The sequence below is a fragment of the Xanthomonas sp. WHRI 7945 genome, from assembly GCF_035026585.1.
Genome location: NZ_JAYIQP010000004.1, coordinates 57,055 through 112,712, shown reverse-complemented (window position 1 = coordinate 112,712; position 55,658 = coordinate 57,055). Strand labels below are relative to the sequence as shown.

The following is a 55,658-nucleotide window of genomic DNA, read 5'->3' as shown; positions in this document are numbered from 1 at the left end:
TTTCTACGGCATCGGCATGACCACCGGCGTGCCCGGCTATTTCCTGTCGCAGGCGATCCGCGACGAGGCCGGGCGCACCCTCGGCGTGATCGTGATCAAGATCGAGCTGGCCGCGCTGGAGCGCGAGTGGCTGCGCGTGCCCGACGTGGTGCTGGTCAGCGACCGCCACGGCGTGGTGTTCCTGTCCAGCCGCGACGCCTGGCGCTACCGCCAGCTGCAGCCGCTGAGCGCGCGCGAACGCGAGGAACTGCTGGCCACCCGCCAGTACGCCCGGCAGGCGCTGCTGCCGGCGCAGCGTCGCAGCCTGGACACGCTGGACGACGGCGGTCAGGTGATGCGCGTCGATGCGCCCGCGCAACGCGCGCCGCTGCTGTGGCAGAGCATGGCGCTGCCGGAGAGCGGCTGGCGCCTGCACCTGCTGCACGACATCGGCGGCAGCCGCGCCGCCGGCCGCGCCGCCGCGCTGGCCGCGGCCGGCATCTGGCTGGCGCTGGTGTTCCTGGGCTTGCTGTTCCAGCAGCGCCAGCGCCTGGCGCGGTTGCGCCAGCGCAGCCGGCGCGAACTGGAATCGCTGCTGCAACAGCACGCGCAGGAGCTGCGCACCGCGCAGGACGGCATCGTGCAGGCCGCGCAGCAGGCCGACACCGGCCTCAGCCGCAGCCTGGAGCACCTGCCGCAGGGCGTGGTGATCATCGATGCGCAGCTGTGCCTGGTGGCGTGGAATTCGCGCTACCTGGAGATCTTCCGCTTCCCGCCGGAGCTGATCCGCATCGGCCGCCCGATCGAGGACGTGTTCCGCTACAACGCGCGCCGCGGCCTGCTCGGTCCCGGCCCGGTGGAGGCGGCGATCCAGCGTCGCCTCGATCACCTGCGCAGCGGCCGCCCGCACATGCGCGAGAGCGAGAAGGACGACGGCACCGTGCTGGAGATCCGCGGCAACCCGCTGCCCGACGGCGGCTTCGTCACCAGCTATGCCGACATCACCAGCTACAAGAACGCCGCGCGTGAACTGCGCTCGTTGGCCGATGCGCTCGAACACCGCGTCGCCGAACGCACCCGCGACCTGGCCGACGCCAAGCGCGAGGCCGAGAATGCCAACCGCTACAAGACCCGCTTCGTCGCCTCGGCGGTGCACGATCTGCTGCAACCGCTCAACGCCGCGCGCATGTTCGTCTCGGCGCTGCGCGGCAAGCTGCACGACGACGACGCGCGGCAGATCGCCGACCATGTCGACAACGCGCTGGTCGCGCAGGACGCGATCCTCAACAGTCTGCTGGACATCTCGCGGCTGGAAGCGGGCACGCTGAAGACGCAGGTGCGCGATTTCGCGCTGGGGCCGCTGCTGCAGGCCCTGGCGCACGAGTTCGGCATCGTCGCGCAGGACCGCGGCCTGCGCCTGGACTACGTGCCGACCCGCGCCACGGTGCGCAGCGACGAGACCCTGCTGCGGCGCATCCTGCAGAACTTCCTGTCCAACGCCATCCGCTACACCCCGCGCGGACGCGTGCTGCTGGGCTGCCGCCGCGACGGCGCACGCCTGCGCATCGAAGTCCACGACCAGGGCCCGGGCATCCCCGAAGCGCTGCAGCAGGAGATCTTCGAAGAGTTCCGCCGCCTCGGCGACGGCGTCGCCCATGACCGCGGCGCCGGCCTCGGCCTGGCGATCGTGGAGCGCATTGGCCGCCTGCTCGGCCACCGCATCGGCCTGCGTTCGCAGCTCGGCCGCGGCAGCGTGTTCGCGGTCACCGTGGCGCTGGGCGACGCCACCGCCGCGGCGCAGGCGCAGCCGCCGACCGCGGTGGCCAGCGACAACGGCGACGACCCGATCCTGCACGGCTGCCGGGTGTGGTGCATCGACGACGAGCCGCGCGTGTGCGAGGCCAGCCGCATGCTGCTGGAACGCTGGGCGTGCCGGGTGGAACTGGCCGCCGGCCCGGAGGAGGCGCTGGCCGCGGCGCAACCGGCACAGGCGCCGGAGCTGGTGCTGCTGGACGTGCGCATGGGCGCGCGCGACGGCCCGGCCCTGTTCGCGCAACTGTGCGAGCGCTGGAACGCCGAGCCGCGGGTGATCCTGGTCACCGCCGAAGCCGATCCGGCGCTGCGCGCGCTGGCCCAGGAACGCGGCTGGGGCTTCCTGGCCAAGCCGGTGCGCGCGCCGGCGCTACGCGCACTGATGACGCAGATGCTGCTGCGCCGCGGTTGAGCGCTCTATCACCGGAGCAATAGCCCCTCTCCCCCCGGGAGAGAGGTTGGGGTGAGGGTCCGGCGCGAAGCGACTCGCGGAGTTGGGTGCACGAGGCTGCGCCCGTACCCTCATCCGCCCCTGCGGGGCACCTTCCCCCAAAAAGGGGGCCATGGTCCCGAGGGGAGAAGGAAACAGCCGCGGTGCGCCTTAGCCCCTCTCCCACCGGGAGAGGGGTTGGGGTGAGGGTCCGGCGCGAAGCGACTCGCGGAGTTGGGGCACGCGAGGCTGCGCCCGTACCCTCATCCGCCCCTGCGGGGCACCTTCTCCCGGTGGGAGAAGGAAACAGCCGCGGTGCGCCTAGCCCCTCTCCCCCCGGGAGAGGGGTTGGGGTGAGGGTCCGGCGCGAAGCGGCTCGCTGAGTTGGGTACGCGAGGCTGCGCCCGCACCCTCATCCGCCCCTTCGGGGCACCTTCCCCCGAAAAGGGGGCCATGGTCCCGAGGGGAGAAGGAACAGCCTTAGCCCCTCTCCCACCGGGAGAGGGGTTGGGGTGAGGGTCCGGCGCGCAGCGACTCGTGGAGTTGGGTACGCGAGGCTTCGCCCGTACCCTCATCCGCCCCTGCGGGGCACCTTCTCCCGGTGGGAGAAGGGAAAGGGAACAGCCGCGCGTGCTTAGTCCCACCGATGCCCGGCCCCTTTCACCACTCGCGCGGTGCGATCAGTTCCTCGGCGTCGGCGTCATCGAAGCCGTAGGTCTTGGCGATGTACAGGAAATCCACGCCGATGTTGTCGCGCGCGGCGGTCTCGATTTCGCTGTCGTGCGCCTCGAATTCCAGCGCCAGCGCGTTGAATTCCTCGGTGGCGGCGTGGGTGAGCCGGTACAGCGCGGGCAGATCCTTCGGCGCCTGCGCCTCGATCGCCTCGCACAGCCGCAGCAGGATCTTCTGGCCCTTGCCGACCAGGAAGGAGGGGAAGTAGTCGTCGTCCAGCATTTCCTGCAGGAACGGGTAGTACGTGATCTGCTCGTTGCTAAGGGGCATGGTCGGGGGATCCTTTCCGCCCGCAGGAAGCGCGGGCGCCAGTGCATAGCATCGCGTATCCGGGCGCGGCGGAAAATGCTCCCGGCACAGCCGGCGGCTGGCGGGCCGCGCCGGCGGTCAGGCCTCGCCTTCCGGCTCCAGCGCCTTGACCAGCACCGCGGCCTGGGTCCGGCTGTGGCATTCGAGCTTTTTCAGGATCGCCGTCACATGCACCTTCACCGTGTTCTCGGCCAGGCCCAGCTCGTACGCGATCTGCTTGTTGAGCAGGCCGTCGGCCAGGCACAGCAGCACGCGGAACTGCTGCGGGGTCAGCTGCGCCAGGCGCGCGGCCAGTTGCGCGTCGGCCTCCGAGCGCGCCGCGGTCAGCGGCGGGAACCAGGTGCCGCCGTCGAGGACCGCCGCCACCGCGATGCCGATGGTCTCGGCCGGCGAGGACTTGGGGATGAAGCCGGCCGCGCCGAACTGCTGGGCGCGGCGGATCACCCGCGGGTGGTCGTTGGAGGAGATCACCACCACCGGCACCTCCGGGTGCTCGCCACGCACGTGCAGCAGCGCCGAAAAGCCGCGCGCCCCGGGCATCGCCAGATCCAGCAGGACCAGGTCGGCATCGGGCAGCGCGGCCAGCGCGGCATCCAGCGTGGCGGCGCTGGCCGCCTCGGTCACCAATGCGCGCGGCAAGGCCTGGCGCAGCGCGTGCAGCACCGCGGCGCGGAACAGGGGATGGTCGTCGGCGACCAGGATCTTCGGCGTGTCCATGGCGACAGTCTGGCACGCGCGGCGGCGGCGTATCGCCACGCCGGGGACGCCGCCGTCGGCGCAATGTCCGTGGCCGGGCCGGCAGACCAGTCGAGTCGTGCGGCGCCGGCTGGCATCCCGCCGCCCCAATTTCCCTCCTGCGCGACTGCCCAGGGAAAACGGACGCCGCCGTCCAGCGTGCCACGGGTGTGGCAGGATGCGCGCGAACACCGAGCACCGGCGCCATTCAAGTGCCACCGCCCTCGGCCGATAGCGTGGCGTGATCCGACCTTTTTCGACCTTCCTGCGAAGCGCGCGCGCGGCCATGCGCCGCTGCGCGTTGCTGGCGGCGTTGTCGATGCCGGGACTGGCCGTGGCCGCGACGGCGGCCAGCGACAGCGATGATCCCGAGCTGCCGAGCAGCCTGGAGCATTTCGGCCTGGACGAGGGCCTGTCGCAACTCTCGATCAACGCGCTGCAGAGCGACGACCAGGGATTCCTGTGGATCGCCACGCAGGAGGGCCTCAACCGCTTCGACGGCCATCTGTTCCGCACCTACCGGCACGAACTCGGCCCCAGCGAACGGCAGAGCCTGCTCAGCAGCAGCATCGACAGCCTCGCCTTCGAAGCCCGCGGCACCCGATTGTGGCTGGGCACCAACGACGCCGGCCTGGAAGTGATCGAGCTGGCCAGCTGGCGGCGGCATCGGTTGAGCACCGCCGAAGGCCTGTCGCACAACCGGGTCACGAACATCCTGATCGATCCGCAGGGCGGCGCCTGGCTGGGGACCGAGCAAGGCATCGACCGCGTCGATGCGGCGGTGCGGCGGGTGTCGCCACTGGGCGGCGATGCGCCGGTGGTGGGCCTGACCTGGATGCCCGACGGCAAGCGCGCCGTGGCGCTGGACCGGCACTGCCGGCTGTGGCTGCTCAGCGCGAGCGCGCGCCAGGCGCTGCCGGCGCCGCCGGGCATCGACGAATGCGTGGCGCTGCAGTCCGGGCCCGACGGCCTGTGGCTGGCCTCGGCCAGCGCCGGGCTGTTCAAGCTCGACGCGCAGGGCGGCGTGCTCGCGCACTGGAGCACCGAGCAGCTGCTGACCGACCACGGCGATCTCAGCGCACTGATCCGCCTGGCCGACGGGCGGGTGCTGGTCGGCTCCAGCAACGCCACGGTGACCCAGCTGGACACCGACGCGACGCCGCGGCGACTGCACTTCGACGCGCCGCCGCGCAGCGCCATCAACGGCTTCTACCAGGACGGCAACGGCACCTGGTGGATCGGCACCTACACCGCCGGGCTGTACCGGGTGCGGCCGTTGTCGGCGGTGATCCGCAACGACGAGGAAGGCCTCAGCGACGTCCATGCCTGGCCCAGCTCCAGCGTGCGCAGCCTCTGGCGCGACGGCACGCGCATGCTGATCGGCACCGACCAGGGGCTGATGCTGCGCGACCGCGACCGTGCGCCGTGGCGAGTCCCGGCGCCGCTGGCCGCGCGCGCGGTACGCGCCATCGAGCGCGATACCCACGGCTGGTGGCTGGGAACCCGCCACGGGCTCTGGCGGCTGAGCGACAGCGGTACGCTCACGCGCGTGAACGGGCTGGCCGATGCGCACGTGAACGACCTGCTGCGCGAAGGCGACACGCTGTGGGTCGCCACCCGCCGTGGACTGACCCGGGTGGTCGACGGCCGCGTGCAGGACGATCCGCGCTGGGCGCCGCTGGCCGGGCGCACACTGGCCCGGCTGTACCGCGACGCCCAGGGCACGCTGTGGATCGGCGGCAACGATTGCGGCCTGTGGCGCATGCGCGGCGATCGCGCGGCCGAGCCCTACCGGCCCGGCGGCGCCGGCCTGTACCCGTCGGTGTGGTCGCTGTACGAAAAGGACGGCGTCCTGTGGGTGGGCACCTTCACCGGCGGGCTGTACCGGGTCGACCTGAAGCACGACGTCGCGGTGCGCTACACCGACCGCGAAGGCCTCAGCAGCAACGTGATCTACACCATCCTGCCCGATCCGCAGGGACGGCTCTGGCTGAGCACCAACAACGGCCTGAGCGTGCTCGATCCGGCGACCCGCATCGTGCAGAGCCTGGGCCGCCGCGACGGCCTGCAGAACCAGGAATACAACAGCGGCCGCGGCTATCGCGACAGCCGCGGCCTGCTGTATTTCGGCGGCACGCAAGGCGTGGACGTGGTCGATCCGCGACGGCTGCCGCTGCGCAGTCCGCCGGCGCGCGCGGTGCTGACCGACCTGCACGTGCTCGACGCCGGCGAAGCTCGCCACGGCGGCACGCGGCAGACCGAGACCGACGTGGTGTATGCGCGCGACATCACGCTGGACCATCGCGACAACGTGTTCACCGTGGGCATGACCGCGATCGACTTCACCGCGCCGGGCACCGCGCGCCTGCGCTACCGGGTGGACGGCCTGCACAAGGGCTGGGTCTATCCGCAGACCGCGCACAGCGAGTTCTCGGTCAGCCATCTGCCGCCGGACCGCTACGTCCTGCAGGTGCAGGCGGCCGGGCGCGACGGCCAGTTCGGCCCCTCGCGCACGCTGCAGATCGAAGTGCGGCCGCCGCCGTGGCGGCATCCGCTGGCCTATGCCGGCTACGCGCTGCTGGGCCTGCTGCTGCTCGGCCTGACCGCGCAACGCGTGCGCCGCACGGTCAACCGCGAGCGCGACATGGTCGAGCTGCTGAACCTCACCGTCGCCGAGCGCACGCGCCAGCTCGAGCGCGCCAACCAGAAGCTGTCGCAGAGCAATACGCAGCTGGAAGCGGCCACCCGCCTGGATCCGCTGACCCAGGTCTCCAACCGCCGCGAACTGCAGGATTGGCTGGCGCGCGAGTGTCCGGCGCTGCGCGCCGAGCTGGACGCGGGCAGCAGTACCGACGCGCTGTATTTCTTCATGATCGACGTCGACAACTTCAAGCGCATCAACGACGACTATGGCCACCAGGCCGGCGATACCGCGCTGGTGCAGTGCGCCGACAGCCTGCGCGCCCTGTGCAGAATCCGCGACCTGCTGGTGCGCTGGGGCGGCGAGGAATTCCTGCTGGTCACCCGGCTGCCGCGCGATGCCGCCGCCGAGGCGCTCGCCGAACGCCTGCGCGCGGCGGTGGCCGCGCAGCATTTCGTGCTGGAGCAGCGCGACCTGGCACTGACCTGCTCGATCGGCTTCGCGCCATGGCCGTTGGTGGCGGCGTGGCCGGCGCTGGGCGATTGGGAACAGAGCGTGGGCCTGGCCGACCGCTGCCTGTATGCGGCCAAGGGCGCCGGCAAGAACGCCTGGGTCGGGGTGGTCGCCGGCGCGGCGCCGGACCGGCCGCGGGTGCAGGCCTTGCTGGCCGGCGGCCCTCCCGAGCAGCTCGGCGACAGCGTGCGCATCCTGCACTCCACCGCGCAGCCGCCACGCTTCGCGCGTTGAGCGGCGGCCGCCGACGCCTCAGCGCGCAGGCGGCTTGCGGCGCATGCTGCTGCGCCAGGCATCCAGGAACTGGCGGCGCTTGAGCGCGTCCAGGTACACCAGCAAGCCCGGCCCCAACGCGATCGGGCGGAACGCCGGTGTGGCGGCCGGCAGCGCGGCGCGCGGGGCGCCGGGCACCGCCAGGATCGGCTTGAGCCGCGCCTCGCGCGACAGCACCTGCTGGCCGCGCGGCGACAGCAGGTAGTCGAGGAACCGGCGCGCCTCGGCCGCGTGCGGCGTATCGCGCGGGATGACCGCAGTGCGCAGCGCGACCAGGGTGTAGTCCTCCGGCTGCACGATCGCCAGCGGCGCGCCGGCGTCGATCCGCGCCTGCGCATAGGAACCGAGCACGTTGTAGGCCAACAGCAGTTCGCCGCGGCTGACCCGGTCCAGCAGCACGCCGGTGCGCTCTTCCAGCACCACCTGGTTGTCGCCCAGCGCCGCCAGCAAGGCGCCGGCCATGCTGCCGATCTGCCCGTCCTGGGTCGCGAACAGATAGCCCACGCCGCTGCGCTCCACGTCGTAGGTGCCGATCCTGCCGCGCAGCGGCATGCCCGGCGCGCGCAGCAGCTCCAGCAGCTGGCGGCGCGTACGCGGCACCTGCGCCGCCGGCAGTCGCGCCTTGTTGTAGACGATCGCCACCGGCTCGTAGCTGATCCCGAACGCCTCGTGCCGCCATTGCGCCCACGCCGGCAGCGCCTCGGTCTGCGGCGAGCGGTGCGCGAGCGCATGGCCGTCGTTCACCAGCTTGGTCTGCAGGTCCATGCTGGCGCTGATCAGCAGGTCGGCGCAGCGTGCGCCGGGCCGCGGGTGCAGGTAGCGCTGGTACATGTCCCAGGCGATCACGTCCTGGTACACGACTTCGCTGCGCGGATGCAGCCGCTGGTAGTCGCCGATCACCGCGGCGAACACCTCGATGTCGGTGGAGCCCTGGATGCACAGTTGCGCCTCGGGCGCGCCCTGCGCCGGGAAGCGACGCACGTCGCCGGGCGCGGCGACAGCGGCATGGGCCAGCACGCAGCCCAGCAGCAGCGCAGCGGTGCGCAACGCGCGGAGCACGGTCATGGATGCAACCTCGGCAGGCGCAGGCTGGCGATCAGGCCGCCGCCGACACGGTTGGACAGATCGATGCGTCCGCCGTGACTGTCGACCACGCGCTTGACGATCGCCAGGCCGAGCCCGGCGCCGCCGGCGGCCGCGCCTTCGCCGCGCGCGAAGCGCTCGAACACGCGCTCGGCATCGGCGGCGGCGATGCCCGGGCCGTGGTCGGCCACGGTCACCACGCAATCGCGCGCCTCGCAGGTCAGCGCCACCTGCAATGCGCCGTCGCCGCCGTACTTGCAGGCGTTGTCGATCAGGTTCTTGATCGCCTCGCGCAGCAGCAGCGCATCGCCGCGCACCAGCGCCGCCTCGCTGGCGACGGCCAGTTGCACGCGCGGACGCGGCTGCGACTGCGGCAGCGCCTCGTGCAGGGCCTGGTGCACCACTTCGGCCAGGTCGACGCTGGCGTAGCGCTGCAGGTTGGAGCGATGGATCACGCTGGCGTCGCTGAGCAACTGGTTGAGCAGCCGGCTCATGTGCGTGGCGTTGCGCTCGATCGCCTCCAGGCTGCGACGCATGTCGCGCGGATCCTCCTCGTCCAGCGCCAGCTGCGCCTGCGCGCGCAGCGCCGCCAGCGGCGTGCGCATCTGGTGCGCGGCCTCGGCCATGAACGCGCGCAGGGTCTCGTTGCTGCTGGACAGGCGCGCCATGAAGCGGTTCAAGGCCGCCACCATCTGGTGCATTTCCTGCGGCGCGGCCACCGCCAGCGGCTTGAGTTCGGACGGCTCGCGCCGCGACAGGTCGCGCTCGATCCGCTGCAGCGGGCGCAATGCGCGATACACGCCCAGCCACACCAGCGCCAGCGACAGCAGCGACAGCAGCGCGATCGCGACCAGTGCGCGCAGCACCACATCCTGCGCCAGCGCCTCGCGCGCGCGACGGGTCTGCCCGACCTGCACCCACACCTCGTCCTGCGCGGCGGCCGACGAGACCCGCCGCGCCACCACCGCGAAGCGCACCCGTTCGCCGCTGTAGAACGCGTCGAACAATCGCGGCGCGGCACTGGCGCGCGGCAGCGACGGCGCCTTCGGCAGATCGCCGTAGCCGGTGATGGTGCGTCCGCGCGCATCGAACACGCGGTAGAACACCCGGTCCTCCGGCGCCATCGCCAGCAGGTCCAGCGCCGCGTACGGCAGGTCCACCTGCCACTGCCCGTCCGCCAGCGCCACCGAATCGACGATCGACAGCGCCGAGGACACCAGCAGATGGTCGTAGGAGCGGTTGGCCGCGCGCTGGCCGTAGTCGCGCGCGAAGAAGAACAGCGCCACCGCGCCGAGCAGCGACAGCGCTCCCAGGTACAGCAGCAGCGTGCGCCGGATCGACGGCGCCGGCAGCGCGGCTTCAGCCATCGCCAGGCGCATCCTGCGATGGCGCCGACGGCGTTTCCGCATCCGCTGCTTCCAGCTTGTAGCCGACCCCGCGCACGGTGACGATGCGCAGCGGCGCGCTGGCCAGCTTCTTGCGCAGGCGCCCGACGTACAGCTCGATCGCGTTCGGCCCGGCCTCGTCGTCGAAGCCGAACAGGCCGTTGCCGATCTCATCCTTGCCGACCACCTGGCCGAGCCGTCCGATCAGGATCTCCAGCAGGCGGTATTCGCGATTGGGCAGTTCGATCGGCGCACCGTCCAGGCTGACGCTGTGCGCGGCGTTGTCGAAGGCGAAACCGCCCAGCTGCACCACCTCGCTGGCGTTGCCGCGGTTGCGCCGCAGCAGCACCCGGCAGCGCGCCTCGAACTCGCGGAAATCGAACGGCTTGCCGAGGTAATCGTCGGCACCCACGTCCAGCGCCTGCACCCGATCCTCGATGCCGTCGCGCGCGGTCAGCATCAGCACCGGCGTGGTGTCGCCGCGCTCGCGCAACCCGGCCAGCACGCGCAACCCGTCCAGCCCCGGCAGACCGATGTCCAGCACCACCAGATCGAAACGCTGGTAGCGCAGCACGCTGGCCGCCCCCAACCCGTCGCTCTGCCAATCCACCGCATGCCCGCTGCGGCGCATGCGCCGCACGATCGCATCGGCCAGATCGGCGTTGTCCTCGACCAGTAAAAGGCGCATTGGGATTCGAGATTGGGGATTGGGGATTCGCAAACGCGATTCGGCCGGCGGATGCTAACCCGCCAACGGCAAAGGCGACAGCGACGCAACGCGCTTTTGCGAATCCCCAATCCCCAATCCCGGCCCCACTGACAGGTCGATGACAGCTACGCCGCACTAGGCTGCAGCCACGCTGGCCCGCGGCCTTCCGCTGCAGGCTACCGACTCATCGACGCGCTGCGCGCACCTGGGAGGGTACGTGGACCTGAAGAAACTGAGCCTGTGCGGCGCTTGCGCCTGCGCCCTGCTGTCCCTGCCCGCATTGGCGCGGGCCGCCGATGGCGACGACGACGGCCCGGTCACCGCCGAACTCGGCGGCCGCCTGCACTGGGACTTCGCCCAGTTCGACAACGACGGCCGCGGCACGCCCAATCCCGACGACACCGAGATCCGCCGCCTGTGGCTCGACGTCTCCGGCAAGTTCTTCGGCTTCGGCTACAAGGTCGAAGGCGATTTTGCGGGGCTGCAGGACGATTTCAACAGCAAGGGCATCGAGGCCAAGGACGTCTACCTCACCCGCAAGTTCGAGGCCGGCACGCTGAGCGTCGGCCAGTTCAAGCAGTACTTCTCGCTGGACGACCGCACCGGCTCCAACTTCGGCCAGTTCCTGGAGCGCAGCGGCGCGGCCAGCACGCTGGCGCCGCTGTACCGCAAGGCGGTGTCGTGGCAGGCGGCCGGCAAGGACTACACCTGGGCCGCCAGCGTCTACAGCCTGGAGAGCATCGACGTCTCCAACATCAAGGGCGATGCGTTCGGCGGCCGCGGCACCTGGGCGCCGGGCGCGCGCGACGGCGACGTGCTGCACCTGGGCCTGTCGCTGGCGCACGAGCGCTACGACCACCCCGGCGCCAACGGCGCGCCCGCCCTGAGCATCCGCCCGCGCCCGGCCGGGCACCTGTCCGACGACAGCCGCATCACCCTGGCGCGCTTCGCCGACGGCCGCGATACCGACGTGGACAAGTGGTCGCTGGAATACGCGCAGGTGCGTGGCCCGCTGTCGTGGCAGGGCGAATTCAGCGGCGGCCTGTTCGACGACGGTGCGCAGCGTGCGCAGGTGATGTCCGCCTACGGCTTCGTCAGCTGGTTCGCCACCGGCGAATCGCGCCGCTACGACAGCAAGACCGGACGCTTCACCCGCATCGCGCAGGTCAACAACCCGCGCGGCGCATTCGAACTGGCGCTGCGCTACGACCGCATGTGGGGCACCCAGCACCTGGACGGCCAGGCGGATTTCCTCGACGCCTCCACCGCCTCGTGGACGCTGGCCGGCAACTGGTATCTCAAGCCGAACCTGCGGCTGATGCTGAACCTGATCGACAGCCGCAATCGCGACCATCTGGCGGGGGCCACGCTTGATCGCACTCGGGCGATTACTGGGCGGTTTCAGTATGACTTCTGAGTGGGGAGGCCGGGACCAGGGACCAGGGACCGGGGACCGGGGACCCGGAAAAGCGCGACATCGCGATTTGAAGCTCTACCGACTTCCGTTCTTCGGGTCCCTGGTCCCCGGCCCCCGGTCCCGCCGCCCTTTTCCGTACCACTCCAAGGAAACTCCCCCATGCTGACCGCGCTCGGTTTCGGAATGGTCCTCACCTTCATGTACCTGATCATGAGCAAGCGGCTGTCGCCGCTGGTCGCCCTGATCATCGTGCCGATTGTGTTCGCGCTGGCCGGCGGTTTCGGCACCGGCATCAACGAGATGATGCTGGAAGGGATCAAGAAGATCGCGCCGACCGGCGTGATGCTGATGTTCGCGATCCTGTACTTCGGGGTGATGATCGACGCCGGCCTGTTCGATCCGCTGGTGCGGCGCATCCTGCGCCTGGTCAAGGGCGATCCGATGAAGATCGTGGTCGGCACCGCGGTGCTGGCGCTGCTGATCTCGCTCGACGGCGACGGCTCCACCACCTACATGATCACCGTGTCGGCGATGCTGCCGCTGTACCGGCGCATCGGCATGAACGCGCTGAACATGACCTGCGTGACCATCCTCGCCGGCGGGGTGATGAACCTGACCCCGTGGGGCGGGCCGACCGCGCGCGCGGCCACCGCGCTGCACGTGGACCCGGCCGACGTGTTCGTGCCGCTGGTGCCGGCGATGGCGCTGGCGATCGCCGGCATCCTGGTGCTGGCGTGGTACCTGGGCATGCAGGAACGGCGCCGCCTCGGCGTGGCCGCGCTGCCGGGCGACAGCTGGATGGACAGCAGCGTGGCCGACGACGGCGATGCGCTGCCGACCGTGGAGGACGCCGAGGACATCAAGCGGCCGAAGCTGCTGTGGGTGAACCTGGCGCTGACCCTGGTGCTGATGGCGGCGCTGGTGATCGGCGTGCTGCCGATGCCGGTGCTGTTCATGATCGGCTTCGCGCTGGCGCTGCTGATCAACTATCCGAACCTGGCCGAGCAGCGCCGGCGCCTGGTCAACCATGCCGGCAACGTGCTGTCGGTGGTGTCGCTGATCTTCGCCGCCGGCGTGTTCACCGGCATCCTGTCCAACACCGGCATGGTCGAGGCGATGTCGCGCAGCTTCCTGGCAGTGATCCCCGACGCATGGGGGCCGTACCTGGCGGTGATCACCGCACTGGCCAGCATGCCCTTCACCTTCTTCATGTCCAACGACGCCTTCTATTTCGGCGTGCTGCCGATCCTGTCCGAAGCGGCCAGCCACTACGGCATCACTCCGGTGGAAATGGCCCGCGCCTCGCTGGCCGGACAGCCGGTGCACCTGCTCAGCCCGCTGGTGCCGTCGACCTATCTGCTGGTCGGCCTGGCCAAGGTCGACTTCGCCGACCACCAGCGTTTCACCTTGAAGTGGGCGGTGTTGGTTTCTCTGCTCCTGATGGGCGGGAGTCTGCTGTTCGCGTTGTATCCGTTGGCTGCTTGAATCTTCGGGACCCGGGACTCGGGACTCGGGACCCGAAAAAGCGCAGCGCCGCGACCTGGAACTCCACCGACTTCCGTTGTCCCAGTCCCGAGTCCCCAGTCCCGAGTCCCGCACTCCCAACCCACAGAGGTTCCAGATGACCCTAAGAATCGCCTACGTCACCAGCGGCATGGGCAGCATCGGTACCGCGATCTGCCAGAAGCTGGCCCGCAACGGGCATACCGTGGTCGCCGGCTGCGGTCCCAATTCGCCGCGCAAGGCGGCGTGGCTGCGCGAGCAGCGCGAATTGGGCTTCGACTTCATCGCCTCCGAAGGCAATGCCACCGACTGGGACTCCACTGTCGCCGCGTTCGCCAAGGTCAAGGCCGAGGTCGGCGCGATCGACGTGCTGGTCAACAACGCCGGCGGCAGCCGCGACACGCTGTTCCGGCAGATGAGCCGCGAGGACTGGCAGGCGGTGATCGCCAGCAATCTCAACTCGCTGTTCAACATCACCAAGCAGGTGGTGGACGGCATGACCACGCGCGGCTGGGGACGCATCGTCAACATCGGCGCGGTCAGCGCGCAGAAGGGCCAGATCGGTCAGATCAACTACGCCACCGCCAAGGCGGCGATGCAGGGTTTCAGCCGCGCGCTGGCGCAGGAAGTGGCCTCGCGCGGGGTCACCGTCAACACGGTGTCGCCCGGCTATATCGCCAGCGCCGCGATCAGCAGCTTCCCGCCGGACGTGCTCGACCGCCTGGCGACCTCGGTGCCGCTGCGCCGGCTCGGCAAGCCCGAGGAAGTGGCCGCGCTGTGCGGCTGGCTGACCTCCGACGAGGCCGCCTACGTCACAGGTGCCGACTATGCGGTCAATGGCGGCCTGCACATGGGCTAGTGGTGGGATCGCCAAGCGCGCGAACAGGCTTGCGTGCGTGGCAGCGTTCGTCGCGTCGAACGGCTGCGCATCGAGCGCGGCCCTCCGAACCGGCCGCACCAAGACCGGAGCGCCTTCGGCCGGGACAGGCATTGCCGGTAAAGCCGTCGCGACTGAAGTCGCTCCCACAACAACGGCATGCTGCGATCGGCAGCGCCGCAGCGGCGATCGTACCGGTGGACCGTTCGTTCCGACGGCCGCCGCTGCCGACCGCCGCAGGCGCGCCTACTTCGCCAGCAACCCCAGCAACGCCTTGGCCGCGTCCTCGGACGAGGCCGGGTTCTGGCCGGTGACCAGGGTGCCGTCCACCACCACGTGTACGCCCCAGTCGGCGCCCTTTTCGTACAGGCCGCCCAGCCGCTGGAACTCGTCCTCGATCAGGAACGGCACCACGTCGGTGAGCCCGACCGCGGCTTCTTCGCCATTGGTGAAACCGGTGACGCGGCGGCCCGCGACCAGCGGCTTGCCATCGGCCGTCGTGACCCGGCGCAGCGCGCCCGGCGCATGGCAGACGAAGCCGATCGGCTTGCCGGCGCGCTCGAACGCCTCGATCAGCGCGATCGAGGTACGGTCCTCGGCCAGATCCCACAGCGGACCATGGCCGCCGGGATAGAACACGCCGTCGTAGTCGGCCATCCGCACGTCGGCCAGCGGCCGCGTATTCGCCAACTGCTGCTGCGCCGCCGGGTCGCCCTTGAAGCGCTGCGTGGCGGCGGTCTGCGCGTCGGCGGCGTCGCTCTTCGGGTCCAGCGGCGGCTGCCCGCCCTTGGGCGAGGCCAGAGTGATCTCGGCGCCGGCCTCCTGGAACACGTAATACGGCGCGGCGAATTCCTCCAGCCAGAAGCCGGTCTTGTGGCCGGTGTCGCCGAGGCGGTCGTGCGAGGTCAGCACCATCAGGATCTTCATGCGGATGTCCTTTTTGCGGGGAACGGTGGCCGTGCGCAGGCAGGCCGGGCGCGCAGTATCGGCATGGCCGCATTCGCGGCGGGTGAGCGCGACGCGGCGGCGTTCAGGCGCCGGTGGCGTCGTCCAATTGATCCATGCGGATGCGGTTGGCGAACAGCGAGAACGCCAGCATGCCGGCCAACCCGCTCGCACGCGCCACCCAATCCGGCAGCCAGCGCGGCGGCGCCAGCACCCCGGCCTCGAACAGCGGCGCGAACGCGGCCACGTCCTCCAGCGCCATCTTGCCGGCGAACAGCCAGCGACACAGCGGCAGGCGGTCGCGCTGCAAAGCCTGGCGGAAGAACGTGTGCACCGACACCAGCCCGCGCAGGTACACGGTGTCCTTGGTGAACGCCGCGCCGCCGGTGGTGGGCACGCCGCGGAACACGCGCTGCGCCAGGGAGAAACTCTCCGCCGGCGACTGCCCGGCCGCTTCGAAATAGCGGAACACCTCGATGAAGTCGGCGCCGCCACGCGCCAGCGCGATCGCCTCGATGCGCAGGCTGATCCGCTTCATCCGCGCGATGTCGATGCTACCGGTGATCTGCTCGGCGAAGGTCGCCAGCCCTTCCTGGGTCGCGGTGACCCGCGGCGAGGACAGCGCCAGGCTCGGCAGGTGCACCTGCTCGCGGCCGTTGAGCGCGGTCAGCGAATGCACCAGCGCCTCATGGTGGAACAGCTGCGCACGGTCGTAGTCGCTGAAGGTGGCGCCGGAGCGCAGGCGAATGCGATGCGCGCCGGCCGCGGCCTTGGCCAGCAGTTCCGGATCCAGTTCCACCGCGATCACCCGCGCGCCGAAGAACGCGTCCAGATCCTGTTGCAACAGCAGGCGCAAGGCGCTGGCCGAGACCGGCACCTGCTCTTCGGCCGACAGCAGTTCGCGGTCCAGTTCCTGCGCGATACGGATGAAGTGGCCGGCGGCATCGCGCGTGCTCGGGCCATGCCCGGGCATCGAATCCTCGGGCGCGCCGAACAGCTGCGCCGAATACGTGCCCACCGCCGGCGTGCCCAGCGATTCCAGCAACGCGGCGGCCAGATCCCAGCTGTGCACCGAGGCCTGCAGATAGGCGCCGAGCGGATGCGCCAGATCGGCGGCCTGGGCGATCGCGGCCAGCTCGCGGCGCGTGTCGGCGAATTCCAGCCGCGGATACTGCACCTGCGGCAGCTGCGGCCGGCCACGCGCCACGCTGTCCAGGAACGGCGCCTGCAGCGCCGCCGGCCAGCTCGCCAGCGCGAGCAGGCGGATCCCGCGCACCGCCTTGACCAGGCGCGCATCCAGCGCGGCGTGATGGAGGATGTCGGCAGGCTGCGCGGTCATCGCGAGCGTGGCGGTGGCGGGACGCCGCGCGTCAGCGGCGCTGGTTGCGCGGCGGCGGACGCTTGCCGCCGGGCTTGCCGGAGGCCGGCCTGCCGGACCTGGCCGCATCCGCGTTCTGCGCCTGGCGCTGCGCCAGCTTGCTGGCGGCGCCGGCGACCTCCTCGCGCAGCTTCATGTAGTTGGCCAGCCGCGCCTCGTCGATCTCGCCACTCTCGATCGCCGCCTGCACCGCGCATCCCGGCTCGGCCAGGTGTGCGCAATCGTTGAAGCGGCACTGCGCCGCCAGCGCCTCGATGTCGGCGAACCCGCCCTCGGCCAGATCCTCCTCGCCAGTGGGCTTGAGCTCGCGCATGCCCGGCGTGTCGATCAGGCAGGCCCCCGACGGCAGCGGCAGCAACGCCCGATGCGTGGTGGTGTGGCGGCCGCGCGAATCGTTCTCGCGCACCGCTGCGGTGCGCATCTTCTGCACCCCGAGCAAGGTGTTGGTGAGGGTGGACTTGCCGGCGCCGGACGAGCCGACCAGCACCGCGGTGCGCCCGGCCCCCAGCCACGGCCGCAGCGCCGCCACGCTGTCCACGTCCTTGGCGTTGACGGTCAGCAACGGAATGTTCTGCGCCGCCAGTTCCTCCAGCACCGCCAATGCGTCGTCGGCGTATTCGGTGAGATCGGCCTTGGTCAGGATCACCACCGGCTCGGCGCCACCGCCGCCGACCAGCAGCAGATAGCGCTCGATGCGCCGCGGATTGAAGTCCGCATCCAGCCCGCAGACGATGAACACCGTATCGATGTTGGCCGCGATCACCTGCTGGTGATAGTGCTCCCCGGCCGCACCGCGCTTGATCGCGGTGCGCCGCGGCAGCAGCGCCACGATGCGCTTGTCGTCCTCCAGCAGCACCCAGTCGCCGACCGCCGCGCGCTCGTGGCTGGGGAAGCGCGGCCGCTGCCATTCCGGCAAGGATTCGACCTTGAACCCGGTCTCCACCGCATCGGCCACCACGTAGCCGGTGCGGTGCTGCTCGCTGACCCGCACCGGCCGTGCCAGCGGGTGCGCGGCCATCGCCGCCAGCCAGGCCGGTTCTTCCGGCATGCCGGGCCAGGGCCAGCCGATGGGGCGCAACGCGTCGAAGTCGATCTGGGGGGAAGTCATGGGCGGATTCTAGACGGTGCCGGCCCTGGCCCGGCCGTCATGTCACATTTCCGCTACCATGCCGGTTCCACGCCCCCACCGGCCAATGCAATGCCCACGCCCCCGATCAAGCCGCTCGCGATCCGCGAACGCCTGTCCGAAGTCCGCTACGAGATCCGGGGCGAACTGGCGCGGCGAGCCCGGGAGCTGGAGGCGCAGGGGCGCAAGCTGATCAAGCTCAACATCGGCAATCCCGGCGCGTTCGGGTTCCGCGCGCCGGAACACCTGCAGCGCGCGATCGCCGACGACATGGGCCGCACCGATCCCTATACCCACCAGCAGGGCCTGCCGGAGGCGCGCGAGGCGATCGCCGCGGCCTACGCGCGGCGCCAGCACCCGGACGCCCACCCGGACCGCATCTTCATCGGCAACGGCGTCAGCGAGCTGATCGACCTGTCGCTGCGCGCGCTGCTCAATCCCGGCGACGAAGTGCTGGTGCCCTCGCCCGACTACCCGCTGTGGTCGGCCGCGACCATCCTCAACGACGGCCGCCCGGTGTACTACCGCTGCGCGCCGGAGAACGGCTTCCAGCCCGATCCGGTGGAGATCGAGACGCTGGTGTCCTCGCGCACCCGCGCCATCGTGCTGATCAACCCGAACAATCCCAGCGGCGCCAGCTATTCGCGCGAGCTGCTGGAGAAGATCGTGGCGATCGCGGCTAAGCACAACCTGCTGCTGATGGTCGACGAGATCTACGACCAGGTGCTGTACGACGGCGCCGATTTCGTGCCGGTCGCGCCGCTGGCCGGCGAGCATCCGTGCATCAGCTTCGGCGGCCTGAGCAAGGTGCACCGCGCCTGCGGCTGGCGGGTGGGCTGGGCGCTGCTGTCCGGCGCCGCCGAGCGCATCACCGAATTCCGCAACGCCATGGACCTGCTCGGCGCGCTGCGCCTGTGCGCCAACGTGCCGGGCCAGTATGCGATCGACGCCGCGGTCAACGGCCCGGACACCATCTCGCCGCTGTGCGCGCCGGGCGGGCGCCTGTATGAGACCCGCCGCGCGGTGATCGAGGCCTGCGCGTCCAGCGAGCACCTGTCGCTGGTGCAGCCGGCCGGTGCGCTGTACGCGTTCCCGGCGGTGGTCGGCGCGGCCGCGCGCAGCTTCGACGATCACGATTTCGCGCTGGAACTGATGAACGACGAGGGCGTGCTGGTGGTGCCCGGTTCCAGCTTCAACGTGCCCTACCGCCACCATTTCCGGGTGACCCTGCTGCCGGAAGCGGCGGTGATGCGCGAAGTGTTCGCGCGCATCGATCGGGTGCTGGCGCGCCGCGCCGAGGCGGCGACCAAGGTGGTGCCGCTGAAGCCGCGCAGTGCGGCTGTGGGGCGGTGAATCGGGAATGGGGAATCGGGAATGCGCAAAGCGTGAGGCGGCACTGCGATTCCCGGTGCCGCTGATCCGGTCGCCTTCGTTGCCGTCCAGATGAGCCAGGCCAGCGTCGCCACGTTCCACCATGCACCGCTGCGCTACCTGGCGCTGGGCGATTCCTACACGATCGGCGAAGGTGTCGCCGAGAGCGGGCGCTGGCCGCTGCAACTGGCCGCGGCGCTGCGCCAGGACGGCCTCGCCATCGCCGATCCGCAGATCGTCGCCACCACCGGCTGGACCACCGACGAGCTCGATGCCGGCATCGACGCCGCTGCGCCGCAGGGTCCGTTCGCGCTGGTCACGCTGCTGATCGGGGTCAACAACCAGTACCGTGGGCGCCCGCTCGACGAGTACCGCGAACAGTTCGCCGCACTGCTGCAACGCGCGATCGGGTTTGCCGATGGCCAGCCGCGGCGGGTGCTGGCGGTGTCGATCCCGGACTGGGGCGTGACCCCGTTCGCGCAGCCGCCCGCGCACGATCCGGCCCGCATCGGCGCGCAGATCGATGCGTTCAATGCCGCCGCGCAGGCCTGCTGCCAGGCACGCGCGGTGCGCTTCGTCGACATCACCGCGGCCAGCCGCGATGGCGGCGGCAGCGCCGCGATGCTCGCCGCCGACGGCCTGCATCCGTCCGCAGCGATGTATGCGCGCTGGACCGCCCTGGTAGTGCCTGCGGCACGCGATGCGTTAGCCTAGCGGAGTACGACGCCCCGCTGCCAAGGACCGACATTGCGCGACGCCAGCACCATCCAGCCCATGACCCGCCCCCAGGCCCTGGCCATCGCCCGCGCCTTCCTGCCGACGCATCCGCTCGGCAACCGCTACGACTACTACTACACCCGCACCAAGCTGCGCACCGATCCGCTCTACCCCGGCGTGCTCGCAGCGCTGCGCGGCACCGACGCGCCGGTCCTGGACCTGGGCTGCGGCCTGGGCCTGCTGGCGCATGCGCTGCGCGCCGACGGCCAGCGGCAGCGCTACCACGGGGTGGACATCGATGCCGCCAAGATCCGCCGCGCGATCCGCATCGCCGCGCGCAGCGAGCTGCACGGCGCCCACTTCGAGGTGGTCGATCTCGGCCAGGCCTGGCCCGAACACGGCGGCAGCGTCGCGATCCTGGACGTGCTGCAATACCTCGACGCCGCCATGCAGGCCAACCTGATCCGCAGCGTGGCGAAGATGCTCACCCCCGGCGCCAAGCTGGTGATCCGCAGCGGCCTGGGCGACACCAGCGGCCGCGGCCGCACCAGCCGCGTCACCGACGTGCTCGCGCACCTGGCCGGCTGGATGCAGGAAGTGCCCAAGTGCTATCCGACCCGCGACAGCCTGCAAGCGCAGCTCGACGCGGCCGGACTGCGCGCCACGTTCGCGCCGCTGTACGGCAACACCCCGTTCAACAACTGGCTGATCGTGGCCGAGCCGCGCTGACGCGGCTCGCCTCGCATTCCCGTGCGGAAGGTCGCAGGACAGCGTCGCTGGAAGTCGCACGGATCGCCGCAGCCAGATCCCTGGTTACAGAAAACGCCACGCCTCGGTTGAGCGTCTGCGCTTTGCAGGGCGGCCAAGCAGCGCATTCCAAGGCCAATGCCAGCGGTTGCCGCGCTCGGCGTCTATACTGCCGCGCCGCCGCTGGCGCATCGGCAGCAACGTGCGGATCCATGGATGGACATGCAGGCCGCAGCGATGTGCAGCGCCTCCCTCTTCCAGCGACCGCGCCGATCTGCCGGGCTCGATGCGCATACCCGATCGCGGCCGTGGCACTGCGTGCCGGCGCGGCAGGCGCAGCGCATGCCCCCTATCTCTGTCCTGCGCGCAGCGGCGCCGGGACGATCCCGTACTTCCCCGGAGTCCGCATGACCTCCCCGACGCTTCCTCCCTATTCCGGCCTCGGTATCGCATCGTTCGCGGTCAGCCTGATCGCCGCCGCGCTGATGCTCGCGTTGATCGTCGTCTGTGGGGCGCTGGTGTATTCCCAGCCCGGCAGCCTGGACGAGGACACGCCGCTGGCGATGCTGCTCGGCCTGGCGCTGATGATCACCATCTTCGCCGAGCTGGCGGCCGCCGCGCTCGGCATCGGCTGTTTCTTCCAGCGCGACCGCAGGAAATTGTACGGCGTGCTCGGCCTGATCTTCGCGATCGCGACCCTGATCGGTGTCGTCGCGCTGATCGTCTTTGGCCAGCTCTACGACGGCTAGCGTCGGCAGGGCGGCGCGTTTCACGACATGCCCGAGCGGTGGACGCAAGGGTGCCGCGATCCGCCGCAACCGCGACGACCGGCGCCAGCTAGCTCGGCAGCACGCTGCGGTAGCCGCGTTCGTGCATTGCCTGCAACACGCCTTCCACGATCGCCAGGTTGTGCCCATGCGCCGCGCCCTCGTGCAGCAGCACGATCGCACCGGGCTTCAGGTCGCGCACGATACGCGCCACGGTGGCGCCGGGATCGCACTTCACCCCGTCGAAGCCGCGCGCGCTCCAGGCGACCCGGGTCAGGCCATGCGCGCGCAGCGGTGCGGCCACGAATGGATTGGTCATGCCCACCACCGAGCGATACCAGCGCGGCGCGGTGCCGGCGATGGCGCTCAGCGCCTGCTGCGCCTGGCCGATCTCGCGCGCCATGCGCCGCGGGCCCAGCGCCCAGAACCAGGCCTGCGGATGGGTGTGGCTGTGGTTGCCGATGCCGTGGCCGCGGCGCAGGATCTCGCGCACCAGTTGCGGGCGTGCGGCGGCACGTGCGCCGACCAGGAAGAAAGTGGCCTTGGCCTGGTGGCGGTCGAGCAGGTCCAGCAGCGCCGCGGTGTCGTCGGAGGGGCCGTCGTCGATGGTCAGCCACACCTGCGGCGCACTGCCGGGCAGGCGGCTGAGCACCGGGGCGTACAGCCGGGCCCGCGGCAGGAACACCGGCAGCACGAACGCGGCGTGCGAGGCCAGCAGCGCCGGCAGCCCGATCCGCCAGCCCCAGCCCCACCACAGCCAGGCCACCAGGGCCTGCGAGGCCAGCGCCCAGGCCAGCCAGCGGTAGGGGTGGCGGGGGATGCGATGCAGCGTTTCCGGAACTGTCATGCCCCATGATGCCATGCGGCGTAGAATGGACGGTCCGACTCAGCGACCGAAATCACTGCCATGTCCCTCGATCCCGCCCTGCGTTCCCGCATCGAAACGTTGCTCAGTTCCAATCGCGTCGTGCTGTTCATGAAAGGCCAGCCGAGCATGCCGCAGTGCGGCTTTTCCGCCAAGGCGGTGGGCGCGCTGAACGAGCTGGGCGTCGACTTCGCCCACGTCAACGTGCTCGCCGACCAGGACATCCGCGAAGGCATCAAGGCCTACGGCGACTGGCCGACGATCCCGCAGCTGTACGTGGACGGCGAACTGGTCGGCGGCAGCGACATCATCCTGCAGATGGCCGGCAGCGGCGAGCTGAGCGAATTGCTCGGCGTGCAGGCGCCGGACCGCACCCCGCCGTCGATCACCATCACCGACGCCGCCGCCGAGATGCTGCGCGGCGCGCTGGCCGACGCCCCGGGCGCGACCCTGGCGCTGGCGATCGATGCGCAGTTCCAGCCGAACTTCCAGCTGGCCCCGACGGATCCCAACGCCATCGCCGCCGAGTCTAACGGCCTGCGCGTGCAGTTCGACCTGGCCAGCGCGCGCCGCGCCGAAGGCATCACCATCGATTGGGTCGACGACCTGCGCGGCCGCGGCCTGGCGATCGACAACCCGAACGCGCCCAAGCCGGTGCAGGAACTGAGCGTACGCGACGCCGACGACCAGGTCCGCGCCGGCAGCCTGATCCTGGTCGACGTGCGCCCGCCGGAAGAGCGCGCGCTCGCCTCGGTCAACGTGCCGTTCCGCACCCTGGACGGCGACCAGCGCGCGCAGCTGGAAGCGCTGCCGAAGGACACCGCGCTGGCGTTCCTGTGCCACCACGGCGGGCGCAGCGCGCAGGCCGCCGAGCAGTTCCGTGCGCTCGGCTTCACCCGCGTGCACAACGTGGTCGGCGGCATCGACGCCTGGGCCGACCAGGTCGACAGCGGCGTGGCCAAGTACTGAACCGGCCACGCGGCGCGACACGGCAGCATGCGGCGGGCGATCGAAGGGTCGCCCGCTTTTTTTGCGACAGCGCGTCGCTCTTCAGGGGACACCGACACATGACACGCACACTGCGTTGCACCGCGGCCCTCGTCGCCCTGGCCGCCTTCTCCGCCGGCGCCGCGCCCACCCCGGCGCCGCCCGCGCCGCCGCCGTCGGTGATCTACGTCGCGCCGGTGGGCGAAGGCGAGACCGTGATGAGCTATGTGCCGGTGCGCAATGCGCCGTCCGACGAGGCCGAGCTGGCGAAGTGGCGCGGGCTGAAGACGCCGATGCGGGTGTTCGACGATGGGAAGCAGGACGGCGTGGCGACGCCGCTGGGCTTCTCGATCGACGACAACACCATGTGCGGCGGCGACCTGCGCGTGCGCCTGAAGACCGCGCACGGCCCGGTCCTCGACCACGCCGCGCTGCTGGCCTCGTTCGATCTCAATCCCGGCCAGCGCTTCATCCGCAGCACCCCCGACGCGGCCCAGCGACGCGCGCTGCTGCAGGTCGTCGGCAACGATCCGTCGGTGCGCAAGCGCCTGCCTGCCGCGCCGCTGAAGCGCCTGTTGGCGCATCTCGCCACCCCATCCAGCGGCGACACGCCGACGCTGACGGTGATCGCCGACGCCAAGCGCCCAGGCCACGAGGTCGCGCTGGTCACCGCCAGCGTCCACGACGCTGCGCCGGCCTCGGCAGGGGACTCGCCCTACCTGACCTCGATGCTGGCGGTGCTGGAACGCAGCGACGCCGGCTGGCGGCTGCGCAAGAGCCTCGCCGACTACGGCTGCGACGATTGCGAGGGCCGCAAGGACGACTACGCGCCGTTGCAGTTCGCCGACATCGACGCCGACGGCAACGTCGACTTCCTGATCCAGCATTCCGGCTACGAAACCTACGGTTTCTGGCTGCTGCACCTGGTCGATGGCCAATGGCGCATCGACGACCTGGTCGGCGGCTGCTGAGCGCCTTCGGCCGCGCAAACGTTCGGCGCTGCACTGTAGGAGCGGCTTCAGCCGCGACAGGTTCTACCCGAAGAGTCTGTCGCGGCTGAAGCCGCTCCTACAAAAGTGTTGCCACGGCGCGCCGCTCAACCGGCGAAACCGCCCTCGTCCAGGAAGCGCTGTTCTTCCTGCGTCGTCTCCCGCCCCAACGCCGCATTGCGATGCGGGAAGCGGCCGAAGCGCTGGATGATGTCCTCGTGCCGCATGGCCCACTGCAGGCTGTCGGCATCGCCCAGCGCACTGAACAGCTCCACCGCCTCGCGCTGCAGCGCCGGGTCCTCGGCGTGCTCGTACGGCAGGTAGAAGAACATGCGCAGTTCCGGCTCCACCTGCCGGTCGTAGCCGGCCGCCAGCGCGCGGTGCGCGCAGCGCCGCGCCAGGCCATCGGTGGCATAGGCATGCGCGCTGCCGCGGAAGGCGTTGCGCGGCACCTGGTCGAGCAACAGCAGCAGCGCCAGTGCGCCCTCGGCGCTGTCCAGCCACGCCGCGTGCTCGCCGCGCGCCGCGGCATGGTGCGCGTCGAGCAGATGCTGGCGCACGTTCGCGTCGAACGACTCGTTGGCGGCGAACCAGCGTTCGCGGCCGGCACTGCGCCAGAACTCCACAACGTCGCGGGGCGTGGTTTCGGTCATCGCACTTCCATCGGTCGGCAATCGGCTTCTATACCCGATCCGGCGTCACCACGCGGTGCAGTGCGCAGATCCGGCATCCGTCACGCGCCTGCACTTGGCAAGCGCGCCGGCTCGGGCTAGCGTGCGCAGGCGGCTCCACGCCCGCATCCAATCATCCGGGGAAAAATCTGATGCGTCATCTGCTGCTCGCCTGCCTGGGCGTGGCGCTGTGCGGCCCTGCCGCGGCGGCCTCGCGCTTCGTCGAAGACCCCTACCCCAGCACCTACCGGCCGCTGGCGTCCACGCCGGTGCTGATCGAACACGCCACCGTGCTCACCGGCACCGGCGAGCGCCTGGACGATGCCGACGTGCTGCTGCAGGACGGCCGCGTGCAGGCCGTGGGCCGCGCGCTGGCCGCGCCGGCCAACGTCACCCGCATCGACGGCCACGGCAAGTGGGTCACGCCCGGCATCATCGACGTGCACTCGCACCTGGGCGTGTACGCCAGCCCCGGCGTCAACGCGCACAGCGACGGCAACGAGATGACCGCGCCGGTGACGCCCAACGTCTGGGCCGAGCATTCGGTGTGGCCGCAGGACCCGGGCTTCGGCACCGCGCTGGCCGGCGGCGTCACTGCGCTGCAGGTGCTGCCGGGGTCGGCCAACCTGGTCGGCGGCCGCGGCGTGACCCTGAAGAACGTGTCCGCCACCACCTACCAGGCGATGAAGTTCCCCGGCGCGCCGTGGGGCCTGAAGATGGCCTGCGGCGAGAACCCCAAGCGCGTGTACGGCGAGAAGGGCGGCCCGGCCACGCGCATGGGCAACGTCGCCGGTTACCGTGCCGCGTTCATCGACGCCAGCGAATACCTGCGCAAGAACGCGCCGAAGAAGAAGGCGCCGGAGAAGCGCCACTGGTGGAGCCGCGGCGCCGGCGACAACGACAGCTCCGGCGACAGCGGCGGCAAGCGCGACCTGAAGCTGGACACCCTGGCCGGCGCGATCAACGGCGACATCCGCGTGCACATCCACTGCTACCGCGCCGACGAGATGACCACCATGCTCGACCTGGCCAAGGAATTCGGCTTCAAGGTCGCCGCCTTCCATCACGGCGTGGAGGCCTACAAGGTCGCCGACCGGCTGGCCCAGGAAAACGTCTGCGGCGCGCTGTGGGCGGACTGGTGGGGCTTCAAGATGGAGGCCTTCGACGGCATCCAGGAAAACATCGCGCTGGTCGACCGCCCCGCCAACGGCTGCGCGATCGTGCATTCGGATTCGGAGGAAGGCATCCAGCGGCTCAACCAGGAAGCGGCCAAGGCGATGGCCGCCGGCCGCCGCGCCGGCATCGCCATCCCGCCCGAGCGCGCGATCCGCTGGCTGACCAGCAACCCCGCCAAGGCGCTGGGCATCGACAAGCAGACCGGCGCGCTGGAGCCCGGCAAGATGGCCGACGTGGTGGTGTGGAACGGCAACCCGTTCAGTTCCTACGCGCTGGCCGAGAAGGTGTACATCGACGGCGCGCAGGTCTACGACCGCGCCGACCGCCGCCTGCAACCCACATCCGACTTCATGCTCGGCCAGGAGGCTGCCCCATGAGCCGCACCCTTCCGCATCCGCGCCGCCTGGCGCAACGCCTGGCCGTCGCCGCCTGCCTGGTGCTGGGCACCGCGCCGGCCTTCGCCCAGGACGTGCTGATCCGCGGCGCCACCGTGCACACCGCCAGCGCGCGCGGCACGCTGCAGAACGCCGACGTGCTGGTCCAGGGCGGCACCATCCGCGCGGTCGGCAGCGGCCTGGCGGCACCGGCCGGGGTGACCGTGGTCGAGGCCAAGGGCCGTCCGCTGACCCCGGCGCTGTTCGGCGGCATCACCGAGATCGGCATCGAGGAAGTGTCCGGCGAATCGTCCACCGTGGACAGCGCCGTGACCCTGCCGCGCGACCAGCCGATGCGCCCGGAGTTCGACGTGACCCTGGCCTACAACCCCGAGTCGGTACTGATCCCGGTCGCGCGCGTGGAGGGCATCGGCTTCACCGCGCTCGGCGCCAACAGCGGCGGCGCCTTCATCGCCGGCCAGGGCGCGGTGATGCGCCTGGACGGCGGCGCCGACCCGATCGGCCCGCGCGCGCTGTACGTGCGCCTGGGCAGCGACGCGCTGGAACTGAGCGGCAAGTCGCGCGCGGCGCAATGGATGCTGCTCGACCAGTTGGTGAGCGAAGCGCGCGGACGCATGCCGGCGGACTCGCCGCACGCGCTGCTGACCCCGGCCGGCCGCGCCGTGCTGGCCAGGTACCTGGCCGGCCAGGGCCGCATCGTGGTGGCGGTGAATCGTGCCGCCGACATCCGCCAGCTGCTGCGCTGGGCGCAGCGCGAGAAGGTGCGCATCGCCATCGCCGGCGGCGACGAGGCGTGGAAGCTGGCGCCGCAGCTGGCCGCGGCGCAGGTGCCGGTGTTCGTCAACGCACTGGACGACCTGCCGGCCAGCTTCGACCAAATCGGCGCCACCCTGGAGAACGCCGCGCGCCTGCACGCGGCCGGCGTCGCAGTGAGCTTCACCCAGGGCGGCGACGGCTCGCACAACGCGCGCAAGCAGCGCCAGCTGGCCGGCAACGCGGTGGCCCATGGCCTGCCCTGGGACGACGGCCTGGCCGGCCTGACCCGGGTGCCGGCCGAGGCGCTGGGCGTGGGCGACAGGCTGGGCAGCATCGCCCCCGGCAAGCTCGCCGACCTGGTGCTGTGGGAAGGCGATCCGCTGGACGTGGCCCACTACGCCGAGCAGGTCTGGCTGGGCGGCCGCGCGCTACCGATGCGCTCGCGCCAGACCGAACTGCGCGACCGTTACCTGCGCCAGGCCGGGCCGATGCCGCGCGCGTACACGCAATAGTTTTTCGAAACACGTCGATCCGCCCCACGAAGGCGCTGCCACACCCCGGCAGCGCCTTCTTGCTGGAGCGCCTCCGTCGCGATGCGCGCAGGAACGGTGACCGGGCCCCGACACTTCGCGCCACGCGCAAGGCGCAAGTGACGCGTTAGCAGCTGTATCCGGCGCCCCGGACCGTCGCTCGCGGCAGCCGCCGCTACTGTGAGTCCTGCGCTCAGTTGGTCGCGCTGATCCTGGCCCAGCCGTTGCCGCGCACCACTTCGAACCCGGCTTCCACCGCATGCAAGTACAGCGCGTCGCTGTAGCGGCCGTCCAGCGCGCGGTTGGCCTGCAGCCAGTCGTGGACGAGCTTGACGTCGAAGAAGCTGGCTTCTTCGGCGTGCTGGTCTACCAGGAACGAAAGTTCGGCATTCAATTTAGAACAACGCCTAAGGGCGATCCCCAAGCAGGGGCGATAATTTCACCCTCGCTTACGCGAAATTTTTTTCATATTGTCTGGGCAAATGATTTCCGCCCAGTGAGCCCCGTCAAATCGCAGTACCTGATCGCTGCCAATGGACCATAGATAATTTCCACACGTCCGAAGGCGACAACCCTCCAATTTTTTCACGCCGGGGATGGCGAGTTTTTTCACCCGATCGTTATCTATGACACCTATTCCTTCGAACCCGGAAACATAAAGTACATCTCGAAAGTAAACAGCCCCCCATAGATCCTCCCCGATTTCATCATTCTGGATAACTTTCCAACAATCTTTGGATCCGACCAATACCACTCCATTTTCGCCACATGCGATGTACTTGTCCTGATCGAACGCCCCCACCTCATTCAGATCGACGTTCGTGGGACTAGCGCATTGTCTCCAGAGCGAGCCATCAAAAAACCATATCTCGCCGGCATTGCCAACGGCATGAATGTCACTTCTGGAATGGCCCGCCATGGACTCCAGGCTTATGCCATCTTTTTTGCCGGTATAGAGCAACCCTTGGTCCATGTGCGCCCATACTCCATTGCTTCGACGATACAACTGCCGGTTATAGCCACAGGCGTGCAGCTCCCCGTCGATAACGGCAATCTTATTCATATAACCTAATTTCTCGCCACCAGTCCCTGCGTCAGCGATCAACTCAAAGGAGGTGCCCCCCCGTTTGATCTCAACCACTTCTCCGCGCTTTCCGAGAATCCACCATGCTCGATACTCGCCATGTATCAAATAGGTGATTGAGCGGCTGTCAAAGTCGAATTTTTGCTGCCCCCACTGTCCGTCGAGGGTCGTATAGAACGTGGTGTACTCCGTGTCCTCGCCTTTGAGTGCATATGGAAAGGCTACTAGGCCCAGGAGTCCCTTGGTGGGAGTGAATCCATCAATGAAATAATGCGTGGATGATGTCATGGTTGCTACTTATCCAAATGTGACTCTGGCAATTGTTGGGAAGTTTTCCGGGATCCTGTATTCGGCGCTGTCAGCACGCAGGCTCCTGGCATCGCTGATGCTGGGGCCTTTCGGAGGAACCGTCGATCTATTGGTCCGCTGGTGATAAGCATCCAACTGGGACCGTGTACATTTCGGGCTGCATCGTAATACATGTTGCGTCGTGCGGATGGGAGACACGCCAGGTCAACTGCACCTGAAGCGCGTCTGTGTCGATCAGCAGGGTGTCGATCACCGCCTGTACCGTCTCATGGCCGCTTTTTTTCAGAAAGAAGGTCACCGACACATCCATTTCGGGGATGCGAAAGCCCACGCGCTTCTGGGGCGTGAGGTTGAGCAGCGGTTGTCGGAATCCTGCCGCAGAAACGGGAAGCAGCCGGCCAACCAGGCATCGTCGTAAGTACCGGCGAAGCGAGCACGTTGCGGCCAGCTGCGGCCAGTTGTGCATTGCGTCCAGTTCCACCGCTGGCGAGACGCGCGCTTGGGCGTTGTCTACGCAGGCGTCCGCCTCCGTCGCCGCGCGCGCCGCATCCGCGATTGCATCCCGATGCGACATGTCCGGCGCAGGCGACACGCCGGCGAGGCCGCGGGTAAGCTGGCGCGATTTCCGCTGTGGGAACGTACGATGACCCTGCGCTGGTATTTCGATTTCGTCTCGCCGTTTTCCTATCTGCACTGGCACAAGCTCAAGGCGCTGCCCGAGTTCGCTCAGATCGAACCGGTGCCGATCGTGTTCGGCGCGGTGTTGCAGCATCTGCACACGCGCGGGCCCGCGGAGATCGCGCACAAACGCAGCTTCACCTATCAGTTCGTGCAGTGGCAGGCGCAGCACGAGGGCGTGCCGCTGCGCTTTCCGCCGGCGCATCCGTTCAATCCGCTGGCGGCGCTGCGGCTGTGCATCGCCGCTGGCAGCACGCCGCAGGCGATCGATGCGATCTTCGACTGGCTGTGGCGCGACGGCCGTGCCGGCGACGATGCGGCGGCGCTGGCCCCGCTGGCGCTGGCCTTGGGCATCGCCGATGCGCCGGCCGCACTGGCCGATCCGCAGGTCAAGGCGCAGTTGCGCGGCAATACCGAGCGGGCGATCGCCGCCGGCGTGTTCGGCGTACCGACGCTGCAGATCGGCGATACTTTGTTGTGGGGCAACGATGCGCACCCGCTGATGCAGGCGCTGCTGGCCGATCCGCAGTTGCTGCAGCGCGGCGAAATGGCGCGGCTGGCGGCGCTGCCCGTCGGCGTGCAGCGCGGCGCCTGACCCGGCCGCGACGCCGCCCGGCGTCTGCGCTACCCTAGCCGGCAGTGACCAAGCGCGATGCCGGAGGGGGCCAGATGCGTATCGGGATCGTGGTGGACTCCGCCTGCGACTTGCCGCAGGACTACATCGCAGACAACAACATCGTGTTGCTGCCGATCAGCGTGCGTATCGGCGAGGCATTGCTGGCCGACCATCGCGACGAGGAAGCCACGCTGAGCTTCCTGCATGCGCACGTGGCCGAGCACGGCGCCGAGGCGGAAACCATTCCGTTCAGCGTCGCGCAGATCCGCGAGCTGTTCCTGAGCCGGCTGGTGATCGACTACGACCATGTGTTCTGCATGACCATCACCAAGACCCGCAGTCCGATCCACCAGCATGCGCTGCAGGCCAGCTTCGCCATCCTCAACGACTACAAGCCGATCCGCCAGGCCGCCGGGCACACCTCGCCGTTCGCGCTGCGGGTGATCGACACGCAGAACCTGTTCGCCGCGCAGGCGGTGACCGCGGTGGAAGCGGTGCGGCTGCGCGCGGCCGGGGCCAGCGTGCAGGCGATCCGCGAACGGCTGGAGGAATTGGCCGGCAACGTGCACGGCTACATGATCACCCGCGATCTGTATTACATGCGCGCCCGCGCGCGCAGCAAGGGCGACCGCAGCGTCGGCCTGCTCAGCGCCGCGCTCGGCACCGCGCTGGACATCAAGCCGGTGCTGCACGGCTATCGCGGCGAGACCGCGCCGGTGGCCAAGATCAAGGGCTTCGACGCGGCGGTGCAGAAACTGTTCGAATTCGTCGGCAAGCGCGTCGCCGCAGGGCTGATGACGCCGACGCTGTGCCTGAGCTACGGCGGCGAGCTGAGCGAGCTGCGCGCCCTGCCCGGCTACGCGGCGTTGCGCCAGGCCTGCGAAACGCATGCGGTGGAGGTGCTGGAAAGCGTGATGAGCCTGACCGGCATGGTCAACGTCGGCAAGGGCGCAATCACCCTGGGCTTCGCCGACGCGCCGCATACGTTCGCCTAGCGCTGCGAGCGGGTCCTTTGTTGTAGGAGCGGCTTCAGCCGCGACAAGGTGCCGATCGCACCTGTCGCGGCTGAAGCCGCTCCTACAACGGCTCCGGCGTAGACGGCCCACTCACGACGCCGCCTGCTAGGCTGCGCCGCACGCTCCACAGAGGAACCACCATGGCCGTGACCTATTCGATCAGCCTGCCCGACCCCGCCCGCGCGCGCGGCAGCGAACCTACGCTCAGCTTCAGCGCCAACGGCGCCGACGCCTTCGCCGAGCAGCTGCAGCAGGCATTGAGCAGCCCGGCCTGGTTCGAGCGCTGGCGTGCGCTGCAGCCGGAACCGGACGAGGTTGATCCCGCGCTGGGCGTCGTCGACCCGGCGGCCACGGTCAGCGGCAAGCAGGACGACCTGCGCATCGACCTGGTCGCCACCACCAGCATTTCCGGCGACATCCTCAAGCAGCGCATGCGCCTGCTCGCCGGCAGCGGCTGGGAACTGCGCAACGTGCGTTGAGCGTATCGTCGCCGCGAGCCCGCGACGACGTGGATCGGCTAGAGCAGCCTTGGTGCAGCCGATGGCACCTGTGGGAACGACTTCGGTCGCGACGGACCTTGCTGGAGAAGTCCGTCGCGGCTGAAGCCGCTCCTACAGTGCTTGGCCGACTGCAATGAGCATCTAAGGCACCACGCTCCCTGCCGCTGTGCCCGCCGCGCGCCGCGGCCAGCGCCATTTCAGGTTCACCGCCAGCGTGCCGAGCACGATCAGCGCCAGGCCCAGCCATTGCACCGGCACCAGCCGGTGGCCGTACAGCAGGTAGTCCAGCAGCAGCGTGACCAGTGGGTACACGAACGCCACGATTGCGATCGTCGCCACGTGCAGGTGCCGGTAGGACGAATAGAACAACACGTAGACGATGCCGCTGTGGATCACACCCAGGCCGGCCAGCCACAGCCAGTGCATGCCCGGATGCAGTGCGCTGCCGCTGGAAAATCCCACCAGCAGCAGCGTGCCCACCCAGCACTGCACCGTCACCACCGCCAGCGGCCGTTCGCGGCTGATGCGCCGCGACATCAGCAGCGACGCACCGCACAGCAGCGCCGCCAGCAGGGTCAGCGCGATGCCGAGCAGGTAGCTACGATCGGCGGTCTGCCAGAGCCGCGCCGGGTCCGCCGAGCAGGCCACGCCGACGAACGCCAGCAGCGTCCAACCCAGATCGGAACGGCGCGTGCGCTCGCCCTGCAGCAACGCCGCCAGCAGCAGCATCACGAACGGGAACACGTGATAGACCATCGTCGCCACGCCGATCGACGAGCGCGCCATGCCGGCGAACAGCGCCACCCAGTTCAGCACCAGCAGCACGCCGCTGATCGCCGCGTCGCGCAGCAGCTCGCGTTCGCGCCACAGTCCGCGCAATTGGCCGCCGAGCAGGCCGCAGACGGTGAGGAACAGCGCGCCGAACAGGCAGCGGTAGAACACCGCGGTCACCGGGTCCTGGCCGCTCTCGTGCACGAACACGCCGACCGAGCCGATCAGCACTTCCGCCAGCAGCAACTGCCACAGCGCGCGCCGCGCGGCGCCAGCGGGAATGGCCACGGCCGCGCTCACAGCGCGATCGTCCCGTGCAGGTACTGCACCGCGCTGCCGCGCACATAGACGTGCTGCGCCTCGACCCGGCAACCGAGTTCGCCGCCGCGCGCCGACGCCTGCAGCGCGCTCAGCTGCGACTTGCCCAGCCGCTGCGCCCACAGCGGCGCCAGCGCGGCGTGGATGGAGCCGGTCACCGGATCTTCGGCGCCGCCATTGGCAGGCCAGAAATAGCGCGACACGAAATCGTGGCTGCTGCCGGGTGCGGTCACCGCTACGTCGCGCGGCGCCAGCGCCAGCATCCGCGCCAGGTCCGGCACCACGTCGCGCACCTGGCGTTCGTCTGCGTACACCGCGATGTACGCCTGGCCGTTGACGTAGACCGCCTGCGGTGCGATCGACAGCGCCTCGTGCAAAGCCTGCGGTGCCGCCGCCAGCGCCGCCGGCGCCTGATTCGGAAAGCGCATCTCGAACGTGCCGTCGGCCACCCTTTCCACGCCGAGTTCACCGACCGCGGCCGCGCGCAAGCGCAGCGGAAACGGTGCCAGTTGCTGGCTGGCGATCACGAACGCGCTGGCCAGCGTCGCATGGCCGCAGAAACCGACTTCCTTCAGCGGCGAGAACCAGCGGATCGCGAACACGCCGTCTGCATCGCGCACGAAGAACGCGGTCTCCGACAGGTTGTTCTCGCTGGCGATAGCCTGCATCAGCGCGTCGGGCAGCCACGCCTGCAGCGGCACCACCGCGGCCGGATTGCCCTTGAAGCGGACCGTGGTGAAGGCATCGACGACGAACAGGGACAACGGCATGACCGACCTCGCGACGGGAGAGATGCCGGACGCGATGGCCGGCATGGACCCAGTCTGCAATGCGGCGCGCGACCATGACAGATTCAGTTACGCTGTAAATGGACCGATACAGATGAGGCGCCCGCATGCTCTTGTACGAATCGCTCGCCACGCAGCTGCGCCAGCAGATCGAGCGCGGCACGCTGCGCACCGGCGAGCGCCTGCCGTCGATCCGGCAACTGGCCGCCAGCCACGGCATCAGCACCGCCACCGCGGTGCAGGCCTGCCTGCAGCTGGAACGCGAAGGGCGGGTGCAGGCACGGCCACGTTCGGGCTACTTCGTGCGCGCCGCGGCGCAGCCGTTGCCGCCGCTGCCGGTGACGGCGCGGCGGCGCACGCCGGGCATGGTCGACAACCCGGCGCTGCAGGGCGTGCTGGACATGCTCGCGCGCTCGGACCTGGTGCCGCTGCACACCGCCACGCCGGCGCCGGCGCTGCTGCCGGGCGCGCAACTGGCGGCCGCGCTGTCGCGGCAGCTGCGCCGCCACCGCGGCGTCGCGCTCGACTATGCGCCGCCGCAAGGCCACGCCGCGCTGCGCCGACAGATCGCACAGCGCTACGCGCACTGCGCGACCACGGTGGCGGCGGACGAAGTGGTGGTGACCGCCGGCGCGATGGAAGCGATCAGCCTGGCGCTGCGCACGCTGACCGCGCCCGGCGACGTGGTGCTGGTGGAAACGCCGACCTACCACGGCATCCTGCAGGCGGTGGCGGCGCTGCGGCTGAAGGTGCTGGAAGTGCCCACCCGCGCCGGCCACGGCATCGACGCCGCGCGCCTGGACGCGCTGCTGCAGCGCACGCCCGCGCGCGCGGCGGTGCTGGTGCCCAACTTCAACAATCCGCTCGGCAGCCTGACCCCGGACAGCGCCAAGCGCGCCCTGCTCGACAGCTGCGCGCGCCACGGCACCGTGGTGATCGAGGACGACATCTACGGCGAGCTGGACTGGTCCGGGCAACGGCCGCGTCCGCTGCGCCATTTCGACACGCACGGCAACGTGATCACCTGCGGCTCGTTTTCCAAGGTGCTGGCGCCGGGCCTGCGCGTGGGCTGGCTGCTCGGCGGCGAATGGACCGATGCGCTGGTCCGCGCCAAGTACTTCTCCACCGTCGGCGGCGCCAGCCTGCCGCAGCTGGCGCTGGCCGATTACCTGGCGCAGCACGACCTGGAACGGCACCTGCGCAAGCTGCGCCGCACCCTCGCCGACAACGGCCAGCGCCTGCGCGAGGCGATCGTGCGGCACTGGCCGGCCGGCACCAGGGTCGGCGATCCCGCCGGCGGGCTGTCGCTCTGGCTGCAACTGGCCGACGGCGGCAGCGGCCAAGCCTTGTTCGAGGCCGCGTTGGCTGCAGGCATCGGCACTTCGCCCGGGCACCTGTATTCCAGCCGCGGCGACTACGCCGACCACCTGCGCCTGACCTGCGGCCAACCGTGGAGCGAGACCCTGGAAAGCGCGATGCGGCGGCTGGGCAAGCTGGCCGCGCGGCTGCCGCGCTGAGCGGTTGGGCGCGGCCGCGCCAGGCGATCGGATGCAGCGCTGCACGATGCCCGCTGCACGATGCGGAAACTCGCGCCGGAGGGTCGAAGGCAGTCCATCAAAGTCCGCAATCGCGTCCAACGCTGAGTTGGCGCCCGCGTCGGCGGCCGCAGCTGGTCCGCCATGGGCCTTGAACACCAGGGCGTTCCTTGATCCGGGTGTTTTGGCAGTGCGCTGTCGTGGCCGCGGGCCACCAGCCTGGCGCTGGCCGCGGCCGCGGCCGCGGCCGGCGGCACGGTGGCCGTGACCGACGCCGCCGTGTTGCAGCATCCGAACCTGTGCCAGCGATGCCGGGTGACCTCGGAGTAGCCCTCGCGACTGAAGCCGCCCATCGTCGGTCAACAGGTGGGAGCAGGCGCTCTGACCTCGTCCTCGACCAAACTGGCCCTACTTACACCGCCGCCGCGCCGATCGCCAACGCCGCGCAGGCGCCGAACAAGGTGCAGGCGAGCATGGCCAGCGCGCTGAGCGGGCTGCGCCAGCGCTGCCGCGGGCACGACGATACGGGTTTGCGGCAAGCGAGCATGGCGCGGCTCCAGTCCGGGAAGACCCGATGGCGAAGGCCGAGGAATCTAGCCGCACGCCGTCTCAACCGGCGCGACCGCGATCGCACAACCGCGCATTGGACGACGCCCCGCGCATTTGTTTACGAGCGACGCCGGCACACGCGCGGAATCGCCATGCAACTGCCACCGCACCGTCATCGTGCAGCAGCGATCGCGATGACCCGGTGGCGATGGGAGCTGGCCGGTTCCGCAATGCCAGCGGCACACCTCCACGGCACCCAAAGCGGCTCCCTGTCTACTCACAGGCGACGTAATGTTGTGGAAGCGACTTCAGTCGCGACGGGCCTTACCGGTAGCGCCCGTCGCGACTGAAGCCGCTCCCACAATAATGCCCCTGCATGCATCCCGACATCGCTTCCAATGCGGAGGCACGCTGCGCCACCGCATGCAACCACCGGCGCCCGGCATGACCGGTACGCCGCCGCATCGCGCACGTCAGCCCTGCAGCGCGCGCGCGTGGTGGGCGATGTGCTCGCCAATGAAGCTGCCGATGAAGTAGTAGCTGTGGTCGTACCCAGGCTGCACGCGCACGGTCAGCGGATAGCCGGCGGCGTCGGCCGCGGCCTGCAGCAGCTGCGGCTGCAATTGCTTGTCGAGAAACTCGTCGCCGCCGCCCTGGTCGATCAGCAGCGGCAGGCGCTCGGTGGCGGTGCCGATCAGCGCGGTGGCGTCGTAGGCCTTCCAGCTGGCGCGATCCTCGCCCAGGTAGGCGGCGAACGCCTTCTCGCCCCACGGCACCTGCGACGGCGCCACGATCGGCGAGAACGCCGACACGCTGCGATAGCGGCCCGGATTCTTCAGCGCGATCACCAGCGCGCCGTGGCCGCCCATCGAGTGGCCGCTGATCGCGCGCGCGCCGGTGGTGCGGAAGTTGGCTTCGATCAGCGCGGGCAGTTCCTGCACCACGTAGTCGTACATGCGGTAGTGCCTGGCCCACGGCTCGCGGGTGGCATTGACGTAGAACCCGGCGCCCTTGCCCAGGTCGTAGCCCTCGGCATCGGCGACGTCGTCGCCGCGCGGGCTGGTGTCCGGCGCGACCAGGATCACCCCGTGCTCGGCGGCGTAGCGCTGCGCGCCGGCCTTGGTGATGAAATTCTGCTCGGTGCAGGTGAGCCCGCTGAGCCAGTACAGCACCGGCAGCGCGGTGTGCTCGGCCTGCGGCGGCAGGTACACGGCCACGTTCATCGTGCAGCCGAGCACGGTCGATTGATGGCGATAGACGTCCTGCCAGCCGCCGCAGCAGGCATGGTGTTCGATGCGTTCCATTGGATGGATCCCGGATTGGGGGATGCGGCCGGGCAGACCCCGGCCGCATCCGAAAGACACTGCCGCAGCGCGCCGCCAGGGCGGCACGCCGCAGGCAGCGGGCGTTATTGCAGCACGCCGTTCTTGCGCGCGACGTGGGTGGAGATCGCATCCATCAGCGCCGGCGACAGGCAGTCGTAAGGCTCCAGTTTCAGCTCGCGCAGCCGGCTGCGCACGCCGTCCATCGCTTCCGGGCGGGTGCCGCTCTCGATGATCGAGGACACGAACGCCGCGAAACCCGGCGCCGACCAGCCCTGCTGCGGCGACAGCTCGGTATGCACGAAGTCCAGGCCGTAGAACGGGTGCTCGGTGTTCTCGATGCGGCCATACAGGTGCACGCCGCAGCCGGTGCAGGCATGGCGGCGGATCGTCGCGCTCTCGTCGACGACCTTCAACTTCTCCTCGTGCGCGGTGACCTTGACCTTGTCGCGGCCCACCACCGCCACCACCGAGAAGGTCGCCCCCTTCGGCTTCCAGCACTTGGTGCAGCCGCAGGCGTGGTTGTGCGCGGTCTGCGCTCCCACGTCCACGGTCACCTTGTCGCTGGCGCAGTGGCATTCCAGGGTGCCGCCCTGGAAATTCTCTGCGCCTGCGCGCACACCACCGTCCACCGACGGATGAATCGTTACGGTACTCATCATGCCCCTCCCGGGTTTGTCGCGTACCTGCATGCGCGGAATCGGCCGCGCGCCGGACTGACCGTCAGGTCAGAAATGGATCACGGTGCGGATCGACTTGCCCTCGTGCATCAGGTGGAAGGCTTCGTTGATCTCTTCCAGCGGCATGGTGTGGGTGATGAACGGATCCAGATCGATCTCGCCATGCATCGCCTGCTCCACCATGCCCGGCAATTGGGTGCGGCCCTTGACGCCGCCGAACGCGCTGCCGCGCCATACGCGGCCGGTGACCAGCTGGAACGGACGCGTGCTGATCTCCTGGCCGGCGCCGGCCACGCCGATGATGACGCTCTCGCCCCAGCCCTTGTGGCAGCACTCCAGCGCCGAACGCATCACGTGCACGTTGCCGATGCACTCGAAGCTGAAATCCACGCCGCCATCGGTCAACTCGACGATGACTTCCTGGATCGGCTTGTCGTAGTCCTTCGGATTGATGCAGTCGGTGGCGCCCATGCTGCGCGCCAGGTCGAACTTGCCCGGATTGGTGTCGATGGCCAGGATGCGCCCGGCCTTGGCCTGTACCGCGCCCTGGATCACCGCCAGGCCGATGCCGCCCAGGCCGAACACCGCCACCGAGTCGCCCGGCTTGACCTTGGCGGTGTTGTGCACCGCGCCGATGCCGGTGGTGACGCCGCAGCCGAGCAGGCACACCTTCTCCAGCGGCGCCTCGGGGTTGACCACCGCCAGCGCGATCTCCGGCACCACGGTGTATTCGCTGAAGGTGCTGCAGCCCATGTAGTGGAAGATCGGCTGCCCGTTGTAGGAGAAGCGGGTGGTGCCGTCGGGCATCAGGCCCTTGCCCTGGGTGGCGCGCACGGCCTGGCACAGGTTGGTCTTGCCCGACAGGCAGAACTTGCACTTGCGGCATTCGGCCGTGTACAGCGGGATCACGTGGTCGCCGACCTTGACGCTGGTCACGCCCTCGCCGATCGCCTCGACGATGCCGCCGCCTTCATGGCCGAGCACCGCGGGAAAGATGCCTTCCGGATCGTCGCCGGACAGCGTGAACGCATCGGTGTGGCAGACGCCGGTGTGGGTGATGCGGACCAGCACCTCGCCCTGGCGCGGCGGCTCGACATCGATCTCCACGATCTGCAACGGCTGGCCGGCTTCGAAGGCTACGGCGGCGCGGGATTTCATGAGGTTTCTCCTGGACTAGCGGGTTGGGTCGTGGGGTTCGGGTTTACTTGAGATAGGAGCGGACCAGCATGCCCATCTCGCGCACGCGCGCGGCGCGCTGCGTCTCCGAGGCGGCGGCGTGGCCGAATTCTTCGCGGATATGCGCCTGCATCACTTCCGACATCAGGCCGTTGACCGCACCGCGGATCGCCGCGATCTGCTGCAGCACCGCAGCGCAGTCGGCGCCGCCTTCCAATGCCCGCTCCAGCGCCTCGGTCTGCCCGCGCACGCGGCGGATGCGGGCCAGGACGCGTTTCTTCTCGTGGGGCGTGTGCGGCATGCGACGGCGGTCCTGAAACTATACTGGGGGACAGTATATTCCTCCGCCCGCAAAAGAAAACGCCCGCGCGTCCCGGATCGAGCGCGCGGGCGCGCGGCGGCGTCTCGGTCGCCTGGCGCTGAATGGGCGGCGCTGCGGGGCGGAACCGATGCAGCGACGTGCCCGCCGTGGCCCTGGCGCTGTTCGCTCGGCACCAGGGCCAGGCCTGTGATCCCCCGGCAGCTGCAAAGGCCACACGGTCCGGACAGCGCGCCCGCAATGTGTCAACGCGTGTCAGCCATTGACACACAGCGGCCATGAGGCCACCGACGCCACTGCCTATCATGACCACGCGATCACGCGCCCGCCTTGCACCCTGCAGCGACGGCCCGCCCGCACCAGTTCCAGGCGGCAGCGGCCGCGTCTAGACTGGCTGAACTCCGAGCGGCCGCCCTTCAAGATCATGGACATGCACTCCTTCATTCTGGTGGTCGACGACGACCCCGATCTGCGCCGGCTCATCAGCGAGTTCCTGCAGGAGCACGGCTATCAGGTGGAGGCCGCGGAGAACGTCGCCGACATGCGCCGGCTGATGGCGATACGCCAACCGGACCTGGTGATCCTGGACGTGATGATGCCCGGCGAGGACGGCCTCAGCGCCGCCCGGCAACTGGCCAGCGAACGCGGCGCGCCGGCGGTGATCATGCTCAGCGCGCTGGGCAGCGACACCGATCGCATCATCGGCCTGGAAGTGGGCGCCGACGACTATCTGGCCAAGCCCTGCAATCCACGCGAACTGCTGGCGCGGGTGCGCGCCCTGCTGCGTCGCAGCCAGGCGGCGACGCTGCCGCCGGAAGCGCGCGGCAACGTCTACGAATTCGCCGGCTGGCGCCTGGACGTGATCCGCCGCGACCTGCGCGACCCCACCGGCATCTTCATCAACCTCTCCGACGGCGAGTTCGCGCTGCTGCGCACCTTCGTCGAACATCCGCAGCGCGTGCTCAGCCGCGACCAGCTGCTCGACTATGCGCGCGGCCGCGACACCGAGGTCTACGACCGCGCCATCGACAGCCAGATCAGCCGCCTGCGGCGCAAGATCAACGAGCGCGTGCAGACCGAACTGATCCGCACCGTGCGCAACGAAGGCTACATGCTGCTGCCGAGCGTCGCCCGGCTGTGAACGCGCCCAAGCGGGGCCGCCGCGGCATGTCGATCTTCGTGCGCACGTTCCTGCTGCTGGTGGCGGCGCTGCTGACCGCGCAGCTGATCGGCATCGCCCTGCTCGTGTTGCGCACGCCGGTCTACGAAATGCCGGTGCATCCGCCGGAAGTCATCGCGCTGCTGACGACCAAGATGCCCGCCGGCACGCAGACGTTGAAGGTGCACGACTCGGTGCACGCGCCACTGCCGGCGCCGGGGCAGATCCGCGATTCCATCGCCGAGTTCATGATGGCGAACTGGCTGGACGTGACGCCGGAACGCGTGCGTTTCTACCGTAGCAGCGACGAGAACCTGCCCAATCCGAATTTCCCGATGGACGCGCGGAAACGTATGCAGCCGCGTGACGGCCCGCCCGGCGACGAACGTTTTCTGCGCAACGGGTCGCCGCCGTTCGACGAGCACGGCCCACCGCCGGGCGTCGCGGCGCAGCCACCTGCGCAACCGCAATCGGACCGACCCATGCCCGCCGGCGCGTTCGGCGCCACGATGCGTGCGATGGGCGCGCGCTGGCGCGACCGCGGCTTCGCGCCCGCTTCTCCGCTGCTTGGCGGGTTTACCGCCGCCCTGCGCCAGCCCGATGGACGCTGGCGCCACGTGGTGTCGCCGCCGCGGCGCATCTCCACCGCATTCAAGACCCAGGTCGCCCTGTTGTTCGTCGCCGGCCTGCTGGCGATGCTGCCGCTGGCATGGTGGTTCTCGCGCGCACTGGCCGCACCGATCAAGCGCTTCGCCGAAGCCGCCGACCGCCTCGGCCGCAACCCCGATGCGCAGCCGCTGCAGCGCAGCGGCCCCAGCGAGATCGTGCAGGCCGCCGACTCGTTCAACGCGATGCAGGCGCGCCTGAACCGCCTGGTCAACGAGCGCACGCACATGGTCGCGGCGATCGCCCACGACCTGCGCACGCCGCTGGCGCGCCTGGCGTTCCGCCTGGAAGGCCTGCAGCCGCCGCTGCGCGACAAGACCATCGCCGACATCGACGAGATGAAGGCGATGATCTCCGCGGCGCTGGACTTCATCCACAACGACAGCCGCCGCGGCACCCGCGCGCCGCTGGATTTCCGCCTATTGGTGGAAAGCGTGGTCGACGACGCCAGCGACACCGGCGCGGACGTGGCCTTCGTCGCCGGACAGGCGATCACCCTCGATGGCGACCCGCTGTCGCTGCGGCGGATGGTGATGAACCTGCTCGAGAACGCGCTCAAGTACGGCAAGCGCGCGCGCCTGCAACTGCACCGCGACGGCGCCGACTGCGTGCTGTGGATCGACGACGACGGCCCCGGCATCGACCCGGCCCAGCACGAGCAACTGTTCCTGCCGTTCTTCCGCGGCGAGAACTCGCGCAACCGCGACACCGGCGGCATCGGCCTGGGCCTGTCGGTGGCGCACAGCATCGTGCTCGCCCACGGCGGCGAGATTACCCTGACCAACCGCCCCGAAGGCGGGTTGCGGGTGTGCGTGGAGTTGCCGTGTCAGGCGACGGCGGGCTGAAGCATACGCAAGTCGTCGCTTGAAGGCTTGTGGCCACTTACGTCACGCAACGGATCACAATGCCCTAGCTGTGCCGAGCTCGCTGCCTCGCCGCCCGGCCGAGCCACTGAACTTCATGCACTCTCTCTGTTTCTACGAGGCAGCCTTGATAGCATCGGCGAGCGGGCTGCAAAAGGCGTGCTTGCATGCGGAAGTTCTATTGATCACCTTCGTTTGTACGCCACGAGACATTCGCGCCCTAGTCTGCAAAAAGCAATGATGCCCTTATCAGAAAAGCAAGAATTGATAGCCAGAAGGCGGCAGTAGCGAGGCCTTGGGATATGACCGGTCTCGCCGACCCATATATCTTTCCTGCAAACAATGCTGCAAGCATTGCAAACAGAAGAGTGCGCTGCAAATTTGATTGAAATTTTGAGCTTTCGGCAAAGAAGAGCGACCAGATCATGACTGACGCCGACACGAGCGCCAGGAAGATAGAAACCCGCCGAACAAAAATCCTCACCCGCGCCCTATCGCTTTTGATGAAGACTGGAAGCAATGTCACGTTGCACCGCCTAACACTTGAGTTGAGCCGCGTCGGGGAGCAATGCAGGCTTGAGAACTGGCGATCTGAGTGGCCGCACCGGCTGGGATGACGTCCCCTCCCAAACCGCCGTTGAGTCGAGTGTGTCACATGCAGATGAAACCGGAAAAGTCCGCCGCCGAGAAGATGAGATTGCTATTCGGAACCGGTCGCCCTAGCGGCACCGCGGGAACGACTCGGCCTGAGTGAGCTAGGCGCCATCCGGGTAGTAACGGAAATGACCAGCAATCGGATAAGCAAAGAGAATATCGTCTTCGGCAGTGCCCGCACCAATGTTGTGGAGTATCAGGGGACGGTCGCCCCCTGGCACATCGCGATCCGAGACGATGCCGATGTGGGGCAGCCCGCCAGTCAGCCGCCACGTCACCAAGTCGCCGGGGCGATAGTCCGCGGCACTGTCGCTGATCGGCAGCGATGCGCCCTTGCGGGCCAGGAACCGCTCGATGTTGGGCACCCGCCGATGATCGATATTCCTGTCGGTCGATCGGCTTCCCCAAAGCTGCGGATACGCCGAGAAATTCCGACGCATGTCCTCGTGGATCAACTGCTGGAAATCGATCCCTAGATGTCTGTAGGCGCGAATGACGACGTCTGTGCAGACGCCACGATCGTTGGCGACGTCTCCGCCCGGATAGGCCATGGTGTAGTACTTGGGGTCGTAGACCTCTCCCAAGGACATTCTTTCTCGGCTGGCCGCAATGATGGTACGGACATCAGCAGGCAAGCCTGGCCGAGCCGGCGAATGGGCAGCTGAATCAGGGGAAGTTGCCGATCGTGGAGCGGGGCCCGGTCCCTCTTGCTGCGGCTTGCACGCAGTAATCGCTAGCGCAATGCAGATGCTGATACCGAAGGTTGCACGAAAGTTGGACATGGCACCTGACACCAAAATTAAACGACGCCGCAAAGCGGGTTCGTTTGAATGAATTGCTGGGCACGCCAGCATGTGGCAGAACCGCCCATGTCGCAACGTTACGACCCAAGCCGCTCCGCACGGCGGCAGGCCCCGGCATCGGCATGGACAGCCGGCTCTGGCAACATGCTCGACATCCCTATTTACGAAAGCGCATCCACGCCAGAAAGGCGATCAACGCCACGCCAAGGGCGACGTCCGCCAACCCGAAGGCGAGGTTGTACAGCGGCTGGCCGAGAAACGTCAGGTAAGCCTGCCGCAGACCACAGTTGAGACGGCAAGGCCCGATGCCGGCAGGTCGAAGAAAAAGCATGATCCAGCCGTAGCCGATGGTCGTGAGCCCAGGAGCGTTCCGAACACCAGAACAAGTCCAGAGGGTCGCCCGAGACGCAGACGTGGAGAGCGCTTCTTCATGCCGCCCGACTGCCATTGAACCGCCAAACGCGGTATCGCACCGGGCATCCACTATCGCCAGGAGGCAGAAAACCCGATGCACCGCGGCCCATGGCCGTGATCGGCGCATCCGCGAAGACACACGGCAAATGCGAGGCGGCGCTGCAACGCCGGGAATCGCCATGCGGCATCGACGGGAACACGCTACGCCGCCAGGCGCGACGATCAGTAAGCGAACTCGCGGAACACCGGATCGACGTTTTCCTGCCAGGCACCGTGGTACAGCGCCAGCTTGCGCTCGGCCGCGGTCTCGCCGGCGTGCAGGATCTCCACCAGCGGTTCCAGGAAGCGCGATTCGTCCTGGCCGTCGCCGTTCAGGCGGGCGCGGCGGCGCAGGCCGTCCAGCGCGATCTTCACCGACTCGGCGGCCAGGTCCTGCGCCGTGCCGTTGCGGAACGGCAGTTTCAGCGCCTGCCTGGGCACGCCGTCGCGCAGCGCGTGACGCTCGACCAGGCTGAAGTCCTTGACCAGGTCCCAGGCCGCATCCAGCGCCGCGTCGTCGTAGAGCAGGCCGACCCAGTACGCCGACAGCGCGCACAGGCGCCCCCACGGGCCGGCGTCGGCGCCGCGCATTTCCAGGTATTTCTTCAGCCGCACTTCCGGGAACGCGGTGGTCATGTGATCGGACCAGTCGCGCAGCGTCGGCAGCGCGCCCGGCAGCGCCGGCAGCTTGCCCTGCATGAAATCGCGGAAGCTTTGCCCGCTGGCGTCGACGTAGGTGCCGTCGCGGTAGGAGAAGTACATCGGCACGTCGAGCAGGTAGTCGACGTAGCGCTCGTAGCCGAAGCCGTCCTCGAACACGAAGTCGAGCATGCCGGTGCGGTCGGCGTCGGTGTCGGTCCAGATGTGCGAGCGGTAGCTGAGGTAGCCGTTGGGCTTGCCCTCGGTGAACGGCGAGTCGGCGAACAGCGCGGTGGCGATCGGCTGCAGCGCCAGCGACACGCGGAACTTCTTGATCATGTCCGCTTCGGTCGCGTAGTCCAGGTTGACCTGAACCGTGCAGGTGCGGGTCATCATGTCCAGGCCGAGCGCGCCGACCTTGGGCATGTAGTTCTTCATGATCTGGTAGCGGCCCTTGGGCATCCACGGCATCTCGTCGCGGCGCCACTTCGGCTGGAAGCCCATGCCGAGGAACCCCAGGCCCAGTTCGTCGGCGACCTGCTTGACCTCGTTGAGGTGACTGCCCACTTCCACGCAGGTGTCGTGGATGGTTTCCAGCGGCGCGCCCGACAGTTCCAGCTGGCCGGCCGGCTCCAGCGTCACCGAGGCGCCGTCGCGCAGCAGCGCGATGGTGCGCCCGCCTTCGAGCACCGGCTCCCAGCCGAAGCGGGTCAGGCCGTTGAGCAGGGCCTCGATGCCGCGCTCGCCGTCGAAGGTCGGCGGGCGCAGGTCGTCCAAGCGGAAGCCGAACTTCTCGTGTTCGGTGCCGATGCGCCACTGCGCTTCGGGCTTCTCGCCGGAGGCCAGCACCTCGACCAGTTCGGTGCGGTCGGTGATCGGCGTTTCGGCAACGTGGCTGGGGCTCGACAAGGGCAGGCTCGCACGGAAGATGAGGCGATGTGGGGATGGCCCGCCGACATCGCAAGGGCCGCACTATAACGTGACCGGCGCCCGGCCCACATCGCTACCGGCGGTGCTGCAGCATTCCACATCCGCCGGGTTCGCGCCGGCGCGAGTGAGACGCAGCACTGCCGGCGGCGCCACGCTCGGCTAGGCTGCAGGCCTGTTCCCCCGCCATGCAGGCCGCCGATGCGCCCCGCCCACTCCGAACTGCATCGCGCCGACCGCGCCGGCTGGCTGCGCGCCGCGGTGCTCGGCGCCAACGACGGCATCCTGTCGGTGGCCGGGCTGGTGGTCGGCGTGGCCAGCAGCGGCGCGCCCGCGCCGGCGGTGCTGGCCACCGGCATCGCCGGCCTGGTCGCCGGCGCGATGTCGATGGCCGCCGGCGAATATGTCTCGGTGCAGTCGCAGGTGGACACCGAACGCGCCGACCTGGCGATCGAGCGCCGCGAACTGCGCGAGGACCCGCACAGCGAGCTGGACGAACTCGCCGCCATCTACCGCCAGCGCGGGCTGGATGCGGCGCTGGCGCGCCGGGTCGCCGAGCAGCTGACCGCGCACGATGCGCTGGGTGCGCATGCGCGCGACGAACTGGGCATCACCGAGACCTTGCGCGCGCGGCCGCTGCAGGCCGCGCTGGCATCGGCGGCCGCGTTCTGCTGCGGTGCGGCGCTGCCGATCCTGGCCGCGATGCTGGCGCCGGCGAGCCGCCAGGTGGGAGTGACCGTCGCGGCGACGCTGCTCGGGCTGTCGCTGACCGGCGCCCTGGCGGCGCGCGCCGGCGGCGCGTCCGGGGTGCGCGGCGCGGTGCGCGTGGTGTTCTGGGGTGCGGCGGCGATGCTCGCCACCGGCGCGGTCGGCCGGCTGTTCGGCGTGCAGGTCTGATCCGACGCTTCACGGGGGGCCCGCGACCGGAGCGATCGCCTTCCTGGCGTTCCAGCGGGCCTGAGCGGCTTCGCGACGAGCACCGAACGACACGGCCATCGCAACTGTACGCGTCTTCACCAACGACATCCGCCGATCGCAACTGCGCCAACGGCAGCCCGCAGCGCGCGCCGGCCGCGGGCATGCGGCGCTACGCGCTGCTGTAGCATCGTCTTCGATGGCCGATACCCACGATCCCGAATTCCTGCTGCTTGCGCAACTGGCGACGCTGGTGGAGTGCGAACGTGCCGAAGGCTACGCCTGCATCGCCGCGCGCAGCGAACACGGCGCGCGCTCGGTCGACATCCCGCGGCCGCAGCTGGCGATCCTGCTGCAGGGCCGCAAGCAGGTGCGCACCGCGACGCAGGCGCTGGAGTTCGTGCCGGGCGATCTGTTCCTGGTGACCCGGCGCTGCCGCATCGACGTGGTCAATATTCCCGACCCGCACAGCGGCCTGTACCTGACCGCGGTGATCCCGCTGTGCGAGGAAGCGCTGAGCGCGGCGCGCACGCTGTGGAACGAGCCGCTGCCGGCGGCCGGCGAGGAACTGGCGCGGCTGCGCGCGGTCGAGTTCGGCAGCGCGCTGCTGCAGTGGCGGCAGGCGCTGCAGGATGGCCACTACACCGAAGCCAGGCTGGCGCTGGCGGCGCTGGTGGTCGCGTTCTGCCGGCGCGGCCACGGCGGATTGCTGTTGCCGCCCGCACCCAGCGTCGCCGCGCAGGTGCGCGAACTGGTCGCGGCGCAGCCGCAGCGCGCATGGCGTTCGCGCGATCTCGAGGACAGCCTGGGGCTGAGCGGTGCGACCCTGCGCCGGCACCTGGCCGGCGAAGGCACCACGCTGCGCGAGCTGATCGTCGACGCGCGCCTGGCGCATGCGATGGAACTGCTCTACACCACCCGCTGGCCGCTGAAGACGGTGGCCGCGCGCGCCGGCTACCGCTCCACCCGCAGTTTCAGCCAGCGCTTCCAGCAGCGCTATGGCCTGGATCCGGCGAGCATCGGCAACTAGGAGCCCGTTCGCGCCACGCGCAACCCACCACGCCGCGAGCGCCGCACGCAGCCGAATGAGCGAATCGCGCAGCGCCGCCCGCGCAGCATGCACGGACCGCGGCGACCGCCGCCTCCCTGCTGGAACGTCTCATGCCCGTTTTCGTATCGCGCCCACTGGCCCTGCTGGCGCTGGCCGCCGCCATGGCCGTCTCGTTGCCGCCGGCCGCCCGTGCCGCCGCGCCGGCCGCACCGGCCAGCCAGGTTCCTGGCGTCTATCGCCAGGCGATCGGGACGCTGCGCGTCACCGCGCTGTTCGACGGCACGGTGCCATTGCCGCGCGCGCAACTGTCCAATCTGGAGTCCGGCGCGATCGCGCGCCTGCTCGACCACCGCTACGTGCCCGAGACGCCGCAGGGTCTGCAGACGGCGGTCAACGCCTACCTGATCCAGGACGGCACGCACCTGACCCTGGTCGATACCGGCACCGCCGCCTGCTTCGGCCCCGGCCTGGGCCAGGTGCTGGCGAACCTGCGCGCGGCCGGCTACGCGCCGGCGCAGGTGGACGACGTGCTGCTGACCCACGCCCATCCCGACCACATGTGCGGCCTGCTCGATGCGCAGGGACAGGCCGCCTATCCCAACGCCACGGTGTGGCTGAGCGCGGCCGATGCCGCCTACTGGCTGGATCCGGCCAGCGAAGCCGGCGCACCGCAGATGCTGAAGTTCGCGTTCCCGCTGGCGCGCGCGGCGGCGGCGCCCTACCAGGCCAAGGATCGGCTGCGCCGCTTCCGGCCCGGCGACGCGCTGCCCGGCAACGCTGTAGCGCTGGACACGCACGGCCACACTCCTGGCCACGTGTCCTATCGCTTCGACGGCGGTGGCGGCAAGCAGCTGCTGGTGTGGGGCGATCTGGTGCACTACCACGCGGTGCAGTTCGCGCAGCCGCAGGCCTCCTACGAGGCCGACAGCGATCGCGCTGCGGCGATCGCCGCGCGCAAGCGGACCATGGCGCAGGCCGCCGACGGCGGCTGGTGGATCGCCGGCGCGCATCTGCCGTTCCCGGGACTGGGCCATGTGCGCCGCGACGGCGCTGCGTTCGCCTGGGTCCCCGCCGAGTTCGCGCCGCTGCCGGCGACGCCTTGAGTGCAGCCTTCTCCCGGCGGGAGAAGGAAGAACAGCCGCGGCGCGCTTGAGCCCCTCTCCCGTCGGGAGAGGGGCTGGGGTGAGGGTACGGCGCGAAGCGTCTCGCGGAGTTTGGGTACACGAGGCTTCGCCCGTACCCTCATCCGCCCCTGCGGGGCACCTTCTCCCCAGGGGAGAAGGGAGCAGCCGCTAGCCCCTCTCCCGTCGGGAGAGGGGTTGGGGTGAGGGTATGGCGCGAAGCGTCTCGCAGCGTTTGGTACACGAGGCTTCGCCCGTACCCGCATCCGCCCCTATGGGCGCCCGGCATCGCGCATGCGATGCAGCCAAAGCAGACCGCACGGCCGCGTCCGCTACTCGCGATCGATCGCAGGCAGCCCCTGCGCAGAAGACGCCGGAGGTCCGGCGCCGCCGCACTCATTCCGTAGCGGTCGGCTCCGTATCCAGCCCGAGCCAGCCGCCGACGATACCGCGCGCCTCGTCCACGCCCTGGCGGGTCTCGCCGGAGAACAACTGCACGCTGACCGTGTCGCCGAAGGAACTGGACAGGTCCTTGCGCACCTGCTGCAGCGCCTGCGCCTGCTGGCCGCGGCCGAGCTTGTCGGCCTTGGTCAGCAACGCGTGCGCCGGCAGCCCGCGCTGCACCGCGTAACCGAGCATCTGCCGGTCGTAATCCTTCAGCGGATGGCGGATGTCCATCACCACCACCAAGCCGCGCAGGGCATCGCGGGTGCGGAAATACTTGTCGATGAATGACTGCCAGTGCGCCTGCAGCTCCAGCGGCACCTTGGCGTAGCCGTAGCCGGGCAAGTCCACCAGATAGCGTTCGGGCTGGATCTGGAAGAACACCAGCTGCTGGGTGCGGCCGGGGGTCTTGGACACGCGGGCCAGCGCGTTCTGCCGGGTGAGCGCGTTCAGCGCGCTGGATTTGCCGGCGTTGGAGCGGCCGGCGAAGGCCACCTCCCAGCCCCCGTCCTCCGGCAGCTGCCGGGGGTTGTGGGCGGAAAGCAGATACTGGGCACGTTCTATTAGGAGCGACATGGCGCTAGGATCGCACGTCCGCCGGTCCGGGCGGGGTTCATTGACCGGCAGGGCGCGGCGCAGGGATAATCGCGCGAATGCGGTCGCCGGCCCGGCAGCCGCGGGTCGGGTCACACGGAGCTTCAGCTAATGCGCCACGCTCGCGTTCTTGCCTTTGCTGGTCTAGCGGTTTCCGCCGCCGCTGCGGTCGCGTTCGCGCAGACCTCGGTGGTTCCCATTCCGGACAACGCGCCGGTGCGTACCGCGCCGCTGGAAGGCGACGTCAGCAAGGCCGCCTGGGGCGATGCCAAGGCCGGCCAGGCCAAGGCCGCGTCCTGCGCCGCCTGCCACGGTGCCGACGGCAATCCGTCGATCGCGATGTATCCGCGCATCGCCGGCCAGAGCGAGCGCTACAGCGCGCGGCAGATGGCCTTGATCGCGCACGGCGAACGCACCACCGGCGCGGTCGCGGCGATGGTCCCGTTCGTGCAGCCGCTGAGCGCGCAGGACATGCGCGACATCGGCGCCTATTTCGCCACGCAGAAGGCGGGCGCCGGCATCGCCGACGACGCGGTGGTCAGCGACGGCCCATATGCGGGCATGAAGTTCTACGAGGTCGGCCAGCAGCTGTACCGCGGCGGCGATCCGGCGCGCGGGATTCCGGCGTGCATGGCCTGCCACGGCCCCACCGGCGCAGGCAATCCTGGCCCGGCGTATCCGCACCTGGGCGGCCAGCACGCCGACTACGTGGCGCGGCGCCTGCAGGAGTACCAGTCCGGTACCACCCAGGAACGCGATCCGGCGCTGTTCAAGATCATGGCGCAGGTGGCCAAGCCCTTGACCGAGCAGGAGATGAAGGCGCTGGGCAGTTATCTGCAGGGCCTGCACGATCGCGCCGACGACGCGGCCGCGGCGCAGGTCGCGCCAGCGCAAGCGGCGCCACAACCGGTCGCGCCTGCGCAACAATCCTGATCGCGCGCCGCCGCGGCGGCGCCGGACCGCTTCCCTCTCGCGCCGGTCGTCACGACCGGCGTTCGTTTTTTGCCATGGAGATCGCATGAACCGTCTGCCCCGTCTGCTGCTGTGCCTGCTCACCCTGATGCCGCTGGGCGCCTGCGCGCAGCCCAAGGCCGCCACCGTGGTCGAAGGCGAGGACTACGCGCTGATCGCCAAGCCGCAGCCGTTCGCGCCGCTGGCCGGCAAGATCGAGGTGGTGGAGGTGTTCGGCTACACCTGCCCGCACTGCGCGCACTTCGAGCCGATCCTGGAAGAGTGGACGCGCAAGCAGGGCAAGGATGTGCGGGTGACGCTGGTGCCGGGCGCATTCGGCGGTTTCTGGGACAGCTACGCCAGCGCGTTCTACGCCGCGCAGAAGCTGGGCGTGCAGACCCGCAGCCACCACGCCCTGTTCGAGGCGATCCACGACAAGCACAGCGTGCCGGTGCAGAACGTGGCACCGGAGGAGCTGGCTGCGTTCTATGCCGCGTACGGGGTCAAGCCGCAGGACTTCGTCGCCGCCTACAACAGCCCGCAGGTGACCGCGCAGGTCAAGGCCGCGCGCGACTTCGCCGCGCGCACCGAGATTCCCGGTACCCCGGCGCTGGTGATCAACGGCAAGTACCTGGTCAAGGGCAAGAACTTCCAGGACATGCTGCGCATCGCCGATGCGCTGGTCGCCCGCGAGCGCGCGGGCAAGTAATCCGGCGCTTCATCCCTTCCCGAGCAGGTCGCGCCGCTGTTGCACGTCATGCCGCAAGCAAGAGGGAGGAAGTCACGCCAAGCGATGAAGCGGCCGCGTGTGCGCGCAGCGGCCCTGCGGATTGGCCCTGCAGGGCTGCCAGCCGGTGCGCCGCGCGACTTGACCTCACCGCGCCAGTCAGGCGCGCTGCGCCACACAGCACCAACTGACGGCCTGCCAAACCCACGCGGCCTACCCGGGGAGGGATGACACGCCCCGGCAGCGCGGCGCTTCATCCGCGCCATGGCATCATGATGGGGTTGCCTGTCGCGCTTTTTCGGCGCGGCCGGCGTTTGCCCCCATCCTGCTGGAGATGCCGCCGATGAAGACCCGCTTCGCCCTGACCCTGATGGCCCTGCTGCCGATCCTGGTCGCATGCAAGCCCCAGGACGGCACTGCCGACACCGCCGCCCCGGCCGCCGACGCGCCCGCCGCTGCGCCGGCGGCGCCCGCCACAAGCGACACCGCCCCGGCCGCCGCCGACAACGCCTCCACCCCGGCCGCCGATGCCGCTGCGCAGCCTGCCGCCGACACCCCGGCCGCACCGGTCGCGGCGCGGACGCCGAGCGGCGCCGAACCGGTCGCCGGCACCGACTACGTCGACATCGCGGGCGGCCAGCCGTTCCAGCCGACCAACGGCAAGATCGAGGTGGCCGAGGTGTTCGGCTACGTGTGCCCGGCCTGTGCGCGCTTTCAGCCGCAGATCGGCCCGTGGAAGGCCGGCCTGCCGTCGGACGTGCACTTCGTGTACGTGCCGGCGATGTTCGGCGGCACCTGGGACGACTACGCCCGCGCGTTCTACGCCGCCGAGGCGCTGAACGTGCAGGAAAAGACCCACGAGGCCCTGTACAAGGCGATCCATATCGACCAGACCCTGAAGGGCGAGCGCGGCCGCGATTCGGTGCAGGACATCGCCGGCTTCTATGCCAAGTACGGCGTGGACGCCAAGCAGTTCGCCGACACCATGGGCAGCTTCGCGGTCAGCACCAAGACCAATCGCGCCAAGCAGTTCGCCACGCGCAGCGGCATCACCGGCACGCCGTCGCTGATCGTCAATGGCAAGTACCTGGTCAAGGGCAAGAACTACGACGACATGCTGCGCATCGCCGATCACCTGATCGCGCGCGAACGCGCCACGCTGGCCAAGTAAGCCCGAGCCCCGCCCCCACCGTGACCGTTCCCGCCACCCGCACGCTGCGCGTGCTCACCGCCAATATCCAGGCAGGCTCCAGCACGCGCCGCTACAGCGACTACGTGACCCGCAGCTGGTCGCATGCGCTGCCTGCGGGGAGCAAGCGCAGCAGCCTGGACGCGATCGCGCAGTTGGCCCGCGAGCACGACATCGTCGGCCTGCAGGAAAGCGATCCGGGCAGCCTGCGCTCGGGCTTCACCAACCAGACCCACTATCTGGCCGAGCGCGCTGGCTTCAACTACTGGAGCCACCAGCCGAACCGACGCATGGGCGGCGTGGCCTCCAGCGCCAACGGCCTGCTCAGCCGGCTGGAACCGGTCGAGGTGCAGGACCATCCCCTGCCCGGCCGGCTCGGCGGGCGTGGCGTGCTGCTGGCCAAGTTCGGCGACGGCGCCGAGGGGCTGGCGATCGCGGTGGCGCATCTGTCGCTGGGCGCCAATTCGCGCGCATCGCAGTTGGCCTTCATCGCCGAATTGCTGTCCGACCATCCCAACGCGGTGCTGATGGGCGACTTCAACTGCGTCGCCGACCGGCCGGAGATGCAGGCACTGTACAAGCGCACCCGGCTGCAACCGCCGGGCTGCGTGGTGCCGACCTTCCCCAGCTGGCGCCCGCAGCGCGCGATCGACCACATCCTGGTCAGCGACGGCCTGCGCTGCAACGAACAGCGCGCCTTGCCCGCCGCGTTCTCCGACCACCTGGCGGTGGCCACCGAGATCGAAGTGCCGCAGGGGATGTTGCGCTAGCGCTGGCGGCTGCCGCTTTTTTGTAGGAGCGGCTTCAGCCGCGACGGGCCGTATCGGTAAAGCCCGTCGCGACTGAAGTCGCTCCCACAAGGGGCTACCCTCTGGATCGAAGGCGCCTAGAACTTCAGGTCCGCACGCACATACAGATAGCGCCCGCCCGGGATGTCGTAGGTGGATGCGTCGTAGCCGTTGAGCGAGCACGACAGGCAGATCGGCGGGTCCTTGTCGAAGACGTTGTTGACGCCGCCGCTGACGGTCAGGCCCTTCAGCCAGTCGATGCGGTAGCCCAGCTGCACGTCGTGGTAGGTGGTCGCATCCAGCGTGTTGGTGCCGGCCGCCTGGTCGCTGCACACCGGGAACGCCACCGCGTCGCCGCACTGCTCGGTCAGTTCGGAAATGTGCCGCACCGTCCACGACGCGTTCCAGCGGTCGAGCGACCAGTCCAGGGTCAGGTTGCTGGTCCACTCCGGGATCGCGCTGTCCACCACTTCCACGCCCGGTTCCTGCGGCTGCACCTGGCCGGCGGCGCCGGTGGCGACATAGCGGGTGACGAAGGTGTTCTGCCAGCCGATCTTGAAGCGTCCGGCCGCGGTCTCCGGCGAGGTCCAGAACAGGTCCACGTCCCAGCCGTCGGTCTTGATCGAGCCGAGGTTGGTCAGGCGGTTGTTGAAACCGTTGATGCCGCCGGTGGAGGCCCGGGTGATGCCGGTGCAATAGGTCGGATCGAGCGAGTCCACGCACAGGTCGAGCTGGGTCTGCGCGTTGATCGCCTGGATCGCGCCTTCGATGTCGTGGCGGTAGAAGGTCACCTCGACGTCGAAGCGGTCCGACCACGGTACGTTGCTGGCGAACCACGGGCTCCACACGAAGCCGGCGCTGAAGCTGCGCGCTTCCTCCGGCTCCAGCGCGCGGTTGCCGCCGGTGGTCACCGAGATCTGCGAGTTGGCCTGCTGGTAGCCGGCCGGCACGCCGAGCGCGGCGCAGTTGGCGGCGCTGCCGCGCGGCGGGGTGCCGCCGAGGCCGATCGAGCACGGATCGGACAGGGTCAGGTCGGCGCGCGCGGCCGAGCCGTACAGTTCGCCGATGGTCGGTGCGCGGAAGCCTTCGGCGAAGCTGGTGCGCAGCACGAAGTCCGGCGACACCTGCCAGCGCAGGCCGTACTTCGGGGTGAACTTGCCGCCGAAGGTGGAGTAGTCGGAATAGCGCCCGGCCAGGCTCAGGTCGAGTTTGTCGCCCAGCGGCGAGTCGGCGAAGATCGGTACGCTCAGTTCGAGGTAGGCCTCCTTGACGTCGTAACTGCCCTCGGTCGGCAACGACGGCACGCCGTTGTAGTGGCCGATCACGGTCAGCGGATCGGGCTGGTACCAGCCCTCGTACTTGCGGTACTCCACGCCGGTGGCGAAGGACACCGCGCCGGCCGGCAGCGTGAACAGGTCGCTGCTGAGGTTGGCGGTGAACTGGGTCAGCTCGTTCTGGCTGCGGTCGCGCACCACCGGCTGGATCCAGCGCAGCATCTCCGGGGTGATGCTGCCGGCGCCGCCGAAGATATCCAGCGGCACGCAGCCGGCCACCGCCGCGCATGCGGCCGGGTCGCCCAGCGCCAGGTTGATGTTGTAGATGTTGTAGCTGCCGTAGTTGGTCTGCTCGGCCTTGTTCTTGCTGTAGGCGCCGTTGACGTCCCAGAACCAGGTGCGGTCGGCGCTCTCGAAGCTGCCGATGAAGCCGGTGCCGACGTACTGGGTGTCCACGCGCTGCTCGAACACGCGCGCACCGCCTTCCACCGGCCGGCGCCCGATCATGATCAGGTTGCTGGCCGAATCCAGGTCGAAGCCGAACGGGTTGTACGGGTTGGCCGCGGAAATGACGATGTTGTCGGCCAGCGGATTGCCGGTGCCGGCATCGGGGCCGAGGAAGATCGGTTCCGGTCCGGCCTGGTTGGTCGACTCGCGTCGATTGCCGAGCACCTTCAGGTACCACTGCACGTCGTCGTTGAAGAAGTAGCGGAACTGGCCGAACACGCCCTTGCGTTCGGACGGGGTCAGCAGCAGGTTGGAGGCGGCGAAGTTGTAGCGGTCGGAGGTACCGAAGCAGTGGTAGTCGTCGCTGCGCGTGCAGCCGGCGCTGCCGTCGTAGGCCGGGCCGCGCACGCCGCTGTTCAGGGTCAGGTCCTGCTCGGCGCCGGTGACCGGATCGACGAAGATGAAGCGACCGTCCGGCGTGGCCGAGCTGGCGAAGCTGAGCCCGGTGCCGGGC

50 protein-coding genes and 3 pseudogenes (2 of these 53 only partly in view) are annotated in these 55,658 nt (G+C 69.5%); 27 read left to right on the top strand and 26 right to left on the bottom strand.

What is annotated here, in order from left to right:
* A protein-coding gene (locus tag VDQ83_RS04935; protein ID WP_455434075.1) for a hybrid sensor histidine kinase/response regulator crosses the window boundary here: on the top strand, nt 1–2,203 show its 3' portion. It extends 446 nt beyond the left edge of the window; 2,203 of the gene's 2,649 nt are visible here — the last part of the coding sequence; the start codon falls outside the window, past its left edge; it ends in the stop codon at nt 2,201–2,203.
* A gap of 678 nt (nt 2,204–2,881) precedes the next feature.
* On the opposite strand, the gene VDQ83_RS04930 is transcribed toward VDQ83_RS04935, so the two are convergent.
* Both VDQ83_RS04930 and VDQ83_RS04925 read right to left on the bottom strand, forming a co-directional pair.
* The gene (locus tag VDQ83_RS04930) at nt 2,882–3,223 is read right to left on the bottom strand and encodes a DUF5713 family protein (RefSeq protein ID WP_263395674.1); all 342 of its coding nucleotides are present in this window, start codon (nt 3,221–3,223) and stop codon (nt 2,882–2,884) included.
* Between the two features lie 117 nt (nt 3,224–3,340).
* Nucleotides 3,341–3,979, bottom strand: coding sequence for a LuxR C-terminal-related transcriptional regulator (locus tag VDQ83_RS04925; RefSeq protein WP_263395675.1), 639 nt, complete (start codon nt 3,977–3,979; stop codon nt 3,341–3,343).
* 304 nt (nt 3,980–4,283) lie between these two features.
* Here VDQ83_RS04925 and VDQ83_RS04920 point away from each other — a divergent pair, with 304 nt between their 5' ends.
* Complete coding sequence (locus VDQ83_RS04920; protein ID WP_455434074.1) at nt 4,284–7,385, top strand: two-component regulator propeller domain-containing protein; 3,102 nt, start codon at nt 4,284–4,286, stop codon at nt 7,383–7,385.
* A gap of 18 nt (nt 7,386–7,403) precedes the next feature.
* Here VDQ83_RS04920 and VDQ83_RS04915 read toward each other — a convergent pair whose 3' ends face one another.
* From VDQ83_RS04915 to VDQ83_RS04905, 3 genes are read right to left on the bottom strand one after another with little or no spacing between them, the layout of a single operon-like run.
* Entirely contained in the window at nt 7,404–8,489 is a 1,086-nt protein-coding gene (locus tag VDQ83_RS04915; RefSeq protein WP_309914181.1) for an ABC transporter substrate-binding protein, read from the bottom strand.
* Nucleotides 8,486–9,874, bottom strand: coding sequence for a sensor histidine kinase (locus tag VDQ83_RS04910; protein ID WP_309914177.1), 1,389 nt, complete (start codon nt 9,872–9,874; stop codon nt 8,486–8,488). Before VDQ83_RS04910 ends, VDQ83_RS04915 begins: the two co-directional genes overlap by 4 nt.
* The gene (locus VDQ83_RS04905) at nt 9,867–10,580 is read right to left on the bottom strand and encodes a response regulator transcription factor (protein WP_309914174.1); all 714 of its coding nucleotides are present in this window, start codon (nt 10,578–10,580) and stop codon (nt 9,867–9,869) included. The genes VDQ83_RS04910 and VDQ83_RS04905 overlap by 8 nt, the downstream gene beginning before the upstream one ends.
* Nucleotides 10,581–10,818: 238 nt before the next feature.
* Here VDQ83_RS04905 and VDQ83_RS04900 point away from each other — a divergent pair, with 238 nt between their 5' ends.
* The 3 genes from VDQ83_RS04900 (at nt 10,819) to phbB (ending at nt 14,380) form a co-directional block, all read left to right on the top strand.
* Nucleotides 10,819–12,018 carry an OprO/OprP family phosphate-selective porin gene (locus VDQ83_RS04900; protein WP_455434073.1) on the top strand — a complete coding sequence of 400 codons (1,200 nt, stop codon included), beginning with the start codon at nt 10,819–10,821 and terminating at the stop codon, nt 12,016–12,018.
* A gap of 159 nt (nt 12,019–12,177) precedes the next feature.
* Nucleotides 12,178–13,503, top strand: coding sequence for a CitMHS family transporter (locus VDQ83_RS04895; protein WP_455434072.1), 1,326 nt, complete (start codon nt 12,178–12,180; stop codon nt 13,501–13,503).
* Between the two features lie 136 nt (nt 13,504–13,639).
* Entirely contained in the window at nt 13,640–14,380 is a 741-nt protein-coding gene (gene phbB, locus VDQ83_RS04890; RefSeq protein ID WP_263395682.1) for an acetoacetyl-CoA reductase, read from the top strand.
* 264 nt (nt 14,381–14,644) lie between these two features.
* Here phbB and VDQ83_RS04885 read toward each other — a convergent pair whose 3' ends face one another.
* The 3 genes from VDQ83_RS04885 to rsgA form a co-directional block, all read right to left on the bottom strand.
* Nucleotides 14,645–15,325: a type 1 glutamine amidotransferase domain-containing protein gene (locus VDQ83_RS04885; protein WP_455434071.1), complete on the bottom strand. Its 681-nt coding sequence runs from the start codon at nt 15,323–15,325 to the stop codon at nt 14,645–14,647.
* Nucleotides 15,326–15,428: 103 nt separating this feature from the next.
* Nucleotides 15,429–16,682 (bottom strand): flavohemoglobin expression-modulating QEGLA motif protein, encoded by a 1,254-nt coding sequence (locus VDQ83_RS04880; RefSeq protein WP_455434070.1) that lies wholly within the window; start codon nt 16,680–16,682, stop codon nt 15,429–15,431.
* A 31-nt stretch (nt 16,683–16,713) separates the two neighbouring features.
* The gene (gene rsgA / locus VDQ83_RS04875; RefSeq protein ID WP_455434069.1) at nt 16,714–17,829 is read right to left on the bottom strand and encodes a ribosome small subunit-dependent GTPase A; all 1,116 of its coding nucleotides are present in this window, start codon (nt 17,827–17,829) and stop codon (nt 16,714–16,716) included.
* Between the two features lie 90 nt (nt 17,830–17,919).
* On the opposite strand from rsgA, the gene VDQ83_RS04870 reads away from it, so the two are divergent.
* The 4 genes from VDQ83_RS04870 to VDQ83_RS04855 all read left to right on the top strand — a co-directional run bounded on the left by VDQ83_RS04870 (nt 17,920) and on the right by VDQ83_RS04855 (nt 21,431).
* Nucleotides 17,920–19,200, top strand: a complete 1,281-nt coding sequence (locus VDQ83_RS04870; RefSeq protein WP_455434068.1) for a pyridoxal phosphate-dependent aminotransferase — start codon at nt 17,920–17,922, stop codon at nt 19,198–19,200.
* A gap of 90 nt (nt 19,201–19,290) precedes the next feature.
* Nucleotides 19,291–19,932, top strand: a complete 642-nt coding sequence (locus VDQ83_RS04865) for an SGNH/GDSL hydrolase family protein (protein WP_455434067.1) — start codon at nt 19,291–19,293, stop codon at nt 19,930–19,932.
* Between the two features lie 60 nt (nt 19,933–19,992).
* Entirely contained in the window at nt 19,993–20,664 is a 672-nt protein-coding gene (locus tag VDQ83_RS04860) for a methyltransferase domain-containing protein (protein WP_455434066.1), read from the top strand.
* Nucleotides 20,665–21,089: 425 nt separating this feature from the next.
* Nucleotides 21,090–21,431, top strand: a complete 342-nt coding sequence (locus VDQ83_RS04855) for a hypothetical protein (protein WP_455434065.1) — start codon at nt 21,090–21,092, stop codon at nt 21,429–21,431.
* Between the two features lie 88 nt (nt 21,432–21,519).
* Here the strand turns inward: VDQ83_RS04855 and VDQ83_RS04850 are convergent, their stop codons facing one another.
* Nucleotides 21,520–22,311: a polysaccharide deacetylase family protein gene (locus tag VDQ83_RS04850; protein ID WP_455434064.1), complete on the bottom strand. Its 792-nt coding sequence runs from the start codon at nt 22,309–22,311 to the stop codon at nt 21,520–21,522.
* Nucleotides 22,312–22,356: 45 nt separating this feature from the next.
* Between VDQ83_RS04850 and grxD the strand changes: the two genes are divergently transcribed.
* Nucleotides 22,357–23,283 carry a Grx4 family monothiol glutaredoxin gene (grxD, locus tag VDQ83_RS04845; RefSeq protein ID WP_455434063.1) on the top strand — a complete coding sequence of 309 codons (927 nt, stop codon included), beginning with the start codon at nt 22,357–22,359 and terminating at the stop codon, nt 23,281–23,283.
* Nucleotides 23,284–23,381: 98 nt separating this feature from the next.
* Complete coding sequence (locus tag VDQ83_RS04840; RefSeq protein ID WP_455434062.1) at nt 23,382–24,272, top strand: hypothetical protein; 891 nt, start codon at nt 23,382–23,384, stop codon at nt 24,270–24,272.
* Between the two features lie 125 nt (nt 24,273–24,397).
* Here VDQ83_RS04840 and VDQ83_RS04835 read toward each other — a convergent pair whose 3' ends face one another.
* Nucleotides 24,398–24,943: a DUF924 family protein gene (locus tag VDQ83_RS04835; protein ID WP_455434061.1), complete on the bottom strand. Its 546-nt coding sequence runs from the start codon at nt 24,941–24,943 to the stop codon at nt 24,398–24,400.
* A 170-nt stretch (nt 24,944–25,113) separates the two neighbouring features.
* Here VDQ83_RS04835 and VDQ83_RS04830 point away from each other — a divergent pair, with 170 nt between their 5' ends.
* Both VDQ83_RS04830 and VDQ83_RS04825 read left to right on the top strand, forming a co-directional pair.
* Nucleotides 25,114–26,514, top strand: coding sequence for an amidohydrolase (locus tag VDQ83_RS04830; RefSeq protein ID WP_455434060.1), 1,401 nt, complete (start codon nt 25,114–25,116; stop codon nt 26,512–26,514).
* Nucleotides 26,511–27,800: an amidohydrolase family protein gene (locus tag VDQ83_RS04825; RefSeq protein WP_455434059.1), complete on the top strand. Its 1,290-nt coding sequence runs from the start codon at nt 26,511–26,513 to the stop codon at nt 27,798–27,800. The genes VDQ83_RS04830 and VDQ83_RS04825 overlap by 4 nt, the downstream gene beginning before the upstream one ends.
* Before the next feature lie 211 nt (nt 27,801–28,011).
* On the opposite strand, the pseudogene VDQ83_RS04820 reads toward VDQ83_RS04825, so the two are convergent.
* From VDQ83_RS04820 to VDQ83_RS04810, 3 genes and pseudogenes are all read right to left on the bottom strand, one after another.
* Nucleotides 28,012–28,140, bottom strand: a pseudogene (locus tag VDQ83_RS04820) (cellulase); the annotation flags it as partial.
* Nucleotides 28,141–28,257: 117 nt separating this feature from the next.
* Complete coding sequence (locus VDQ83_RS04815) at nt 28,258–29,190, bottom strand: hypothetical protein (protein ID WP_455434058.1); 933 nt, start codon at nt 29,188–29,190, stop codon at nt 28,258–28,260.
* Between the two features lie 127 nt (nt 29,191–29,317).
* On the bottom strand, nt 29,318–29,785 hold the full coding sequence (locus VDQ83_RS04810; RefSeq protein ID WP_455434057.1) for a DUF2169 domain-containing protein: 468 nt from the start codon (nt 29,783–29,785) through the stop codon (nt 29,318–29,320).
* Nucleotides 29,786–29,854: 69 nt separating this feature from the next.
* Between VDQ83_RS04810 and VDQ83_RS04805 the strand changes: the two genes are divergently transcribed.
* From VDQ83_RS04805 to VDQ83_RS04795, 3 genes are all read left to right on the top strand, one after another.
* Complete coding sequence (locus VDQ83_RS04805) at nt 29,855–30,484, top strand: DsbA family protein (protein WP_455434056.1); 630 nt, start codon at nt 29,855–29,857, stop codon at nt 30,482–30,484.
* A 74-nt stretch (nt 30,485–30,558) separates the two neighbouring features.
* Nucleotides 30,559–31,500, top strand: a complete 942-nt coding sequence (locus VDQ83_RS04800; protein WP_263395697.1) for a DegV family protein — start codon at nt 30,559–30,561, stop codon at nt 31,498–31,500.
* A gap of 161 nt (nt 31,501–31,661) precedes the next feature.
* Nucleotides 31,662–32,000: a hypothetical protein gene (locus VDQ83_RS04795; RefSeq protein ID WP_455434055.1), complete on the top strand. Its 339-nt coding sequence runs from the start codon at nt 31,662–31,664 to the stop codon at nt 31,998–32,000.
* A 162-nt stretch (nt 32,001–32,162) separates the two neighbouring features.
* Here the strand turns inward: VDQ83_RS04795 and VDQ83_RS04790 are convergent, their stop codons facing one another.
* Both VDQ83_RS04790 and VDQ83_RS04785 read right to left on the bottom strand, forming a co-directional pair.
* Nucleotides 32,163–33,092 carry a DMT family transporter gene (locus VDQ83_RS04790; RefSeq protein ID WP_455434054.1) on the bottom strand — a complete coding sequence of 310 codons (930 nt, stop codon included), beginning with the start codon at nt 33,090–33,092 and terminating at the stop codon, nt 32,163–32,165.
* Nucleotides 33,089–33,880, bottom strand: coding sequence for a PhzF family phenazine biosynthesis protein (locus tag VDQ83_RS04785; protein WP_455434053.1), 792 nt, complete (start codon nt 33,878–33,880; stop codon nt 33,089–33,091). Before VDQ83_RS04785 ends, VDQ83_RS04790 begins: the two co-directional genes overlap by 4 nt.
* A gap of 125 nt (nt 33,881–34,005) precedes the next feature.
* On the opposite strand from VDQ83_RS04785, the gene VDQ83_RS04780 reads away from it, so the two are divergent.
* The gene (locus tag VDQ83_RS04780) at nt 34,006–35,415 is read left to right on the top strand and encodes an aminotransferase-like domain-containing protein (protein WP_263395701.1); all 1,410 of its coding nucleotides are present in this window, start codon (nt 34,006–34,008) and stop codon (nt 35,413–35,415) included.
* 430 nt (nt 35,416–35,845) lie between these two features.
* Here VDQ83_RS04780 and VDQ83_RS04775 read toward each other — a convergent pair whose 3' ends face one another.
* From VDQ83_RS04775 to VDQ83_RS04755, 5 genes are all read right to left on the bottom strand, one after another.
* Nucleotides 35,846–35,980 (bottom strand): hypothetical protein, encoded by a 135-nt coding sequence (locus VDQ83_RS04775; RefSeq protein WP_309914108.1) that lies wholly within the window; start codon nt 35,978–35,980, stop codon nt 35,846–35,848.
* Between the two features lie 475 nt (nt 35,981–36,455).
* Nucleotides 36,456–37,286, bottom strand: a complete 831-nt coding sequence (fghA, locus tag VDQ83_RS04770) for an S-formylglutathione hydrolase (protein ID WP_455434052.1) — start codon at nt 37,284–37,286, stop codon at nt 36,456–36,458.
* A gap of 104 nt (nt 37,287–37,390) precedes the next feature.
* Nucleotides 37,391–37,963, bottom strand: a complete 573-nt coding sequence (gene gfa / locus VDQ83_RS04765) for an S-(hydroxymethyl)glutathione synthase (RefSeq protein WP_263395705.1) — start codon at nt 37,961–37,963, stop codon at nt 37,391–37,393.
* A gap of 69 nt (nt 37,964–38,032) precedes the next feature.
* Nucleotides 38,033–39,142, bottom strand: coding sequence for an S-(hydroxymethyl)glutathione dehydrogenase/class III alcohol dehydrogenase (locus tag VDQ83_RS04760; protein ID WP_455434051.1), 1,110 nt, complete (start codon nt 39,140–39,142; stop codon nt 38,033–38,035).
* Nucleotides 39,143–39,185: 43 nt separating this feature from the next.
* Nucleotides 39,186–39,461, bottom strand: a complete 276-nt coding sequence (locus VDQ83_RS04755) for a metal/formaldehyde-sensitive transcriptional repressor (RefSeq protein ID WP_179567232.1) — start codon at nt 39,459–39,461, stop codon at nt 39,186–39,188.
* A gap of 442 nt (nt 39,462–39,903) precedes the next feature.
* On the opposite strand from VDQ83_RS04755, the gene VDQ83_RS04750 reads away from it, so the two are divergent.
* The 3 genes and pseudogenes from VDQ83_RS04750 to VDQ83_RS04740 form a co-directional block, all read left to right on the top strand.
* The gene (locus tag VDQ83_RS04750) at nt 39,904–40,620 is read left to right on the top strand and encodes a response regulator (protein ID WP_263395707.1); all 717 of its coding nucleotides are present in this window, start codon (nt 39,904–39,906) and stop codon (nt 40,618–40,620) included.
* A gap of 26 nt (nt 40,621–40,646) precedes the next feature.
* A pseudogene (locus VDQ83_RS04745) lies at nt 40,647–40,941 on the top strand (two-component sensor histidine kinase); the annotation flags it as partial.
* 248 nt (nt 40,942–41,189) lie between these two features.
* Nucleotides 41,190–42,149 (top strand): annotated as a pseudogene (locus VDQ83_RS04740) (ATP-binding protein); the annotation flags it as partial.
* Between the two features lie 238 nt (nt 42,150–42,387).
* On the opposite strand, the gene VDQ83_RS04735 reads toward VDQ83_RS04740, so the two are convergent.
* The 4 genes from VDQ83_RS04735 to VDQ83_RS04720 all read right to left on the bottom strand — a co-directional run bounded on the left by VDQ83_RS04735 (nt 42,388) and on the right by VDQ83_RS04720 (nt 45,625).
* Nucleotides 42,388–42,693: a hypothetical protein gene (locus tag VDQ83_RS04735; RefSeq protein WP_455434050.1), complete on the bottom strand. Its 306-nt coding sequence runs from the start codon at nt 42,691–42,693 to the stop codon at nt 42,388–42,390.
* Between the two features lie 229 nt (nt 42,694–42,922).
* A complete protein-coding gene (locus VDQ83_RS04730; protein ID WP_455434144.1) occupies nt 42,923–43,552 on the bottom strand; it encodes a DUF1287 domain-containing protein in 630 nt (209 codons plus the stop codon).
* 229 nt (nt 43,553–43,781) lie between these two features.
* Nucleotides 43,782–43,955 (bottom strand): hypothetical protein, encoded by a 174-nt coding sequence (locus tag VDQ83_RS04725; RefSeq protein WP_455434049.1) that lies wholly within the window; start codon nt 43,953–43,955, stop codon nt 43,782–43,784.
* Nucleotides 43,956–44,260: 305 nt separating this feature from the next.
* A complete protein-coding gene (locus VDQ83_RS04720) occupies nt 44,261–45,625 on the bottom strand; it encodes a glutamate--cysteine ligase (RefSeq protein ID WP_455434048.1) in 1,365 nt (454 codons plus the stop codon).
* A gap of 219 nt (nt 45,626–45,844) precedes the next feature.
* On the opposite strand from VDQ83_RS04720, the gene VDQ83_RS04715 reads away from it, so the two are divergent.
* From VDQ83_RS04715 to VDQ83_RS04705, 3 genes are all read left to right on the top strand, one after another.
* Nucleotides 45,845–46,540 carry a VIT1/CCC1 transporter family protein gene (locus tag VDQ83_RS04715; RefSeq protein ID WP_455434047.1) on the top strand — a complete coding sequence of 232 codons (696 nt, stop codon included), beginning with the start codon at nt 45,845–45,847 and terminating at the stop codon, nt 46,538–46,540.
* Between the two features lie 217 nt (nt 46,541–46,757).
* Nucleotides 46,758–47,588, top strand: a complete 831-nt coding sequence (locus VDQ83_RS04710; protein ID WP_263395715.1) for a helix-turn-helix domain-containing protein — start codon at nt 46,758–46,760, stop codon at nt 47,586–47,588.
* 131 nt (nt 47,589–47,719) lie between these two features.
* Complete coding sequence (locus tag VDQ83_RS04705) at nt 47,720–48,712, top strand: MBL fold metallo-hydrolase (protein WP_455434046.1); 993 nt, start codon at nt 47,720–47,722, stop codon at nt 48,710–48,712.
* A gap of 414 nt (nt 48,713–49,126) precedes the next feature.
* On the opposite strand, the gene yihA is transcribed toward VDQ83_RS04705, so the two are convergent.
* Nucleotides 49,127–49,750, bottom strand: coding sequence for a ribosome biogenesis GTP-binding protein YihA/YsxC (gene yihA, locus VDQ83_RS04700; RefSeq protein ID WP_263395717.1), 624 nt, complete (start codon nt 49,748–49,750; stop codon nt 49,127–49,129).
* A 129-nt stretch (nt 49,751–49,879) separates the two neighbouring features.
* Between yihA and VDQ83_RS04695 the strand changes: the two genes are divergently transcribed.
* The 4 genes from VDQ83_RS04695 to VDQ83_RS04680 all read left to right on the top strand — a co-directional run bounded on the left by VDQ83_RS04695 (nt 49,880) and on the right by VDQ83_RS04680 (nt 53,405).
* On the top strand, nt 49,880–50,701 hold the full coding sequence (locus tag VDQ83_RS04695) for a c-type cytochrome (RefSeq protein WP_455434045.1): 822 nt from the start codon (nt 49,880–49,882) through the stop codon (nt 50,699–50,701).
* A gap of 85 nt (nt 50,702–50,786) precedes the next feature.
* Nucleotides 50,787–51,428, top strand: a complete 642-nt coding sequence (locus VDQ83_RS04690) for a thiol:disulfide interchange protein DsbA/DsbL (protein WP_309914074.1) — start codon at nt 50,787–50,789, stop codon at nt 51,426–51,428.
* Between the two features lie 361 nt (nt 51,429–51,789).
* Nucleotides 51,790–52,617: a thiol:disulfide interchange protein DsbA/DsbL gene (locus tag VDQ83_RS04685; protein WP_455434044.1), complete on the top strand. Its 828-nt coding sequence runs from the start codon at nt 51,790–51,792 to the stop codon at nt 52,615–52,617.
* A gap of 20 nt (nt 52,618–52,637) precedes the next feature.
* Nucleotides 52,638–53,405, top strand: a complete 768-nt coding sequence (locus VDQ83_RS04680; protein ID WP_263395721.1) for an endonuclease/exonuclease/phosphatase family protein — start codon at nt 52,638–52,640, stop codon at nt 53,403–53,405.
* A gap of 116 nt (nt 53,406–53,521) precedes the next feature.
* Here VDQ83_RS04680 and VDQ83_RS04675 read toward each other — a convergent pair whose 3' ends face one another.
* On the bottom strand, nt 53,522–55,658 hold the 3' portion of the coding sequence (locus tag VDQ83_RS04675; protein ID WP_455434043.1) for a TonB-dependent receptor. Its footprint extends 749 nt past the window's final position; the window shows 2,137 of its 2,886 coding nt (coding positions 750–2,886); the start codon falls outside the window, past its right edge — the gene reads right to left on this strand; it ends in the stop codon at nt 53,522–53,524.

Excerpts from the sequence above, each read along its gene's own strand:
- VDQ83_RS04930 (WP_263395674.1), bottom strand. The coding sequence starts at position 3,223 with ATGCCCCTTAGCAACGAGCAGATCACGTACTACCCGTTCCTGCAGGAA.
- VDQ83_RS04925 (WP_263395675.1), bottom strand. The coding sequence starts at position 3,979 with ATGGACACGCCGAAGATCCTGGTCGCCGACGACCATCCCCTGTTCCGC.
- VDQ83_RS04920 (WP_455434074.1), top strand. The coding sequence starts at position 4,284 with ATGCGCCGCTGCGCGTTGCTGGCGGCGTTGTCGATGCCGGGACTGGCC.
- VDQ83_RS04915 (WP_309914181.1), bottom strand. The coding sequence starts at position 8,489 with ATGACCGTGCTCCGCGCGTTGCGCACCGCTGCGCTGCTGCTGGGCTGC.
- VDQ83_RS04910 (WP_309914177.1), bottom strand. The coding sequence starts at position 9,874 with ATGGCTGAAGCCGCGCTGCCGGCGCCGTCGATCCGGCGCACGCTGCTG.
- VDQ83_RS04905 (WP_309914174.1), bottom strand. The coding sequence starts at position 10,580 with ATGCGCCTTTTACTGGTCGAGGACAACGCCGATCTGGCCGATGCGATC.
- VDQ83_RS04895 (WP_455434072.1), top strand. The coding sequence starts at position 12,178 with ATGCTGACCGCGCTCGGTTTCGGAATGGTCCTCACCTTCATGTACCTG.
- phbB (WP_263395682.1), top strand. The coding sequence starts at position 13,640 with ATGACCCTAAGAATCGCCTACGTCACCAGCGGCATGGGCAGCATCGGT.
- VDQ83_RS04885 (WP_455434071.1), bottom strand. The coding sequence starts at position 15,325 with ATGAAGATCCTGATGGTGCTGACCTCGCACGACCGCCTCGGCGACACC.
- VDQ83_RS04880 (WP_455434070.1), bottom strand. The coding sequence starts at position 16,682 with ATGACCGCGCAGCCTGCCGACATCCTCCATCACGCCGCGCTGGATGCG.
- rsgA (WP_455434069.1), bottom strand. The coding sequence starts at position 17,829 with ATGACTTCCCCCCAGATCGACTTCGACGCGTTGCGCCCCATCGGCTGG.
- VDQ83_RS04870 (WP_455434068.1), top strand. The coding sequence starts at position 17,920 with ATGCCCACGCCCCCGATCAAGCCGCTCGCGATCCGCGAACGCCTGTCC.
- VDQ83_RS04865 (WP_455434067.1), top strand. The coding sequence starts at position 19,291 with ATGAGCCAGGCCAGCGTCGCCACGTTCCACCATGCACCGCTGCGCTAC.
- VDQ83_RS04860 (WP_455434066.1), top strand. The coding sequence starts at position 19,993 with ATGACCCGCCCCCAGGCCCTGGCCATCGCCCGCGCCTTCCTGCCGACG.
- VDQ83_RS04855 (WP_455434065.1), top strand. The coding sequence starts at position 21,090 with ATGACCTCCCCGACGCTTCCTCCCTATTCCGGCCTCGGTATCGCATCG.
- VDQ83_RS04850 (WP_455434064.1), bottom strand. The coding sequence starts at position 22,311 with ATGGCATCATGGGGCATGACAGTTCCGGAAACGCTGCATCGCATCCCC.
- grxD (WP_455434063.1), top strand. The coding sequence starts at position 22,357 with ATGTCCCTCGATCCCGCCCTGCGTTCCCGCATCGAAACGTTGCTCAGT.
- VDQ83_RS04840 (WP_455434062.1), top strand. The coding sequence starts at position 23,382 with ATGACACGCACACTGCGTTGCACCGCGGCCCTCGTCGCCCTGGCCGCC.
- VDQ83_RS04835 (WP_455434061.1), bottom strand. The coding sequence starts at position 24,943 with ATGACCGAAACCACGCCCCGCGACGTTGTGGAGTTCTGGCGCAGTGCC.
- VDQ83_RS04830 (WP_455434060.1), top strand. The coding sequence starts at position 25,114 with ATGCGTCATCTGCTGCTCGCCTGCCTGGGCGTGGCGCTGTGCGGCCCT.
- VDQ83_RS04825 (WP_455434059.1), top strand. The coding sequence starts at position 26,511 with ATGAGCCGCACCCTTCCGCATCCGCGCCGCCTGGCGCAACGCCTGGCC.
- VDQ83_RS04815 (WP_455434058.1), bottom strand. The coding sequence starts at position 29,190 with ATGACATCATCCACGCATTATTTCATTGATGGATTCACTCCCACCAAG.
- VDQ83_RS04810 (WP_455434057.1), bottom strand. The coding sequence starts at position 29,785 with ATGTCGCATCGGGATGCAATCGCGGATGCGGCGCGCGCGGCGACGGAG.
- VDQ83_RS04805 (WP_455434056.1), top strand. The coding sequence starts at position 29,855 with ATGACCCTGCGCTGGTATTTCGATTTCGTCTCGCCGTTTTCCTATCTG.
- VDQ83_RS04800 (WP_263395697.1), top strand. The coding sequence starts at position 30,559 with ATGCGTATCGGGATCGTGGTGGACTCCGCCTGCGACTTGCCGCAGGAC.
- VDQ83_RS04795 (WP_455434055.1), top strand. The coding sequence starts at position 31,662 with ATGGCCGTGACCTATTCGATCAGCCTGCCCGACCCCGCCCGCGCGCGC.
- VDQ83_RS04785 (WP_455434053.1), bottom strand. The coding sequence starts at position 33,880 with ATGCCGTTGTCCCTGTTCGTCGTCGATGCCTTCACCACGGTCCGCTTC.
- VDQ83_RS04780 (WP_263395701.1), top strand. The coding sequence starts at position 34,006 with ATGCTCTTGTACGAATCGCTCGCCACGCAGCTGCGCCAGCAGATCGAG.
- VDQ83_RS04775 (WP_309914108.1), bottom strand. The coding sequence starts at position 35,980 with ATGCTCGCTTGCCGCAAACCCGTATCGTCGTGCCCGCGGCAGCGCTGG.
- fghA (WP_455434052.1), bottom strand. The coding sequence starts at position 37,286 with ATGGAACGCATCGAACACCATGCCTGCTGCGGCGGCTGGCAGGACGTC.
- gfa (WP_263395705.1), bottom strand. The coding sequence starts at position 37,963 with ATGAGTACCGTAACGATTCATCCGTCGGTGGACGGTGGTGTGCGCGCA.
- VDQ83_RS04760 (WP_455434051.1), bottom strand. The coding sequence starts at position 39,142 with ATGAAATCCCGCGCCGCCGTAGCCTTCGAAGCCGGCCAGCCGTTGCAG.
- VDQ83_RS04755 (WP_179567232.1), bottom strand. The coding sequence starts at position 39,461 with ATGCCGCACACGCCCCACGAGAAGAAACGCGTCCTGGCCCGCATCCGC.
- VDQ83_RS04750 (WP_263395707.1), top strand. The coding sequence starts at position 39,904 with ATGGACATGCACTCCTTCATTCTGGTGGTCGACGACGACCCCGATCTG.
- VDQ83_RS04725 (WP_455434049.1), bottom strand. The coding sequence starts at position 43,955 with ATGCTTTTTCTTCGACCTGCCGGCATCGGGCCTTGCCGTCTCAACTGT.
- VDQ83_RS04715 (WP_455434047.1), top strand. The coding sequence starts at position 45,845 with ATGCGCCCCGCCCACTCCGAACTGCATCGCGCCGACCGCGCCGGCTGG.
- VDQ83_RS04710 (WP_263395715.1), top strand. The coding sequence starts at position 46,758 with ATGGCCGATACCCACGATCCCGAATTCCTGCTGCTTGCGCAACTGGCG.
- VDQ83_RS04705 (WP_455434046.1), top strand. The coding sequence starts at position 47,720 with ATGCCCGTTTTCGTATCGCGCCCACTGGCCCTGCTGGCGCTGGCCGCC.
- yihA (WP_263395717.1), bottom strand. The coding sequence starts at position 49,750 with ATGTCGCTCCTAATAGAACGTGCCCAGTATCTGCTTTCCGCCCACAAC.
- VDQ83_RS04695 (WP_455434045.1), top strand. The coding sequence starts at position 49,880 with ATGCGCCACGCTCGCGTTCTTGCCTTTGCTGGTCTAGCGGTTTCCGCC.
- VDQ83_RS04690 (WP_309914074.1), top strand. The coding sequence starts at position 50,787 with ATGAACCGTCTGCCCCGTCTGCTGCTGTGCCTGCTCACCCTGATGCCG.
- VDQ83_RS04685 (WP_455434044.1), top strand. The coding sequence starts at position 51,790 with ATGAAGACCCGCTTCGCCCTGACCCTGATGGCCCTGCTGCCGATCCTG.